This window comes from Aliiroseovarius marinus (assembly GCF_050881025.1).
Classification (GTDB): domain Bacteria; phylum Pseudomonadota; class Alphaproteobacteria; order Rhodobacterales; family Rhodobacteraceae; genus Aliiroseovarius; species Aliiroseovarius marinus_A.
The window spans coordinates 199,777-257,447 of record NZ_JBNNXQ010000003.1 but is presented as its reverse complement, the minus strand read 5'-3'; the positions used below and the strand labels follow the sequence as shown (position 1 = coordinate 257,447).

Here is a 57,671-nt window from a genome sequence, read left to right as displayed (position 1 = left end):
GCGCTTCGGACATGCGGCGGGGAATATCGGTGAAGAAGGGCTGCACATCGGCGCGGATGCCGGCCTCGTTATAATAGGCGGTGACGCGTTCCATATCCTCGTCGCGGGCCTGGTGGCTGACAGACACATGGCTCAGCAGATGATCGGGCAGCCCTGCGATGGCGGCGGGCACATTGTCAGACAGCGCGCGCGCGCCCTGAGAGCCGCCGATCACAAGGATCGACATCGGGTAGTCGCCCGGCGCGATATAGCCGGCACCGGCGCGTTTCATCACCTCGCCCCGCACAGGGTTGCCGATATGCAGACCGTGCGCGCCCTCGGGCAGATCGGTGGGCCATGTGCCACAGGCCACGTGATCAACGCGCGTGGCAAAAATCTTGTTCACCCGACCCAAGACGCCGTTTTGTTCATGGATCATGCGCGGCAGGCGCAGAAGCTTTGCGGCCCCCAGCGCGGGAATGGTCGGATAGCCGCCAAAGCCCACCACAACGGCAGGCCGGTCGCGGCGCATTTTCAGCGTGGCCCCCATGATGCCCACCAGAATGCGAAACGGCACCAGCGCCTTGGCCAAAAGCCCGCCGCGTTGGAAGGTGGCCGAAGAGACTTGCTCGATCTCGACCACATGGGGAAAGCCGCCCGTATAGCGCGCGCCGCGCGCATCCGTGGACAGTTTCACCCGCCATCCGCGGCGTAACATCGCCTCGGCCAACGCCTGCGCAGGAAACATATGACCGCCCGTGCCCCCGGCCGCGATCACCAAAAGAGGTTGTTTGTCAGACATCGTCCCGCCTTATCTTCCTTGCCGGTTGGCAAATACATCCTGCATGCGGCCCTGCGGGCGCGAGCGTGTGAAGGCCAAAAGCATCCCCAGTGCGATGCCCCCGGCAATCAATGACGAGCCGCCATAGCTGACGAAGGGCAGCGTCATGCCCTTAGCGGGCAGAAGCCGCACGGCAACACCCATATTGATCAGCGCCTGCACGCCAAACATCGCCGCCAGACCCGAGCCCGCAAGCCGGATGAACGTGTCGCGTTCACGGATCAGGCGCAGGAAGCTGCGCACCACCACGGTGGCATAAAGCGCGATGATGATCAGAACGAGGATCAGCCCGTATTCCTCGGCGGCGACGGCAATGATGAAATCCGTATGTGCGTCCGGCAGCGACCATTTCACCTGCCCCTCGCCCACGCCGACACCGAAGAACCCACCCTCTTGAATGGCGTTGGTGGCATAGCCCAGCTGGGTGGTGGGGTCGACTTCGGGGTTCAGAAACCCGTCAATGCGGCGCGCGAAATGTTCGGAATTGTGATAGGCGAACATGCCGCCCATGATCACGATACAGGCCGCCGCAACCAGCAGAGTGATCGGCGCACCGGCCAGGAAATACATCACCCCCCAGCCAAACAGGATCAGGGCGGATTGGCCGAAATCGGGTTGCATCGCCAGAAAGCCCACGATCACCGTGACCAGCACTGCCGACATGGCGCGACCGGGCGGGCCGTTGATTTCCTGGCTGGCGGCCATCAGCCACGCGGCCACGACGACAAAACCAGGTTTCAGAAACTCGGACGGCTGCAACGAGGCAAAGCCCAGCGAATACCAGCGCGTGGCCCCTTTGCCGAAATCCGTGCCCAGCACGGGCAAAAGCATCACCGCAACCATCGCCACGATAAAACCCAGCACGCCAAGGCGGCGCACCATTTGCGGCGTCATCATCGTGGTGGCAAACAACACAACCAGCGCGGTCACACCGAAAATCAGCTGACGCTGCACATAGTGGAAATGCCCCAGCCCGTTGCGTTCGGCCAGCGGAGGAGAGGCCGCCAGCCCCAGCAGGATGCCAATGCCAAAGAGGATCAGGATGCAGGATACCGACCACTTGTCGATCGTGCGCCACCAACGTGGCAAAATCGGATCACCGTCACGCGCGGGAATCGCGCCATAGACCATTTCAGTCATGAAAAACCGCCTGTAAAATCTGTACCGCTCATGTCCACCGGACCGCCCCTATTGCGGGTGTCTGATCCGAACTGCTTTCCCGTCTTACGCGGGACCTTGCGCGAAGGATAGTTGGGTTTTGCGAATTTTTCCAGATATTTCACGCGGGATGCGCGCGGGGTCGGCAATCACCCGCCGGGCGCGCTGATCGAACGTGCTTTTGAGCGGGTTTTGCCCAGACGGGCCTCGCGCCAGATGATGATGAGCCCGGCCATCACCACGATGCTTGCCCCGACCAAAGTCTGGAAGGTCGGCAGCTCGGCAAAGAACAGGTAGCCAAAGGCGAGTGCAAAAATCATCGAAGTGTAGTCAAACGGCGCAATCGTGGACGCCTCGGCATGGGTATAGGCCGTGGTCAGCATGAGCTGCCCCACCCCGCCAGCCAGCCCTGCGCCCAGAAGCAACAGGAACTCGGTCCGTGTGGGCCAGACCCAGCCAAAGGGCACGGTCAGAAGCGACAAGGTGATCGCGGTGAGCGAGGCATAGATCACCACGGTCGACGGCGGATCAATCCCCACCAGCTTGCGCACAAGGATCTTGGCGACCGCCACAAAACAAGCAGCCCCAAAGGCCAGCATCGCGCCAAAAGCCTTCAGGTCATCGCCCGCCCCCCAGCCCGACAGCTGCGGCCACATGATGATCATCACACCCAAAAGCCCCGCCAGCACCGCGCTGACGCGAATGAGCCGCACCTCTTCGCCCAGAAAGATCGCGGCCAACACAACGGTGATGATCGGGGCGGCATAGAAAATCGCGGTCACGTCGGGCAGCGCCAGATAGCCCACGGCAGTGAAATTCAGCCCCATCGCCATCACCCCCACCGTGCCCCGGCTGACATGGGCCAAGGGCTGGCGGGTTCTGAGCGCGGAATGCAACCGGCCTTCATAGGCGAGCCAGGCAAAAATCACCGGCAAGGCAAGGACCGAGCGGAAAAACACGATCTGCCCCGGCGGCACGCCAATGGTCACCGCCTTCACCATGGCCTGCATGGACATGAAGAAGAGGACCGATCCGAGTTTCAGGGCAATGCCGCGTGTGGGGTTCATGGGATGGGTGTATTGCGCGCAGCCCCAAAGGGAAAGCGCAAAGAAAAAGGGCGACGCAATGCGCCGCCCCTCTCTGATTTTCTCAAACGCTTATTGGATCAGCGTCAGAAGCGTATCCAGCGACTGTTTCGCATCGCCGTAGAACATGCGCGTGTTCTCTTTGAAGAACAGCGGGTTCTCGATGCCCGAGTAGCCAGCACCCTGGCCACGTTTCGACACGAAGACCTGCTTGGCCTTCCAGCATTCCAGAACCGGCATCCCGGCGATGGGGCTGTTGGGGTCGTCCTGGGCTGCCGGGTTCACGATGTCGTTTGAGCCAATAACAATCGCCACGTCGGTCTCGGGGAAATCGTCGTTGATTTCGTCCATTTCCAGCACGATGTCGTAAGGCACTTTGGCTTCCGCCAAGAGCACGTTCATGTGACCGGGCAGACGGCCGGCAACCGGGTGGATGGCAAAGCGCACGTTCTTGCCCTTGGCGCGCAGACGGCGGGTCAGCTCGGCCACGTTCTGCTGGGCTTGTGCCACAGCCATACCGTAACCGGGGATGATGACCACGCTGTCAGCGTCCTCAAGCGAGGCGGCCACACCATCGGCGTCGATGGCGATCTGCTCGCCTTCGATTTCCATGGCCGGACCATCCGAGCCGCCGCCAAAGCCGCCCAGAATGACCGAGACGAACGAGCGGTTCATCGCCTTACACATGATGTAGCTGAGGATCGCACCCGACGAGCCAACCAGCGCACCCACAACGATCAGAAGGTCGTTGCCAAGCGAGAAGCCGATGGCCGCCGCAGCCCAACCCGAGTAGCTGTTCAGCATCGACACCACGACGGGCATGTCGGCACCGCCGATGCCCATGATCAGGTGATAGCCGATGAACAGCGCCGCGATGGTCAGGATGATCAGCGGCAGGAAAGCTGCCGTGTTCAGATACCAGATCAGACACAGGACCGAGATCCCAGCCGCACCGGCGTTCAGCATGTGACCGCCCGGCAGCTTCTCCGCTGACGAGGTTACTTTGCCCGACAGTTTGCCATAGGCGATGACCGAACCGGTAAAGGTCACGGCACCAATCCAGACACCCAAGCTGAGTTCAACAAGCAGGATGCTGATCTCAACGGCGGATTTCTTGGCGATGAGCTTCCCGAAGGCGCCCAGCTCTTTGACAGCATCGCCGCCAGCAGCCAACGCCTCGGCGGCATTGCCAATCTCGAAATGCGCGTTGAAGCCAACGAACACAGCCGCCAGACCAACCAGCGCGTGCATCCCGGCGACCAGCTCCGGCATCTGGGTCATCTCGACCTTAGAGGCCAGCTGATAGCCGATGACGCCGCCTGCTGCGATCAGCGGGATCGACAGCCACCAAAGACCCGAACCGGGGCCGATCAGCGTTGCGACAACAGCCAGCCCCATGCCGACAATGCCATACCATACCGCGCGTTTTGCGCTTTCCTGCCCTGACAGACCGCCAAGGGAGAGGATGAACAGAACTGCTGCAACAACATATGCAGCCGTGGTGAAACCAAATTCCATGATCCCTACCCCCTTAAGATTTCTGGAACATGGCGAGCATGCGCCGTGTCACGAGGAAGCCGCCGAAAATGTTGATCCCGGCCATGAAGACCGAGGCGGCAGCCAAGAGGATCACGAGGAAGGACCCCGATCCGATCTGCATGAGCGCGCCCAGAATGATGATCGACGAAATGGCGTTAGTGACAGCCATGAGCGGTGTGTGCAGCGAGTGACTTACGTTCCAGATCACCTGGAAGCCCACGAACACGGCCAGCACGAACACGATGAAGTGCTGCATGAAGCTGGCCGGTGCATAAAGACCCAGCAAGAGCAGCAACGCACCGCCAACCGCCAACAGGGTCACCTGCTGTTTGGTCTGCGCTTTGAACGCGGCGGCTTCCTGTGCCTTGATTTCCTCGGGCGTAAGCTCCTTGACCTCTGCCTTCGGCTGGGCCGCGATGGCCTGCACCTTCGGCGGGGGCGGCGGGAAGGTGATCTCGCCCTCATGGGTCACGGTCGCGCCACGGATCACGTCGTCTTCCATGTCGTGATTGACCTTGCCGTCCTTTTCGGGCGTCAGGTCCGACATCATGTGACGGATATTGTTGGCATACAGGCTCGACGATTGAGCCGCCATGCGCGACGGGAAGTCGGTATAGCCGATGATGGTCACGCCATTCTCGGTCACGACCTTCTCGTCCATCACGGTGCCTTCGGCGTTGCCGCCTTTTTCAGCCGCAAGGTCAACAATGACCGAGCCCGGCTTCATCGCGTCGATCATGTCCTTCAGCCAAAGCTTGGGGGCTTCGCGGTTGGGAATGAGCGCGGTGGTGATGACGATGTCAACCTCAGGAGCCAGCTCGCGGAACTTGGCCAGCTGGGCTTCGCGGAATTCGGGGCTGGAGACAGCGGCGTAACCACCGGTGGCGGCGCCATCCTGCTGTTCTTCCTCAAAATCCAGATAGACGAACTCGGCGCCCATGGATTCAACCTGCTCGGCCACTTCGGGGCGCACGTCAAACGCATAGGTGATCGCCCCCAGCGAGGTCGAGGTGCCAATGGCGGCCAGACCGGCCACACCGGCACCGACAACCAGAACCTTGGCAGGCGGTACCTTACCAGCGGCGGTCACCTGACCGGTGAAGAAACGGCCAAAGTTGTTCCCGGCTTCGATCACGGCACGGTAGCCTGCGATGTTTGCCATGGACGACAGAGCGTCCATTTTCTGCGCGCGCGAAATCCGCGGCACCATTTCCATCGCAATCACGCTGGCACCGGACTTCTTGGCCTTTTCCAGACCGTCCTCGTTGCCGCCCGGATTGAAGAAGCTGATCAGCGTTTTGTCGGCCGACAGTCGCTTCAGTTCCGTATCATTGGGCTGACGCACTTTCGCGATGATGTCAGCAGCTTTCCAAAGCGCGGCGGCGGTCTTGACGACCTCGACACCTGCTTCTTTGTACGCCGCATCCGAGAAGCCAGCATTGGCGCCTGCCTTGGCCTCGATCACGCAGTCATAGCCCAGCTTTTGCAGCATCTTGGCGCTTTCAGGCGTCATCGCAACGCGATTTTCGCCCTCGAACACTTCCTTGGGTACACCGATTTTCACAGTCTCTTCCTTCTCCCGTCGTGTGCCGAACGAGGGGTCATCCCTCGGCCCCGGCGGTTTCATGGCGCATTCTATACGCGGCCTGCGCGCAAGATGCTATCGTTACGGAGCGTATTGCGACAATTTTGTTTCAATACGCGACGCGCCGTCATGGCGCAATGCTGCTTTGCAGCAACAAATCTCATAGCCACCGGCGTACACGGGCGGCCCAGTCCCGGAACTCCTCTCCGAATTCATACAGCAGCCCGGCCTCTTCCCCGATGATGAACCTGCGCGTGATCACTTGGATGAAAACCGGCACAAGCACCAATGCTGGCAAGACATCCCAACGCAGGATCATGCCGCCCAGAACCAACGCGTCGCCCAGATAGATCGGGTTGCGTGTCAGCCGATAGATGCCCGTGGTCAGAATGCGGCGCGGCACCCGGCGCGGGATGATCGACGTGCGGGCGCGCACAAAAGCAGGCACCGCAAATCCCATAAGGGCCAGACCGATCACAACCAAGACCGTGCCCAAACTGGCGCTCCACCCAAAGCCGAAACCCAGACCGGGCAAAACCCTGTCCACGCCATACCCAATGCCAAGCATACCGATCAGCCAGATCGGTGGCAGGTCAACAAGGTGGAGCAGTCGGGACATTTAACCAGTGAAAAAAGGGCAGCGTTCCTGCCCTTGTAACAATTCGTCAGATTTATGCAATGACCGACGCAATCAAAACGGATTGCGACATTGGTCCAAAGCGTTTCCAGCTATTGCTGTGATCGGCAACAGCTGGAAACGATTTAATGCGCGGGTTTGATAAACGTGCCGTTGCGAAGATCGCTCATCGCCTGACGCAGCTCGTCCTTGGTGTTCATCACGATCGGGCCGTGCCATGCAACGGGTTCGCGGATCGGCGCGCCGGCCACCAACAGGAACCGCACCCCCTCTGGCCCGGCCTGCACCCGCACCTCGTCGCCTGCGCCAAAGCGGATCACGGTGCGGTTGCCCGACAGGTCACGGATGTTGACCTCGTGGCCCATCACCTCTTTCTCAAGCAGCACACCTTGCGCTGGGGCGGCGTCCGTGAACGCCCCTGCCCCCTCGAACACATAGGCAAAGGCCTGACGGCGGGTGTCCACCGGAAATCTCTTGGTCACTCCTGCGGGCACGCTGATATCCAGATAAAGCGGATCTGCGGCGATCCCGTCGACCGGGCCGGATCGGCCCCAGAAATTCCCAACGATAACCCGGACCTTGGTGCCGTCATCTTCTTCGATCACCGGAATTTCGCCCGAGGGCACATCCTGATAGTTCGGCGCGGTCATTTTCAGATCCCGCGGCAAGTTGGCCCAGAGCTGGAACCCATGCATCTGCCCGCGTGTGTTCGCAATTGGCATTTCCTGATGCATGATGCCCGACCCGGCGGTCATCCACTGCACATCTCCGGCCCCCAGCCTGCCCTGATTGCCCAGGCTGTCTTCATGTTCGACCTCGCCTGCCAGCACATAGGTGATGGTTTCAATGCCCCGATGCGGATGCCACGGAAACCCTTTTTCCGACAGCAGGGGATCATCGTTGCGGAAATCATCAAACAGCAGGAACGGGTCATAGGCGTCAGGCTCATGAAAGCCAAAAGCGCGATGCAGATGCACGCCTGCGCCCTCGGTCGTGGGCGCTGCCTGTGACGCGGAGAGGATGGGACGAATGGACATGGAACCTCGCTTTCTGCCCCTTGTGGGCTGACAGAAAGCTAGGGGCTTTCGCAGCTGCGCTCAATTCCACAGAAATCGGCAGGTCTGTGTGCTATTTTGCACAGGGCGGCACGAAGCGTTCAAACGGCATCAAGCCGAAATGGGTCACACCCAGAGGCGACCCGACAGCCGATCACGGACAGACAGTATTGCCCGTATCAAAGCACAGCTCGTCATATTCCCGCGATCCGGTGACCGAGACCCGATACACGCCGCGTTCATGAAACCCGGTCCAATGGCCAAAAAACGTCGGCTTCGTCTGGATCATGGTTTCAACCACAATCAGCGATTCCCCACGATACATCACCGGAATAATCGGCCCCATCTTGGCCCGCATCGACCATTGGGTGTGTCTTTTAAGCGAGCTTTCCGAAGAGATTTGTTTGTCCGTATTGAAGGTCAATCGGCGTGGTGTCTTGTTGTTGCATTTGGCGGGCGTTTTTGTGCATTCCACCACGGACACGCGCACCCACGCCCCATCTTCAGACTGGGTCATCAGTTCCAGCAAATCTTCCAACCCGTTGACCATGGCCTGGTCGATGGTCGGCACGCGCGACAGATAGTCAGAGATCGCGTAGTTCGCCTTAACCGACAGGGTTTCGCGCCGCTGGGCCTCGTAGTAGCCATAGCTGAATTGCAGCCCGAACAGCAGCACGGGCAGGATCATCACGCTTTCAACGGTGACCGTGCCCGTGTCGGCCCGGCAAAAGTCACGCAGGCGCTCTATGAGGCGCATGGAACGCAGTGAAAAGGGTGTCAGTCGCATCTCGTCCCTCCCTTACGGTTCGTTCACAAAGGTGGTGATAGCGGCCAGAGCGATCTCGCCATGTTCATCCTCGGGGATGCCCATCACATATGGCGTCGAGCCAAAAAACGGCCGTTTCTTTTGACACACAAGCAAAAGCATCAGGTCACCCCCGCCGCCGGTGCTGTAATTGACGTCTTCCTGTTTCGGCGTCAGTGGCTGAACGCGGTCCACACAGGGCACCTGCCCCGTCGGGAAATTCCACGTCCCTTCGTTTACGCGCATCAACTGCACGCTGGTGTCCGCCACGCAATCGCCCTTCAACAACACCCGGTCACAGACCGCCGTTTTAAACTCGGCCGTGTTCTGAGGCCGCGAAACACCCAACCGCAAATCGCGCACGGTCTGGTCCACTGCGCGGTCCAGCATGAACACCCGCATGCCATAAAAGCTCAGCTCAAACGAGGTCAGAAACAGCGTCATGAACACCGGGAACCACATGACGAACTCAACCGTAGAGCTGCCGTTCTCGCGCAGAAAGGCTGCGCGCAGGCGTCGGCCCACGGCGCGCATCCTACTCTTATTGACCTGTACTTGTTCCACGTTTCTGCCTCCTGGGCATTCAGCATACTGCTTGTGTTCTACCTGCGGGCCATCAATTGATCAGACGCAACCGGTTGATGTCTTCGGCGATCTTGTTGAAGACCGCGGACATATCCAGCCCCGACACCTTATAGTGCAGCCTCTGGCCACCTTTGACCGAAGCACATTGCTGCATCGCATTGGTTGCGGTGTTCGGCGTTTCCATCTCGATCGTATAGATCGTGATCCCTGCGTTCTTGGCTGCGTCACATTGGTCGAGCAGGCGCTGGTCGATATCGCGCGTGCCATTCCCATCCAAGTCGTTGCCGTTGGAAATCAGCCGTCCGGGTGTGCCCAGCCATGGGAAGCGCTGCACAAAGCCCCAAGTATATTTGTGGGCCCAAAACGTTGACCAATCCAGACGCCGGGTCCTTTCAACCAAATTCACCGAAGTCGGCGTACATTTGTTGCCGTGATAGTAAGAATAGAAACAATCCGCCCTGCCATTTTCCCCAAAAGGGTGATCCATCTTAATTTTGGTCTCGCCGGTGGCCGGATAGAACCACGTATAATCGTCATGACTGGCACGATAGACAGATATGATATTCCAAGGTTGGTGCCATGGTTCGTGTTTCGGATAGGAGTTCAGCCAAAACGGCGAAGGTCCCGTGCGATAGCCGTCGAACAGATGGTGGTGATTGGTGTTCTGACCGTCCGTCATCAACACCACGAACTTCGAGGACGCCGTGCTGTTGGGGTTGAACGGGCGGCCTGAGAAATCGCTATGCACCAGCCCATCCGTGATCAAACCCGAGATCACCGGCTGCGCCATGTGGTTCAGAAGCGTCGTGCCCCACTTCATGCCAATATCAATGGCCGTGTCACCTTCCGCCTTCAGCGCCCGAATGCGGGAGTTAAGCTGCGCTGCATTGTCTTCAAATGCCACCACCTCACGCCAGCTGTCCGTGTGGCAAGACAAATAAGCATCACTGCTGGTAGATTTGTAGTTCCCACCATAACGATAGAACTTGCCAGCCTGACGCAGGGCCAGATGGGGCGTGTTGATCATGTCCACACTGGGAGCAACGCCAACCGCTTTGAAATCCGTATCAAGAAAATCAGCACAATAGGCATTCGCCTGGGCATCCTGCCGGTCGTATTTACTCAGGATCGATGCGCCTACATTCACCTGCGTGGAATAGGGCACCAGAGAGATCGACGTCTTGCGGTTGGTGATCGTGCAATCGGTTTCCTTGGTCGGATCATTTGGATCGCACAAGAGCAGATTCGAAAACTGGATCGCCGCATCACGCAACTCTTTGATCTTGGTGTTGCCCGTGGTCGAGTTGTTGCCCATCGAACCGGACACGTCCACGACCAAAGACACTTCGGTCAGCTGGTTGACCTTTGCAGCCCCCCCACTGGCCTGCGCCTCGACATGATCGACACCAAAAAAGCTCAGGAAAGGCGTGGGCACCGAAATGCTGGATTGCGCAAAGACCTTGGTGCCATCAGCAGCAACCTGCACATGCACGTTGTCTTCATCAATGAAATGGCTCAGCCCGGCGCGGTCGAAATAGTCCAGAACCACGGCTTTGCGGTCATTTTTCTGGTCGGGATGCGCCGCAGCCAGCAGCGCGCGGTCCATCGTGTACTGGATCTGCGATCTGTACCCATCCGCTTTCATAAGGTCCGTTGCCAGACCGGAAAACCCCAGCATAAAAACAAACAGCAACAGCGCCAGAAAAAACATCGCGCCATCTTCATCACGGGCAAAGTGCCGCGCGCGGCGAGTCGTTCCGTGCAGCCACCCTGCCCGGTTCACCTCACAGCCCCACACTGTCTTTTGCTCTTCGATGCGAGCCATCTCAATTCTCCTGTTACGCGTTGAACACGCGGTCACAAGGCACACTCACCCTAGGCCTTGACTGAGGCAGTGAACAAAAGAGCTATGGCGAAATTAAGGCAATTACAGGGTAATGGGGAGCATCCCGGCCCTATTCCCCCTCACTTCTGCCTTATTGTCGCGCGCCCGGAAACGATCTGCCAATGCGCAGCGTTTCTGATTGGCAATCGTGGTTAATGGCCTGCTCTCCTGACCCGCTGGTCGGAAGTCTTTTGGGGTAGAATATTAAGCAAATCGGCGTACCGTATGCGCGGTATTGTCGCATCAAAACGATTCTGCGGCAGTGCAGAAACGTAAAACAGAAATCAAATCTGCAGTGAAAATCCACTGCATTTGCCAAGTGCACAGAGGTACAAAATGTCCCCTCAACCAGAGCCCAGTTTCCGCGAATCCGTCGAATTGATGTTCAACAGGGCCGTGTCCCTGATGGATCTTCCGGCCGGGCTTGAAGAAAAAATCCGTGTCTGTAACGCCACCTACACCGTCCGCTTCGGCGTGCGCCTCAGGGGCGAGATCAAGACCTTCACCGGCTATCGCTCGGTGCATTCCGAACATATGGAACCGGTAAAGGGCGGGATCCGCTATGCCGTGGCCGTCGATCAGGATGAGGTCGAGGCGCTGGCCGCGCTTATGACGTTCAAATGTGCCCTGGTGGAAACGCCTTTCGGCGGCTCCAAGGGCGGGTTGTGCATCAACCCCAATGACTATGAAGAACACGAGCTTGAGGTGATCACCCGCCGCTTCGCCTATGAGCTGGCCAAACGCGACCTGATCAACCCCTCGCAGAACGTCCCTGCCCCCGACATGGGCACAGGTGAACGCGAAATGGCGTGGATCGCAGACCAATATGCGCGCATGAACACCACCGATATCAACGCGCGCGCCTGTGTGACCGGCAAGCCCCCCCACGCGGGCGGGATCTCGGGCCGGGTCGAGGCCACGGGGCGCGGCGTGCAATATGCGCTGCGCGAATTTTTCCGTCACCCCGAGGATGTGAAGATCGCCAACCTATCGGGCAAGCTCGACGGCAAACGCATCGTTGTGCAGGGTCTGGGCAATGTGGGCTTCCACGCGGCCAAATTCCTGTCGGAAGAAGATGGCGCGAAGATCGTTGGCATCATCGAACGCGATGGTGCGCTGATGGACGAAAACGGGCTGGATGTGGAAGCCGTGCACCAATGGATTGGCACCCATGGCGGCGTGAAAGGCTTCGGCAATGCCACCTATGTGGAAAATGGGGCCGAGCTGCTTGAGATGGATTGCGACATCCTGATCCCGGCAGCACTTGAAGGGGTGATCAACCTTGAAAACGCCGACCGCGTGAAGGCGCCTCTGATCATCGAAGCCGCCAACGGTCCGGTCACGGCCAGCGCTGACAAGGTTCTGCGCGAAAAAGGCACGGTGATCATTCCCGACCTTTATGCCAACGCGGGCGGTGTGACTGTTTCCTATTTCGAATGGGTCAAGAACCTTAGCCACATCCGCTTTGGCCGCATGCAGCGCCGCCAGGAAGAGGCGCGCCACCAGCTGGTGGTCGACCAGTTGGAAAACCTGTCAGACATGATGGGTAAGAAATGGTCGCTTGATCCGAAATTCAAAGCGAAATACCTGCGCGGCGCCGACGAGCTGGAGCTGGTGCGATCAGGTCTGGATGACACGATGCGCATTGCTTATCAGGCGATGCGCGAGGTGTGGCACGCGCGCGATGACGTCGATGACCTGCGCATGGCCGCCTATATCGTGTCCATTGACAGGGTCGCGGCCAGCTATCGGGCCAAAGGGCTTTAATCCGCCGCGCTCAGCCTGAGTGAGATCACCGGGCACAGGTTTCATGAGACATGTTGCTTGCGGGGGGGGGGGCCCCCCACCCCCGGGGGGCCCCCACCCCAAACCGAAGGCGATCCCCTTTTGGGGATCAACGACGGGCGGGCGTGTTTCCCGCGACCAAATTAAAGCGTTTCGGTTTGAACCTGAGATAGGGGAAAACCGAAACGCGGTATGAGATATCAATGTCGTGGGCGTTTCGAAATCAACTTGTGCCTCAAGTTTATCCCGAAACGCTTTAGGGGCTCTGCCCCTCGCGCTTTGCGCTCACCCCGAGGTATTTCTGACAAGAAAATAAACTGGCGTGCCCTGCATCGCGAGGCTCCGTGCCAAAGCAGTGCCGCATGGTCTGAACCACCATGTGCACCCAATGCGCGCGCGGATGTCGCCTCGTTCTGATCGGGTTACTGACGCAGCCGCTCGGCGCGCGCGGCATCCTGCACAACCCAATATCGCAACGCGTCGCGTATCCCCCCTGCAGCCTGTGCGCGCCACTCCGGGTCGATCAGGCGTTTGCGATCGCGTGGCGATGACAGAAAGCCCAGCTCTATCAGAGCCGAGGGGATGTCAGGCGCTTTCAGCACGGAAAACCCGGCCCGCATATGCGGTGATTTATAGGTTGATCCGGTGGCGGTGTGGATGCCTTCAACCAGCGCATCGGCCAGCGCTTCTGACCGCGGCGCAGTTTCTGTGCGGGCAAGATCCATCAGGACAAGCGCCACCGCATCATCCTGACGCGACAAGTCCACCCCCGCCAACAGATCGGCCCGGTCATGACGTTCTGCAAGCGACTGCGACGCGGCATCCGTGGCCTCGTCGGCCAGGGTGTAAACCGTGGCGCCATTGGCGCGCCCTTGCGCCAAAGCGTCCGCGTGCAGGGACAAAAACACATCCGCATTGGCCCGGCGCGCGATGGTCACGCGTTCTTCCAGCGGCACAAACACATCTTCGTCCCGCGTCAACACGACCTGGAAACCGCCCGCACGCAGCAGGGCTTCTTTCAACTCCAGCGCAAAGCGCAGCATCAGCTTGGCTTCGACCACCCCGTCCCGTTCGGCCCCCGGATCAATGCCCCCATGGCCCGGGTCCAACACGACAATCACGTCACCGACCCCGTTTTGCCGGGTTTTGGGCGATGGCATCGGCCGGGTTACCTTCTGAAAAGCGCTGGTTTCAGGTGCGCCTACCCCGGCCGCAAACTCCTCGGGCGAGACCGGATCAAGGCGCAAGGACAGTGCCGCGCCGTCACCATGTTTTGTCATCTCGGCCTGTGTGATCCCCATGGGTGCGGCCAAGGTCAGGACCATGCGCGTCCAACCCGGTCGAAAAAGCCCTGCCCGCACGTCGACCACACGATCTGATCCTGCGTTCAGCCCCTCGCGATCCAGCCCGGACCAGTCGAGTTCAGAAAAATCCAGCACAACCCGGTAGGGATCCGCCAAGGTAAACACACGCCACGGCACAAACCGTGTCATCGGGATGGACATATCGACCCCGCGCCAGCGATCCGACAATTCGACCTTGTCATCGGTGAGCCGCGCAAGGCCACTTAGCCCCTGATCGGCGGCCTGCGCCGTCGACACGCTGGTCATGCCCCACAGAGCCGCAACCAGTGTGAGCCCCGTGAAAATAGCGGCCCCGGCCCGGAGTAGGTTGTGCCCCAAGCCCAAGATCCGATCCAATGTCCGGCCCAAGATCCGCGTGGCCGCGCTCATCTCAGCTGCCTTCACGTTTCTCGGCGATGATCTCTTCCATGACGTCAAGCTCAAGGAATCCGCGTTCCATACTGTCCTGGATAACAAAGGCCGGGGTGCCCGTAATGCGCAGACGCTGGCCCAACTCGCGGTTCTTTTGCAAGACCTCCGACACGGCAGGCGATGCCATTTCCGCAACAATCGCCTTTCCATCCAGCCCCAGATCGCCCGCAAGTTCCACCAGCCGCTCAACGGTTACTTCGCCGCGAATGGTGATCAGCGCGTCATGCAGTTTGCCATAGGCCTCTTCACCAAAGAGCTGCTGCCCGGCAATAGCGAAACGCGCCGACAGAAGAGAGGCTTCCGACAGGATCGGGAACTCTTTCAAGATCACGCGAATACCGCTGTCTTTCTCCAAAAGCTCCTGCACAACATCATAGGCGCGCCGGCAATAGCCGCATTGATAGTCGACAAATTCGACGATGGTGATGTCGCCATCAGGATTGCCTTCGACATGGGAATACCCGTCTTGAAACAGGTCGCTGGCGTTGGCTTTGACCAGTTCCACATCCAGCTCGGCCTGTGCCATTTCCTGGCGCATCTCGTAGACTTCGAAGGCTTCGATCAGCACTTCGGGATTGTCTAGAAGATAGGCCCGGACCTCGTCGCGAAACAGGCTGCGCTCTTCGTCGGACAGATTGCCCAGATCAAGCGCGGTGGCGGGCAGCGCCGTGCCCAGCGCCAAAGCTGCGGTCAGCGCGAATTTGCGCACAAATGGGGCGAGGTGAAAGCTCATTATGCTCGGTTTCCCTGTTCTGGCGGCCCGATCCGGCCCGCGCGTTTGTTCGTCTGTTGCCCCCGCATCTACGCGATGGTGCCGGGGCTGCCAACCGGCAGAGTGACGCGGGCGCAAATCCATCACAACCCCGCCGATACGGCCATTGACTTCCCTAATCCCGCGCGTAAACCCGGTCGCAGTAACCTATGGAGGTCCATGTGAAAAAATCAAGCCGCGGTCATGTTGATCCCTTTATTGTGATGGATGTGATGGAGGCCGCCCGTGCGGCGGAAGCCAAAGGTCGTCATATTATTCATATGGAAGTGGGCCAGCCGTCCACCCCAGCCCCGAAAGCCGCCCGTGACGCGTTGGTGCGTGCGATGGACGAAGACGCGATGGGCTACACTGTGGCGCTGGGTCTGCCTGCCCTGCGCGAAGGGATCGCAGCGCTTTACAAGGATTGGTATGGCGTCACGCTGGACCCGAACCGCGTGGTGGTCACGCCGGGCAGCTCGGGCGCGTTCATCCTGGCGTTCACGGCCCTGTTTGAAGCGGGCGACAAGGTGGGGCTGGGCGAGCCGGGCTACCCGTCCTACCGGCAAATCCTGAAGGCGCTGAACCTGACACCCGTGGGTCTGCCCACGAAACCAGAAAACCGTCTGCAACCGGTCCCCGCCGACATTCCCGACGGGCTGGCGGGCCTGATCACCGCCTCCCCTGCCAACCCGTCAGGCACCATGTTGGATCACGCGGCCCTTGAAGGGTTGATTGGCACCTGTCGCGACAAGGACACCAGTTTCATTGCGGACGAGATCTATCACGGGCTGCAATATGACGGCCGTGCGGTCTCGGCGCTGGAGCTGACCGATGATGTCTATGTGATCAACAGTTTCTCGAAATATTTCTCGATGACCGGTTGGCGCGTGGGCTGGATGGTGGTGCCCGAAGATCACGTGCGCCAGATCGAGCGGCTGGCGCAGAACATGTTCATTTGCCCACCCCATGCCAGCCAGATCGCCGCTTTGGGCGCGCTCCAGGGCCGTGACGAGCTGGACGCCAATCTGGCCACTTATGCCACCAATCGCCAGCTGATGCTGGAGGGACTGCCCAGCGCAGGCTTTGACAAGATCGCGCCGCCGGACGGGGCGTTTTACATCTATGCTGATGTCTCTGATCACACAAATGACAGCCGGGCCTTCGCCGCCGAGATTCTGGAAGAGGCAGGGGTTGCGGTGACACCGGGGCTGGATTTCGACCCGGTGCGCGGCGCCACCACGCTGCGCTTTTCCTATGCCCGCTCGACCGAGGACATCCGCGAGGGTCTGGCCCGGCTGACCACTTTCATGGCCGCGCGCGCCGGTTGATCGACGGATGAGGCCATGGTCTCAAGCGTGGGGCAGGTTTTGTTAAAACTTGCCCCTTTTTCGCCGCAAACTTGTTTAAATTTCACAGTTTTTCACCGCCTGCGCCATGTTTCTGCCCAGCGCGGGCGTCATCTTCATGCTCAACAAAGGGCCGCAGAGCCCTCGATTGAGGCATGAGCAGAAACAAAACAGGACAGCAACCGCTGCCCATGCCTTGCAACACGTGACCCGCTCAGCGCGGAAGATGGATGGCAAGGGCAGAAGATGGCACTTCTTGATCAGGACGATGATGGCATTCTGGACGTCGACGAGGGCTATTCCGTCGGCGTACCTTCCACGATCACCATCACCATAGACGGCGATCAGTATTCCAATATCGACAACACCCGCTGGGAATTGCGCGCGCCCGACGGCACGCTTATCGCCTCTGGCACCAATACCGGCAGCGGTGTGCAGACATGGGATGTGCCGGTGGCTGGCACAGGCAACTACAGCTTTACCATTATTGACGACTACGGCGACGGGCTGGCCGGTGGAGATCCTGCCTACTATGCCATTTCGCTTGATGGGAACGAGGTTTTCAACAGCGGCGCGAACCCGAATTTCGGCACGACCACAACCGAGACCTTCAACGTCTCTTCCGTGACCAACACCCGCGACACGGATGGCGACGGCATTGCCGACCACCTGGACCTGGACAGTGACAATGATGGCATCGCTGACAATATCGAGGCGCAGGCCTCGGGTCCGATCCTGTCCCCCACCGGGGCCGATCTGGATGGCAACGGGGTGGATGACGGCTATGGCGCCGGCCTGACGCCGGTGGACACCGATGGCGACGGCATTGCGGACTACATCGACACGGACAGCGATGGAGACGGCATTCTGGATGTGGTCGAGGCCGGCCACGGCGTGGATCAGGCCACCATCGACGCCTCGGGCGACACAGATGGCGACGGCATCATGGATGCGGTCGACAATGTGGTTGGTGCAGATGTGAACAACGACACCGTGGACGGGTCAGGCAATTATTCGCTGGCCGACACGGATGGTGACACCTCTGCCAACGGATCTGGCGCAACGCCCATGACCTCGGATTTCGACTTCCGCGATGCAACCGGTGTTGATGACGTGGTGGAAGGCACCGCAGGCAGCGACGTGATCGACGGTGGCTTTGTCGGCGACCCCGATGGCGATCTGGTCGATGCCAATGACAACGCGTCAGCCAACAATGACGATGTGATCAACGCTGGCGCCGGTGGTGACACCGTTTATGCAGGGGCCGGCAATGATACCGTGGACGGTGGCACCGGCGATGATGTGATTTATGGCGACAGCCTTGGTGACAATTCAGGCGAGGTGCTGGACTGGTCAGATCAAGGCGCCAATGGCGCGGACCTGTCGGGCGGGTTCACCCAGACCACAGGTGTGATGGATGTGACCGTGGGTTTCACGGACACCGGCAACAACGCTGCGACCTTCACGCTGGACACCAGCACGGCACAGTATTCCGATACGGGCGAGCCTTTCGACAATTCGGGCGGACGCCTTTACGGCAACGGTGATGCGGACACTGCTGACGTCACCATTGATTTTGCCGGCAACACGGCCGACGCGTCGGACAATGTTGAAAACGTCTCCTTCCGGATCAACGATCTGGACTTTGGCGCCTCGAACCATACCGATACGATCACCGTGACCGCCACGGATGCGGACGGCAACCCGGTCACGGTCACTCTGACCGGCGGCACGGGCATGACCATTGTCGGCAACACCGCCACGGGCACCTCCGCGCAGGACGCAATTGACGCCGAAGCCTCGCTTCTGGTCGAGATCGCCGGGCCGGTATCCAACATCTCGATCTCCTATTCAAACGGCCAGAACATCACCCACGCCGTCTTTATCACGGATGTGCATTTCACCCCGATCATGACCGGCGGAGACGACATTCTGTCGGGCGGAGACGGCGACGACCAGATTTATGGCGAAGACGGCAATGACACGCTGGATGGCGGCGCGGGCGTCGACACACTGGATGGTGGCGCAGGAGACGACACGATCCGCACCGGCGCGGGTGACACGGTCACCGGTGGCGACGGCGATGACAGCATCTACCTGGACCCGACCGATGCGCTGGACGGCTCTGGCGGCACGATCACCATTGACGGGGGCGAGGACCCTGATGGGCTGGACAATGACACGCTCTATCTGGGCCATCTGGGCACGGTGTCAGATGTCACGTTTGATCCCGGCAATTCGGAAAACGGCACGGTTACCCTGGCGGATGGCACGGTCGTCACCTTTACCAATATCGAGAATGTCTTCATCTGCTTCACCGATGACACGATGATCATGACCAATCGCGGCGAACGTCCGATCCAGTCACTGGCCCCCGGCGACATGGTGCTGACGCGCGACAATGGGCTGCAACCCATCCGTTGGATCGGGGCCAAGACCGTGGACGCCCACGCCGAGGCCGCCCCCATCCGCATCGACGCCGGATTGTTTGGCAATCACAGCCCGCTTCTGGTCTCGCCCCAGCACCGGATGGTGTTCGAAGGCTATGAAGCCACGTTGATGTTTGGCGCAAGCGAGGTGATGATCCCGGCCCGCCACCTTCTGAACGCTGAGGGCGTGCGGGTGACCCCTCGGGCGCAGGTGACCTATCACCATATGCTGTTTGACCAACACGAGGTGGTCTTTGCCAATGGTGCGCCATCGGAAAGCTATCACCCCGGTCAGGAAGGTCTGGGCAATCTGGATGATGCGGGCCGCGAAGAGCTGTTTTCTCTGTTCCCGGAGCTGCGCACAAACCCCAATGGCTATGGCCAGACCGCGCGTACGGTCTTGCGCAGATATGAAGCTCAGGCGCTGCGCCTCGCCGCCTGAGCTCACACATTAAACAGATTTACAGCGCGCCAGTGGTCCCCTCAGGAAATCCCGTTGGCGCGCTGAACCGTTCTGAGATAGCGGATGATCTCGGCCACTTCGGCCCGCGTGATCCCTTCGACAGGCGGCATGTCCCCAAAGGGCCAATGGTGCGCCCGAACGCCCAATTCTGCGGCCCGGAAGAAGGCCGCATCGCCGTGGTGGGACGGCTCGTAAATCTTGTGGATCAAGGGCGGGCCAGAGCCTTCGATCCCGCCTGCATTGTCCCCGTGGCAGGCTGCACATTTGGCCCCAAAAGCCAACCTGCCGAGGGAGTAACTGTCATCCATTTCAGGCATGATCACGGCCAGCATCTCGCCGCTGTCCAGACCGGCCTGATCCACCGGGGCGTCCTTACCACCTGCCCGCATCGACAGGCTGGTCGCCAGCCCCAGCCCCGCCAGCGCAGCCACCGCCAACATCATCTGTTTCATATTGCGTTACTCCCTGTGTTTGCCACCGGAATGGGGCTTCCAGCGGGGGGAAGGTCAAGCGGTTGGGCGCGTCCAACTGGCTGGCTCACGCAAGCGTGATATCAGGCTTTCGCCGCCACCCAGCCACGGGCGGCGTCGCCAAATGCCTCAAAGAGCACGCGCGAGACCGGATCATCGGCCGCGCGGTATTCCGGATGCCATTGCACCGACAGGGTAAAGCCCGGCGCATCTTTGATCACGATCGCCTCGGGCGTGCCGTCATCGGCGTGCCCTTCAATGATCACACGGGGGCCGGATGTCTTGATCCCCTGCCCGTGCAGCGTGTTGGTGCGCACGGTCTTGCCCAGCATGCCGTGAAACACCCCGCCTTCGTCGAAATGCACATCGTGGCGGATGGCAAATTTCTCGTCGATGGTGCCATCGGGCGGCATGCGGTGGTTCATCCGCCCCGGCAACTCGCGGATTTCAGGATAAAGCGAGCCGCCCATGGCCACGTTCACCTCTTGAAAGCCACGGCAGATGCCAAAGAACGGCTGGCCCCGGTCCACACAGGCACGGATCAAGGGCAGCGTGATCGCATCACGGCAGCGGTCAAATTCGCCATGCGCCTCGGTCGGGTCTTCGCCGTATTCCTCGGGGTGCACGTTGGGTCGCCCGCCGGTGAAGAGGAACCCGTCGCAGGTGTCCAGAAGCTCTTCGACGGTCACGAAACGCGGGTCCGAGGGCACGATCAGCGGCAGGCAGTGAGACACCTGTGCAACCGCCTCGGAATTCATCGTGCCGCCCGCATGGGTCGGGTAATTGTCATTGAGCAGATAGGAATTGCCAATGATGCCGATGATGGGTCGTCGCATGATCTCTCCGCGCGTTAGGGTCCCGTTGTGATTAGCCGACCGGGGCACGAAGTTCAAACCCCGTGGGTTTCACGTTCATTTGTGATCGCCACCACCACGCGCGCATCCCCTTGCCCGGTGTTTTCATAGGAATGATCGAACTTGGCATCAAAGTAAAAGGCGTCATCGGTGGCGATGTCAAAACGCCGCCCATGCACCCGGATCGAGATTTGCCCTTGAAGCACATAGACCAGTTCCACCCCCGGATGGGCATGGGCTGCGGCGGGGCTGGCACCTTCGGGAAACTCGGCCACATAGGCTTCAAGATTACGGCCCTTGACCGGGTAGTCGAGGCTTTCAAACAAGAACGCCACCCCGTCAGGCCCTTCCACCGGCAGGCGCAGACGGTCGGCGGCGGGAATGTGTTCACAGACGGGCTGGGCATCTTCGGGCGCAAAGAAGTGGTCCAGCCCGACGCCGAAAACCAGCGAAATGCGCACCAGCGTGGGCAAGGTCGGCACCAAAACGCCGCGCTCCAGTTTCGACAACATGCCCGCTGACAGCCCCGTATGCTCGCCCAACTGCGCCAACCCCAGCCCTTTTTCATGGCGTAGCTTTTGCAGTTTGGGACCGATGCGATAGGCTTCGATCTGGTCGGTCAAAGTTTCAGACAGCATGGGCACCTCGCGCATCAGCGAAACCTGTTGCGGCGATCTGAACGCGCAGCAACGGAGTTTCTGTCTAAAGCGTTTCCAGTTATTGTTGGATCACGACAATAACTGGAAACGCCCGCAATCCTCTAAGGTTTCGCGGCGTTTCCACATCAAGCTGATTCAACATGATGTGGAAACGCTTTAACGCGAACCCGGCGGCGCGGCCAGTTTATTCCCCCCAGATTGTTCCCTTTGCGCAGAAAAATATCCTGTCAGGAAAGAACCTCGGGGCACGCCGCCCCTGCCCCAGTCATCCGGTGATCATCCGTCGGCATGCAGCCCAACCGCCTTGATCCCGACAGTTCCGGCCTCGAGATCATTTTCGGAACTGTCCCCGGTGACCCCCACGGCCCCGATCACGTCGCCCGCGTCATTGCGCACCAATATGCCCCCCGGCACCGGCACCAGCTTGCCACCGTAGGCGGCCCCAGCGGCCGCGATGAAATAGGCCTGTGCCTCGGCGCGGTCGCGCTGCGCAGTGCCGCCAATTCCCAGCATGACTGATCCATAGGCCTTGCCGCGCGCAATATCGAACCGGCCCGGAGGTGCCCCATCGGCACGCTCAAAAGCCAGCACATGCCCGCCGGCATCCACCACCACAACAGACAGGGGCTTCATGCCCTGTTCCTGCCCATACCCCATCGTCTCGTGAATGATGACGCGGGCTGCGTCCAAGGTAATCTGGTTCATCTATGCCACTCAAGCCTTTGATTTATCTTTTGATTTCTTCTCAATACGCCGCGCGTGCAGAACCGGTTCGGTATAGCCCGACGGCTGCGCGCGCCCCTTGAACACAAGGTCACAGGCGGCCTGAAATGCCACGCCATCAAACCCCGGTGCCATCGGTTGATAGCTGGGATCGCCCGCGTTTTGTGCATCAACTTTCACCGCCATCTTGCGCAGCGCGGCCATCACCTCATCCTCTGACACCACACCGTGATGCAGCCAGTTGGCCAGCGCCTGTGATGAAATCCGGCAGGTCGCGCGGTCTTCCATCAGGCCCACATCGTGGATATCGGGCACTTTCGAGCAGCCCACCCCAGCATCAATCCAGCGCACAACATAGCCCAGAATGCCTTGGGCGTTATTCTCGATCTCTTCGCGAATGTCATCGCCGGACCAGTTCACGCCTTCGGCCACGGGGATCGTCAAAAGATCCTCCAACGTGCCGCGCGCGCCACCTTGGGCCAGCTCGTCCTGCCGCGCCAGCACGTCGACCTGATGGTAATGCGTCGCGTGCAACGTGGCGGCGGTCGGGCTGGGCACCCAGGCGCAGGTGGCCCCCGCCATCGGGTGACCGATTTTCTGGTCCAGCATGTCGGCCATCCGGTCAGGCGCGGCCCACATGCCCTTGCCGATCTGCGCCCGGCCCTTCAGCCCGCAGGCCAGCCCGATATCGACATTGCGATCCTCGTAGGACGCAATCCACGGCGCGTTTTTCATGTCACCCTTGCGGATCATCGGACCTGCTTCCATCGAGGTATGAATCTCGTCGCCCGTGCGGTCCAAAAAGCCCGTGTTGATGAAGGCCACGCGGGATTTTGCCGCGCGGATACATTCCTTCAGGTTCACTGACGTGCGCCGTTCTTCGTCCATGATGCCCAGCTTCACGGTGTTGGCAGGCAGGCCCAGCAGGGCCTCGACGCGGGTGAAAATCTCGTCTGCAAACGCCACTTCCTCGGGCCCGTGCATCTTGGGTTTCACCACGTAAACCGACCCGTGCAGCGAATTGCCGCCCTCGCGCATCAAATCATGCATGGCACAGAGCGTGGTGATCACCGCATCCATCAGCCCCTCGGGCACCTCGCTGCCATCGGGCAGCAGGATCGCCGGGTTGGTCATCAGGTGACCCACGTTACGCACCAGCATCAGCGCACGGCCTTTCAATGTCACTTCGCCATCCGGCCCGTCAAAGACGCGATCGGCGTTGAGCTTGCGCTCAAAACTCTTGCCGCCTTTGGTGACCTCTTCGGTCAGCGAGCCATCCATCAAACCCAGCCAGTTGGCGTAAGCGAGCACCTTGTCATCCGCATCCACGGCCGCCACACTGTCTTCGCAATCCATGATCGCGGACATGGCGCTTTCCAAGATCACATCGGACAGGCCTAGGGGGTCGGTTGCGCCAATCTCGCTTGCCTCATCAAACTCAAGAACGATCTTCAAGCCGTTGTTATCATAGTAATAACACCCATCACGACTGCCCAGAAACTGGGACGGGTCTGCCAGCGCAGGCGGGGTTTTTCCAATCATCACCGCCTCGGACCAGCTGCCCGCCGCCAAGGGCAGTGCTGCATCCAGAAAACCTTTCGCCGCCGCGATCACCCGCGCCCCGCGCACCGGGTCATAGCCGCCGCTTTCGGGCAGATCGCCCAGCGCGTCGGTGCCATAAAGCGCGTCATAAAGGCTGCCCCAACGCGCATTGGCCGCGTTCAGCGCATAGCGCGCGTTCATGATCGGCACCACCAGCTGTGGGCCGGGAATTTGGGCGATTTCCGGGTCAACATTTTCGGTCTCGATCGAGAAATTCGGCCCTTCGGGCACCAGATATCCGATCTCTTCCAGAAACGCGCGATAGGCGGCGGCGTCATGGGGTTGCCCAGCGCGTGCCTTGTGCCAATTATCCAGTTGCGCCTGAAGGCTGGCGCGCTTGTCCAGAAGCTGGCGGTTCTTAGGCGCCAGATCGGTCAGGATCGCCGCGAAACCTTTCCAGAAATCATCATAGCGCAGCGCCGTGCGGGCCAGCGCGCGGGTTTCCAGAAAACGGCCCAGTTCTTTGTGAACCTGCAATCCGGCCCGTTCGATATACTCGCTCATGCTGACCCCTCCTTCAGTGGCGTTGATCCTGTCAGAGTTTCCGATACGCGTCACAAGCGCAACCGGGTTTCTTTGCCCGTTCACTTAAACAGGGGTTAACCGAACGGCATCAGGCCGGGTCTTGCAGGCGGATGCAGCCGGGCCTAGGGTGCGCTTCTGGACCGACAGATGAAGGACATTCCATGACCGATGCGCGCCCCCAGCCGATTTACCTTGCCGACTATACACCTCCGGCCTTTCTGGTGGATGAGGTTGCGCTGACCTTCCATCTGAACCCCACCGCCACGCGGGTGGTGTCGCACATCAGGTTCCGCCCCAACCCTGACGCCAAAAGCCGCGAATTTTTCCTTCATGGTGAACAGCTTACCCTGCTTCGGGCCCGCATAGACGGGGTCGACATCACCCCCGATCTGGTGGATGGCGGGTTGAAAGCTGACGTGCCCGAGGCGCCCTTTACCTTCGAGGCAGAGGTGGAAATCAGCCCCGAAACAAACACCGCGCTGGAAGGGCTTTACATGTCGGGCGGCATGTATTGCACCCAATGCGAAGCCGAGGGCTTTCGCCGCATCACCTATTACCCGGACCGCCCCGACGTGATGGCGCCCTTCAAAGTGCGCATCGAAGGCTCTGACCCTGTTTTGCTGTCCAACGGCAATCCGATTGCTTCGGGTGACGGCTGGGCGGAATGGGACGACCCCTGGCCCAAACCCGCCTATTTGTTTGCTCTGGTGGCCGGTGATCTGGTGGCCCGCGAAGACAGTTTCACCACCATGACCGGCAAAGAGGTCGACCTGAAGCTTTGGGTGCGCCCGGGCGACGAAGGCAAAACCGCCTTTGGCATGCAGGCGCTGAAAGACAGCATGAAATGGGACGAGGACGTTTACGGGCGCGAATATGATCTGGATATTTTCCAGATCGTCGCCGTCAGTGATTTCAATATGGGCGCGATGGAAAACAAGGGGCTGAATATTTTCAACACCTCTGCCGTTTTAGCCTCGCCCGAGACGTCGACAGACGCCAATTTCGAACGCATCGAGGCGATCATCGCGCATGAGTATTTTCACAACTGGACCGGCAATCGGATCACCTGTCGCGACTGGTTCCAGCTGAGCCTGAAAGAGGGTCTGACCGTTTTCCGCGACCAGCAGTTCTCGGGCGATATGCGGTCGAAAGCCGTGTGCCGGATCAACGATGTTTCGGCCTTGCGTGGCCGTCAGTTCCGCGAAGATAACGGCCCGCTGGCCCATCAGGTGCAGCCCGACAGTTTTGTCGAGATCAATAATTTCTATACCGCAACCATCTATGAAAAGGGTGCCGAACTGATTGGCATGCTGAAGACCTTGGTGGGGGATGCAGCCTATGACGCGGCACTGGACCTGTATTTCCAGCGCCATGACGGTCAGGCCGCCACGATCGAGGATTGGGTGCGTGTGTTTGAAGACAGCACCGGGCGCGACCTGACGCAGTTTCGCCGCTGGTACAAACAGGCCGGCACGCCGCGTGTGGCCGTGTCCGAAGATTGGGCAGATGGCACCTATCGGCTGACCCTGCGCCAATCGACCCCACCAACACCGGGACAGGATGAAAAGCTGCCCCAGCACATCCCCTTTGCGGTCGGGCTGCTTGGTCCCAATGGGGACGAGGTTCTGCCAACCCAGATCCTTGAGCTGACCGAAGCGGAACAAAGCTTTGCCTTTGAGGGGCTGGCCGACAAGCCGACCCCATCGCTCCTGCGCCATTTCTCGGCCCCGGTGATATTGGAGCGTGAAAGCACGGCAGAGGAGCGCGCCTTCCTTCTGGCCCATGACACAGACCCGTTCAACAAATGGGAGGCCGGGCGCACACTGGCCAAGGACGTGCTGGTGGCGATGATCACCGGCGAAGACGCGCCGATTGACGCCTATCTGGAGGCGATCACGGTGATGCTGCGCGATGATGCCCTGGACCCTGCCTTCCGCGCGCTGACGCTGGGGCTGCCCGGTCAGGACGATCTGGCGCAGACGCTGTTTGACGCGGGCGTGACCCCGGACCCGCAGAAAATCTATCGCGCCCGCCAGACGCTGTTGCAGGCCATGGCGGAACATCTGCAAGATCACCTGCCCCGCATGATGGCGGAAATGGACGTGACCGCGCCGTTTGCTCCCAACGCCGAACAGGCGGGCAAACGCGCGCTGGGGCTGGGGCTCATGACCCTTCTGACCCGGCTGGACGGGGGCACCGCGGCTCAGGCGCTTTATGATCGCGCCGACAACATGACCCTGCGCCTTGGCGCGCTGGGAGCGCTGTTGCAGGCCCAGAAAGGCGACGCGGCTTTGGCCGATTTCCGCACGCGCTTTGACGGCGACGCGCTGGTCATGGACAAATGGTTCGCCATGCAGGTCAGCCACGCAGCCCCCGATCAGGCCGTCTCCATCACGAAAGCCCTGACCGAAGACAAGGATTTCAACTGGAAGAACCCCAACCGCTTCCGGGCGGTCTTTGGCGCCTTGATGATGAACCCCGCGGGCTTTCACCATGCGTCGGGCGAAGGCTATGCGGTGTTTGCCGACTGGCTGATCAAGCTTGACCCGGTAAACCCGCAAATCGCGGCCCGTATGTCATCGGCATTTGAGACATGGCGCCGCTATGATGCGGACCGGCAAAACATGATGAAAGCCCAGATCGAACGGGTGCTGGCCACGGACGGGCTAAGCCGCGACAGTCAGGAAATGCTGGGGCGTATTCTGAACGGCTGAGGCAGGACAGCAAAAAGGGCGGGCCCAACCGGTCCGCCCTTTTGTCTTCCGATCACCGACACGCGCCGATGCAATGGGTCAAGCTCGGCGCCCCACGGGGGTCACCCCTTCGAGCAGTAATTCTGCTGGCTCACCCAACGGCGCATACCTTCGCGCTTTTTCTTGGAATGGAACGGGCCCCAGTCTGCGGCCACGCCCCGCATGCCCTTGGACACCACATTGTCGCGCGGCACGGTCACGGCCATGATGCGCACGGCACAGCTGAGGTTCAGCTCGCCGTTTTTCAGCGCCGAGCCCGACCGCGCCTCGCAGCCATAGCCGCGCGCCGTCGCGGGCAGGATCTGAACCAGACCATACCATTTGCCGCCGCCGCCCACGACGGTCTCGCGCCATGTGCTTTCATAAAAGGACAGTGACGACAGCAGCCCCGCCCAGAAAGCGTTGCGGCCGGCCACGTCCTGGTTCACATATTCCGGGCACCAGCGATCGATATCTGCCGGTACGGTCTGGGCCAGGGCAGTGCCGTGGGTTTCCAGCGCCTTGATGGTGGCGCGTGTCCAGGCGGCCGCGCGTTTCTTTTCGTCCCATTGCATGGTCAGCACAGGCGCGCGAGGCGCGCGGGTGGCGAACACCTCTTCTGCCTGTGCAGACAGCGGCAGGCTGGGTGCCATGAAAAGGGCGGCCACAAGGCCCATGAACAGTCGTTTCATCTCTCTCACTCCGGTCATTTCTGATCCCGTCACGTCGATCGCGGTGAAATAAGGTGCGCGCTTGCACAAAACAACCTGCCCTTTTGGGCAGTGCAGCAATTGGCTAAAATCCGCTCATATTCCTTATTTACATAACGGATATGCACGTTGCGAATTGCAACTTGGGGACAATGACGCTCTGAAAACATGGATTGTCGCTGCGATGCAGCATAATCTCCCCCACCCGCCGGCACATGCGCACCCTCGCCCTGCGGCCCCGCCCTGCACCCCTATGGCAGGCCCGCAGACCGGTCGCGCCCTCTTGCCCCCACAGCGCCCCTCCACTAGAACGCGGGCAGAGACAGAAACACGGGAACGCTGCACATGCTGGATCATCTCGCCTACGAGGCGCCGACGCCGAAAACCATCGCGGGCGCAAAGGACGATTGGGAACTTGTGATCGGGATGGAAATCCACGCGCAGGTCAGCTCGAACGCGAAACTGTTTTCGGGCGCCTCGACCAAGTTTGGCGCAGAGCCCAATTCCAACGTGGCCTTCGTGGACAGCGCCATGCCCGGCATGCTGCCCGTGATCAACGAATATTGCGTCGAACAAGCCGTGCGCACAGGGCTGGGCCTGAAGGCCGAGATCAACCTCTTCTCCGCCTTTGACCGCAAGAACTATTTCTACCCGGACCTGCCGCAGGGCTATCAGATTTCGCAGCTTTACCACCCCATCGTGGGCGAAGGCGAAGTGATCGTGGATATGGGGCCGGGTATTGCCCGCCGCGTGCGTATCGAGCGTATTCACCTTGAGCAGGATGCGGGCAAATCGGTGCATGACATGGACCCGAACATGTCCTTCGTGGACCTGAACCGCACCGGTGTGGCGCTGATGGAGATTGTCTCGCGCCCCGACATCCGTGGCCCCGAAGAAGCTGCCGCCTATGTCACCAAGATGCGCCAGATCCTGCGCTATCTGGGCACCTGCGATGGCAATATGCAAAACGGCAATATGCGTGCCGATGTGAACGTGTCGGTCTGCCGTCCGGGCCAATACGAGAAATACATGGAAACGCAGGATTTCGGCCATCTGGGCACGCGCTGCGAAATCAAGAACATGAACTCGATGCGGTTCATTCAGGCGGCCATCGACTTTGAAGCCCGTCGCCAGATTGCCATTCTGGAGGATGGTGGCGAGGTGGTGCAGGAAACGCGCCTTTACGATGCGGATAAGAACGAAACCCGCTCGATGCGGTCAAAGGAAGAGGCGCATGACTACCGCTACTTCCCCTGCCCCGATCTGCTGCCCTTGGAGATTGAACAGGACTGGGTCGACGGGATCGCCGCCACACTGCCCGAGCTGCCGGACGAGAAAAAAGCCCGCTTCGTGACCGATTTCGGCCTCTCGGAATATGACGCGGGTGTGCTGACCGCCGAGGCGGAAAACGCCGCCTTTTTTGAAAAGGTCGCCGAGGGTCGTGACGGCAAACTGGCCGCCAACTGGGTGATCAATGAACTCTTTGGCCGCTTGAAGAAAGAAGATCACGCGATCACCGAAAGCCCGGTCAGCCCCGAGCAGCTGGGCGGCATCATCGCGCTGATCTCGAAAGGTGATATTTCGGGCAAAATCGCCAAAGACCTCTTTGAGATCGTCTATACCGAAGGTGGCGATCCTGCCGAGATCGTCGAGGCGCGCGGCATGAAACAGGTCACCGATACGGGCGCCATCGAGGCGGCCGTGGACGAGGTGATCGCCGCCAACCCCGCACAGGTCGAAAAGGCCAAGGAGAACCCGAAACTGGTTGGGTTCTTCGTGGGTCAGGTGATGAAAGCCACGGGTGGCAAGGCCAACCCGAAGGCCGTGAATGAAATCGTGACGGCCAAGCTGGGCCTCTGATTTCAAAAGAAAATTTGTGACGAAGGCCCCAGACCGGGGCCTTTGCCATTTCTCAAACCCGCCATATGCGCGAACATACGGGTGATAAGATGACGGAATTGAACACACAAAGGCGATCCGAGCTTTTGATGCCCGCGGGCAACCTGCGAAAGCTGAAAATGGCGGTGCTTTACGGCGCGGATGCGGTCTATCTGGGCACGCCGGATATGTCACTGCGCACGAAATCGCAATTCTCGCTTGAGGATGTGATCGAGGGAGTTGAGTTCTGCCACGCGCATGGGCGCCGCGCCTATCTGACGCTGAACCTGTTCTCGCATAACAGCGACATTCCCAAGCTGGACGAATATATCGACACGGTGCGAAAGGTGAAGCCCGACGGGTTGATCATCGCCGATCCGGGCGTCTTTCAATATGTGCGCGACCGTGCGCCCGAGCTGCCGCTGCATATCTCGACCCAGGCCAATGTTTGTTCGTGGTTGTCGGTGAACTTCTGGGAAAGCCAGGGCGCGGAACTTGTGGTTCTGGCGCGCGAAGTCTCCTACCCCGAACTTGTGGAAATCCGTGAGAAATGCCCCGATGTAAAGCTCGAGGCCTTTGTGCATGGCGCCATGTGCATGACCTATTCGGGCCGCTGCCTGTTGTCGAATTTCATGGCCGAACGCGGGGCGAACCAAGGCAACTGCGCAAACTCCTGTCGCTGGAACTACGGCGTGCGCATGCGGCTGAAGGACGGCACGGTCGAAGACCTGAACATCACCGAAGAAAACGCTGATCTCTTTGAGTTTTTGCTGGAAGAAGGCTGCCGGCCGGGTGAGTTCATGCCGATCGAGGAAGACGGGCGTGGGTCCTACATCCTGAACTCGCGCGATCTGTGCATCATGCCCAAGCTGGATGAGTATCTGAAGATCGGCGTGGACAGTTTGAAGGTCGAAGGGCGCGGCAAATCGGAATATTACTGCGCCATCGTCGCCCGCGCCTATCGCATGGCCATCGACGACTATTACGCAGACCCCGAAAACTGGGACCCCAAGCCCTACATGCGCGAGCTGGAGGCGGTGGGCAACCGCGGCTACACGCTGGCCTTCCATGAAGGTCGCCTGACCAATTACGCCCATGATTACGAACACACCGCGTCGCTTGCGCAGTGGGAATATGCGGGCGTGGTGCGCGAGGTGACGCAAGACGCTTTCCTGATCGAGGTAAAGAACAAGCTTGAGGCTGGTGAGGTACTGGAGTTCATTTCCCCCATCGCGCGCGAGACCGTTCTTTTGCGCATGTATGACTTTGAAGACGCCGAAACCGGCGAGGTGAAAGAGGTCGTACAGGGCGGCACCCGCACCACCATCCGCGTGCCATTTGCGCTTTTTGATCACGAGGATCTGGATGATCTGAAGGCGCGCTTCCCGGCTTTCTCTGTGATGCGCAAGGAAAAGGCGCTGACGGACGAGCAATGGAAGCGCATCCGCTTTGACAAGCTCACCCAAGGGCTTGAAATCACGGGCAAAGAGAACACAAAAGCCTATGAGAAACGGCGCGATGAGCTGTCCGCTGCGATTGCCGAGGACGGGCGCGAAACGCGGCTGAAAACCAACCGCGTTGGCGTGGATGGCTGCTGTGGTAAGGGCTGCAATGGCTGCCTGATCTTCTGGCAGGGTGATCAATATGCCAAGGCGCGCGAGGTGCTGTTGAAGCGCAAGCAGGGCGAACAACTCAGCCGCGCCGAAGCGCAGGCGCTGAAGCTGCCAGATGCACCCGATCAGCCACCCAAGCTGACCGGTACAGCAGGCGCATAAAAAACGGGGCCGCGCGGCCCCGTTTTCACATCGATGTTCGGATGTCGCCCGCCGGGAAGCTTACAAGCCCTGCTGATGGCGCAACATGGAGCGCGACCCGAAGGTTGTGCCCTTCGACGCGCCAAACGCATAGGTCAGACCAAACCCATATACCGGTTCATTCACGACGACAGAGGTGCCGTCATTAAAGTTCGTGCCAATGCTGGCATGTCCCAGATTGCCATAGATCGACAAGGCCTCTGTCGGGCGATAGCGCGCTTCAATGCGCCATGCGTCTGTTTCACCCTCATAGTCAACCAGCTCGGACCGGCCATGGATGTAATTCACACCGACCGAAAACCGGTCATTGATGGCATAGCTGGCTCCCAGATCAATCACATGGCCCGTGCCAAAATCTTCGTTCACGAAAGAGGCCGCAACTTCAACGCTGACCGCCCCGAAATCATGTGCAATTTCAGCGCCGTAGTAGGTGAAAAGCAGCTCTTCGCTATCCGTTCGGCTCAGCCCCAGCTCGGGCACGCTCAGGGTGCTGGTGATCTGCCCAACCTCGCGCCCGATGAACCCGCCAACAGAGGTGTCCGGCGATAGGTCATAGATCAGGTGAAGGGCCGCGGAGCCGACCTTTTGATCAATCTCGTCAATCAGGTCAAAGCCGAACAGCGTATCGGTTTCGACAAAATTCTGGCGCCAGCCGCTGAGGTCCATCTGGACCGAAAAGGCGCTGTCAAAACCCAGCTCGACCGATGCGTCCAGCATCTTGGCGCCCAGATCCCCGTGGTCTTTGTAACTGCTGTACCCAATCGTCAGCTCACCACCAACGTCAAGCGCCTGCGCGGCGGGTGCCGTGACAACGCTCAGGGCAATGGCTGCAAAAATACCTTGATATTTCATAATGCTCTTCCTCGTAACTCCCCGGTTCTGACGACCGGTCCCATAGCTTGGACTAGCTAGCGAGTGGGCGTGAAACAAGCGTTTTTGATCGTATCTGAATGCGCGGCACCTTTCGCGCGCGGAATGTTACGTTGCGGCAACAGGCCAGACCAGAGCGCAATGATGGCGCGCTGCACACGTGCAGTTGCGCCACAACCCGCCGATCTGCGTGCCCGCACACTGGCACAAGCAGCACGGGACTGGTATGCAGCCCCCTTGAAACCGCCCCGCGCGCAGCAATTTTATGACTGAGAAAGCAATGGCCATGACCCTGTCCACCGCGACCTATGAATACCAAGTGATCCCTGCCCCGCGCAAAGGCAAAAAGGCCCGGGGCGTCAAAGGCGCCGATGGGCGGTTTGCCAATGCGATGCAGGACGTGCTGAACGAGGCCGCCGCCGAGGGCTGGGAATACCTGCGCGCAGATACGTTGCCCAGCGAGGAACGCTCTGGCCTGACCGGGCGCAACACGGTCTATCAGAACATGCTGGTGTTTCGTCGACAGCTAGACGTGGACCTTCCGATGGCGACGACCGACGATGCCGCGTCAGTGCTCGCCCCCCTGGCTGAAACTCCATCTGCCGAGCCTGAGGCCCAGAGCCACGCGCCCAGCCTGCCTTCGGCACAGGATGCCAATTTGACATCCGGCGCCGCGCCTGAGATCACGCATAACGCAAGCGAACGCGAAGCGGAGTAGCCGCTTATATGTGGTGGTGGTTGCGGCGGCGCGGGCAGCCGCCCAATTTCCCCAAAGCATACGGCCATGGGACAGACGGCACGCTTGATCTTGCCGAAGTCACCGCGCTCTACGCGGACTGAACCACCTTTTCCCGAGCGCTCAAATCCAACCCTTCGGGGCTAAGATCAATCGCGCGATACAGGCTGGGGAGCACATTCCCCTCGGACTGAATAGCGGCGTCATAATCGACCACACGCAGGTCGCCAAAATCCGACCAGAAATCGCACACCGCGTCGAAGTCATAAAACCACTCGCCCGTTGACCGAAGCGCGTCCGGGCACGCCTGAAAGGCCTCGAAAGCATTTTTCAGAGACCGTTCCAGCTGACGTGTCCAACTGCGACGCAAGTCATCGGTATTGCGTTTTGCCACCACGATGATGACGTCCCGCTTCAAACCTTTCAGAAAGCGCCCCATCCGCTCACGTTCTTCCGGCGTTCTCATCAAGGTGAATTCTTCGGCAGATATCAACGCGATCCGATCATGCTGCTGTCGGATTGCCTGCGTCGCATTGGCAAACATCTTGTCGCGGGGGCCGTCTTCTCTGAGCCGGTCGAATGCGGAAATCGGTTTGTTTTTGCGCGGCCCTCCACGAAAACGCGCGCCGGTTTCCAGATCGGGCCGGATGAAGCTATGCGCCAGAACAGAGGCATGGGTCTGTTGCCAATCGGTGATCTCGCTTGCCTTATCAGGCGCGCCATAGATGTAATAGGGAATGGCGTCCCGATTTTCGCTCAGGCTGCGCTGAAACGAGGACGTTCCGGTTTTCGGGGTGCCGATATGCAAATAGAGCGGATGGCGTGAAGGCATCTGCCGCCTGATTTTGCGCGCTACTCTTTGCAGGAACGTCATGCGCTCAACTCCAATGCCAGCGCGTGAATCTCGGACATCAAAACCGGGCCAAGGGCTGTGTGAACCGCCCTGTGGCGAGCGATGCGTGACATGTCGCGGAACGCGGCAGCGCGGATCACCACGCGAAAGTGGCTTTCGCCGCCTTCCTGATAGCCTGCATGCCCCCGGTGGCTTTCGCTTTCATCAACAACATCAAGCAGTTCGGGCTGGAACGCATCGGTCAGTTTCTGCCGTATCTGTTCGGTTCGGCTCATTTCTTCACGGTTCCCTCTTCAATCCCGGTGAAAAAGGTCTAAACTCTCGGGTCCGAGTCGAAAAGAGTAGTTTACGATGTCCAGCGACGATCCATTTGGTTTTGATATGTCGGTCTCAGCGGCCAAGAAACGCAACCCACGCGGCAAACGTGGCATGTCGGGGGCGTTTGAGACCTCGAAACGTGTCTGCGAGCACCCCGGCTGTCAGGAGGCGGGCCAGTACCGCGCGCCGCGCTCGCCCGACCACCTTGATGAGTTCAAATGGTTCTGCAAGGACCACGTGCGCGAATATAATCTGAAATGGAATTTCTTTGACGGGTCGACCGAAGAAGAGATGAACGAACAGCTGGACAAGGACCGGGTGTGGGAGCGCGAGACCAAGCCCATGGGCACCAAGGATGAACAGCGCGCCTGGGCCCGTCTGGGCGTGGATGACCCGCATCAGGTTCTGGGTGAAAACGCCACGCGCAACCCCGGCAAATCGATCACCGGCACCCGCAAACTGCCGCCCACCGAACGGCGCGCCATCGATATTCTGGAAGCCAAGGATCACTGGACCAAGGCCGAGATTCGCAAGTCCTATAAGAAGCTGATCAAGGTGCTGCACCCGGATATGAACGGCGGCGATCGCAGCCAAGAAGAGCAGCTGCAGGAAGTGCGTTGGGCTTGGGATCAGATCAAGGAAAGCCGCAGTTTCAAGTGAAGCTGGCTGTTTTTCATCAAAAATGCAGGGTGCCCATTGCGGCACCCTGTTTCGTTTTCAGACCAGACACGCAACGTCAATAACGCCAGCCTTGCCCAGCGTCACCTTTTCCCCGCCTCTCCCCTTGCACGCTCCGCGCGCATCGGGCATCACGGGCGTTGAACGTGCAACAAGCGCGCAAGGGGGCGCGTGACAGAAGGATCACCCACATGGCAGACGGCACCCTGGATATGAACGCAAAACCGACCGAGGATATCTCGGTCCGTGAGGTGTTTGGCATCGACAGCGACATGACGGTCAAAGGCTTTGCCGAACGCACAAGCCGGGTGCCCGAGGTGGACAGCACCTACAAGTTCGACCCCGACACCACGCTGGCCATTCTGGCAGGTTTTGCCCACAACCGCCGCGTGATGGTGCAGGGCTATCACGGCACCGGCAAATCGACCCATATCGAACAGGTTGCAGCCCGTCTGAACTGGCCCTGTGTGCGGGTGAACCTCGACAGCCACATCAGCCGGATCGACCTGATCGGGAAGGATGCAATCAAGCTGAAAGACGGCATGCAGGTGACCGAGTTTCAGGAAGGCATCCTGCCCTGGGCGCTGCGCAACCCCACGGCCATTGTGTTCGACGAATATGATGCGGGCCGTGCCGACGTGATGTTCGTCATCCAGCGTGTGCTGGAACATGACGGCAAGCTGACCCTTCTGGACCAGAACGAGGTCATCACCCCTCACCCGTCTTTCCGCCTGTTTGCCACTGCGAACACCGTGGGTCTGGGCGACACGACCGGGCTGTATCATGGCGTGCAGCAGATCAACCAGGCGCAGATGGACCGTTGGTCGCTGGTCGCCACGCTGAACTATCTGTCGCATGATGCGGAAACCAACATTGTGCTGGCGAAGAACCCGATCCTGAACACCGAAGCAGGTCGCAAAACCGTGGGCCAGATGGTCACTGTCGCGGACCTGACCCGCACGGCCTTCATGAACGGCGATCTGTCCACCGTGATGAGCCCGCGCACCGTGATCAACTGGGCGCAAAACGCGCAGATTTTCCGCGATGTGGGCTATGCCTTCCGCCTGTCGTTCCTGAACAAATGTGACGAGCTGGAGCGCCAGATCGTGGCCGAGTTCTATCAGCGCTGCTTTGACGAGGAACTGCCCGAAAGCGCGGTAAGCATGAGCTTGGGATGAGAACACGCGCCGCCATTTTCCTTTTGGCAGTCAGCGCCTGTGTCGCCCCTGAGGACCCCGCTTCGTCTGAAGGTCAGGACACCTCCACCGAGCTGCCCTGTCGCATCGCGCGCGTGGTCGATGGGGACACGGTCGATTTGACCTGCCCGGCCGGGCGCGTTCGGGCGCGGCTGGTAGGATATGACACGCCCGAAACGCACGAGCCGCGCTGCTCCGCCGAACTTGCGCTGGGGCGCGCGGCGACGACGCATTTGCGCAGGGTGATCAGTCGGTCGCAGGATATCGACATCCAGCTCTTGGGTGTGGACCGCTATGGCCGCGCCCTGACCAGGCTTAAGATCGACGGAACAAATGTGGCGCAAAACATGATCCAAGAAGGCTTGGCCGTGCCTTATTCCGGGGGCCGCCGCATCAACTGGTGTGCAAGGTTGAACGCATGAAAAAATCCACTGACAACCCCGCTGATCCGTTCAAGAAAGCGCTGGCTGAGGCGACGAAGACGCTTGCCGACGAGCCAGAGCTGTCAGTCAGCTTCACGGTGGACCCCTCGGGCGTCAGCCGCGACGCGATGCGCCTGCCTCAGGTGACCCGGCGCATGACCCGCGACGAGGTGCTCTTGGCGCGGGGCACGGCGGATGCCTATGCGATGAAGCTGCGCTATCACGACGAAACCATGCACGCGAGATACGCCCCTGCGGGCAATATGGCGCGCGAGATTTACGAGGCGATGGAAACCGCCCGCTGCGAAGCCATGGGCGCGCGCGACATGCCGGGCACCGCGGGCAATATCGACGCCAAGATCGGCAGCGAGGCCCTGCGCGCGGGCTATGACCAGATCACCGCCGCCGCCGACGCCCCCCTGCCCGCCGCCGCCGGATACCTGATGCGTCATCTGGCCACCGGGCGTGAACTGCCCGAAGGGGCGGATAATGTGATGGGCCTGTGGCGCGACTTTATCGAAGCGCAGTGTGGCGAGCATCTGGATGACCTGACCGGCGCGCTGGAAGACCAGCAGGCGTTTTCCCGTTTTGCCCGCCAGATCATCGAAGATCTGGGCTATGGCGACCAGCTGGGCGATGACCCGGATGGCGAAGACGATGAGAACGAGGACGAGGCCCAGCCCGAAGACGACGAGGCGCAGGACGATCCAAACTCGGAGCAGTCTCCGGATGAGGACGAGGCCGAAGCCGATCCCGAACGTTCGCAAGACGAGCAGATGGACCCGTCCGAGGCGCAGGTCACCATTGATGACATGGCCGAGGATGAGATGGGCGAAGAGGCTGAAATGCCCGACGCCGATGCGCCGATCGAGCCACCAGCCCCTGCCCCGGCCTCGGATGCGGACCCGGACTATCTGGTGTATCTGAACGAACATGACGAAGAGGTGATGGCCGAAGACCTGGCGGAACCTGCCGAGCTGGAACGTCTGCGCGCCTATCTGGACCAGCAGCTGGAGCCCTTGAAGGGAGCCGTGTCGCGTCTGGCCAACAAGCTGCAGCGCCGTCTTCAGGCACAGCAAAACCGTTCATGGTTGTTTGATCTGGAAGAGGGCATTCTGGATGCGGGCCGTTTGGCCCGCGTGGTGGCAAACCCGACGACGCCGCTCTCGTTCAAGCAAGAAAAAGACACCGAATTCCGCGACACGGTGGTCACACTGCTGCTGGACAACTCGGGCTCCATGCGCGGGCGTCCGATTTCCATTGCTGCGATCTGTGCCGATGTGCTGTCACGCACGCTGGAACGCTGTCAGGTCAAGGTCGAGGTGCTGGGCTTCACCACCCGCGCCTGGAAAGGCGGCATGGCGCGCGAAAAATGGCTCTCTGAGGGGCGTCCGCAGCAACCCGGCCGCCTGAACGATCTGCGCCACATCATCTACAAGCAAGCCGATGCCCCGATGCGGCGCACCCGCGACAATCTGGGTCTGATGATGAAAGAGGGCCTTTTGAAGGAAAACATCGATGGCGAGGCGCTGGAATGGGCGCATCGGCGCATTGTGGCCCGGCCCGAACAGCGCAAAATCCTGATGGTGATTTCCGATGGGGCGCCGGTGGACGATTCAACTTTGTCCGTTAACCCCGCGAATTATCTGGAAAAACACCTGCGCGACGTGATCGCCATGGTCGAGAAACGCAACCAGGTCGAGCTTTTGGCCATCGGCATCGGCCATGATGTGACGCGCTATTATGACCGCGCTGTCACCATCACCGATGTGGAGCAGCTGGCCGGTGCGATGACCGAACAGCTGGCCGCCCTTTTTGACAGCGACCCACGGGCCCGCGCCCGCGTGATGGGCATCAAGAAGGCGATGTAAGCCCCTTTTCACCGCCGTGATTTCACGGCATGGTGGACCCAACACGCGCCCGCGTCTCGCGGGCGTGTTTCTTTTTTGCCAGATGACCCGTGGAGACAAAGATGTTCCAGACCTTCACCAGCACCGCTGACCCTTCGCGCGGCCCGGCCCGCCTTGATCGCTTGCGCCGGGCGATGGGGATGAAGGGGCTGGATGGGTTTATCGTGCCCCGCGCGGATGCCCATCAGGGCGAATATGTCGCCGCCTGTGACGCGCGGCTTGCATGGCTGACCGGGTTCACCGGATCTGCCGGGTTTTGCATCGCGCTGACGGATGTGGCGGGCATTTTCGTCGATGGGCGCTATCGCGTTCAAGTGCGCGAACAGGCAGATATGGGCGCCTTCACCCCGGTCGACTGGCCCGAGGTGCAGCCGGGTGACTGGCTGAAAGACGTGACCTCTGGCCCCACGCGCATTGGCTTTGACCCGTGGCTTCACACCCGCGCCGAGGTTGAGCGGCTTGAAAAATCGCTTTTAGGCAGCGGCGTGACCCTGATCGCCACCGACAATCTGGTGGATCAAATCTGGGAAGATCGACCCGCCCCGCCCAATGGCAAGATCATCGAACAACCGGTTGAATTTGCAGGGCAGTCCAGCGCTGCAAAACGCGGCGAACTGGCCGATATTCTCCTATCCAAGGGGCAAAAATCCTGCGTGATGACCCTGTCTGACAGCATTGCATGGATGTTGAACATTCGCGGCAATGACATTCCCTGCATCCCGGTTGTGCAGGGGTTTGCGCTTCTGTCTGACGACGCCTCGGTGCAGTTTTTCACCGCCGAAGGGCGCGTGGTCGAGGCAGACCCTGGCGCGGATGTGGTGTTGCACCCAGCCAAAGCCTTCGCCGCGGCTCTGAAAAAGCTCGACGGTCCGGTGCGCGTGGACAAAGGGGCCGCCCCTTATGCTGTCTCGCAAATCCTGACCGAGGCAGGCGTCGCCATCGACTGGGCCGAAGATCCCGCCATTCTGCCCAAAGCGCAGAAAAACCCAACAGAATTGAAAGGCGCACGCGAGGCGCATCTGCGCGACGCTGCCGCCGTCACCGAATTTCTGGCGTGGTTTGAGGCGGCCGAGAAAACCGCCCTGACCGAGATTGATCTGGTGCGCGAGCTGGAAGAAAAGCGCCGCGCCACCAATGCGCTTTTGGACATTTCCTTTGAGACCATCGCGGGCGCTGGCCCCAACGGCGCCATCATGCATTACCGCGTGACCGAAGACACAAACCGTCCGCTGGAAGATGGCAATCTGGTGGTTCTGGACAGCGGTGGGCAGTATCGCGACGGCACCACGGACATCACCCGCGTGCTGCGCGTGGGCGACATCGCAGACGAGGAAAAGCGCTGTTATACCAGAGTGTTGCAAGGCATGATTGCCCTGTCACGCACGCATTTCCCCCGTGGACGCTCAGGTCGTGATCTGGACCCGATTGCACGCTATCCGCTATGGGCGGCGCATCAGGATTTCAACCATGGTGTCGGCCATGGCGTGGGCGCTTACCTGTCGGTGCATGAAGGCCCGCAGAGGTTCTCTCCGATCTCGGAACAAGAGCTTCTGCCCGGCATGATCCTGTCCAACGAACCGGGCTATTATCGCAATGGCGCCTTTGGCATTCGTCTGGAAAACCTTGTCGCCGTGCAGGAAAGCCCGGTGCCCGCGGGCGGGGACAGTGACCGCGACATGCTGTGTCTGGAAACGCTGACCTATGTGCCGTTTGACACGTCGCTGGTGATCACCGACATGCTGTCTGGGGAAGAACGCGCCTGGCTGAACGCCTATCACGCCACCTGTCGTGAAAAACTGGCCCCGCGCGTAACTGACGCAGCGTCTAACTGGCTTGACAGGGCTTGTGCGCCGATTTGACACGCGCTTTTTACACGGAACGTGATATGGTCGCGCGCAACGCGGCCCCAAGATGCCGTGACAAGATTGACAGTCCCACGTGGGGCTGCACCGGACATAGACGCCCGCACAGGCCCGCACAGGAAGGACAGCCCCATGAGTGACCACATCAAAATCCGCCCGGCCGAAGGAAAATGGACCGTGCGTGCCGGTGCGGCTGTCATGGGCGAAACCACCCGCGCACTGGAAGTGATCGAAGGGGAAAACCCGCCGGTGATCTATTTCCCGCGCGATGACGTTGCCATGGCTTTTCTGGATGACAGCGACACGGTGACGACTTGCCCCTATAAGGGAGAGGCCCGTCATTTCTCGATCCAGACCCGGTCGAAACTGATCGAAGATGCGGCGTGGAGCTATGAAGCTCCTGTCGAAGATCTGGCTGCGATCAAAGGGTTTTTGGCCTTTTACGCAGACAAGGCAACCGTCGCGCGCACCTGACGCCTACCCCTGACCTGGCGCCTGATCCGGCCCCCTATCTGCCCCCCCCATCCGGCTTTGACACCACGCCGCCACCCACGGCGGCAGCGACACCCGTTGTGGTGGGTGACGAGGTTGGCAACCCCCGCGCCACACGCACCGCCAGATAGGCAAAGGCCTGTGCCTCCAGCATATCCCCGTTCAGACCGGTGTCGTCGATATCCTCGACCGGCACAGACAGACGCGCGCGCAGCTCCTCCATCATCGCCGCGTTGTGACGCCCGCCGCCGGTGACAAGCACGCGCGAGGGCGGGCTTGGGCAATGCTCCATCCCTCGCGCCACGGCCGCTGCCGCACAGGCGACCAGCGTGCGCGCCGCATCGGCGTCACCCAGATCAGCAACCGCAGTCGTGAGGTCCGGGAACTGGTCGCGGTCCAGCGACTTTGGGGGGATGCGCAGGAAATAGGCGTGGGACAGGAAGTCTTCCACGATCTTCTCATCCGCCGTGCCGGTCAGGGCAAGCGCGCCACCTTCGTCCAGCGCCACGCCCCGCCGCGCCTGCATCAGGTCATTCACCGGCGCATTGGCCGGACCCGTGTCGAAGGCCAGACAGGCGGCGGGGTCTTCGGGGGGCTCGATGCCCGGATCAACCCAGGTGATGTTGCCGACGCCGCCCAGATTCAGGACCGCCAATGGGGCCTTTGCCCCAATGAACCGCGCGCAGGCGTGGTGGAAGAAGGGCGCAAGCGGTGCGCCCTCGCCCCCCATTTCGACATCGGCAGAGCGGAAATCCCAGACAACGGGTGTTTGCAGCGCTTCGGCCAGGAGCTGCCCATCGCCCGCCTGATGCGTGCCGCGCCCGCGTGGATCATGGGCAAAGGTCTGGCCATGAAACCCGAGATAGGCCGGCGGCTGGTCGGTCATCATTCGTGCGGCGAGACCTGCATGGACCTCTTCCACAATGTCGGCGGCGGGGGCAACCTTGGGGTCACCATGCCAACACCCAAGGGCCGCGCGCAATCTGGCGCGCTGCTCATCTGAATAGGGCTGAAATCCACACGGCCCAAAGGCGGCAATCGCCGTGCCATCGGTTTTGACAAACGCGCCATCCACCCCATCCAGCGAGGTGCCCGACATCATGCCCAAAGCCCAGACAGGGCCGTTCTTATGCGTTCGTTTCACCCAACACCCCAACACGCTCTTTTCCTTTGTGCCCCCCCCGTTTATACGGAAGACCACAATAACAGGATGGACCGAAAAACGATGACCTACCACCCAAAATCCGACTTCATGCGTGTGATGATCGAGCGCGGCTTTCTGGCCGACTGCACCGATTATCAGGCGCTGGATGATGCGCTGATTGCGGGGGTGGTTCCGGCCTATATCGGGTATGACGCCACCGCGCAGTCGTTGCATGTGGGGCATCTGATGAACATCATGGTGTTGCGCTGGTTGCAAAAATGCGGTCACCAACCGATCACCCTGATGGGCGGCGGCACAACCAAAGTGGGCGACCCGTCGTTCCGGTCGGATGAACGCCCTTTGCTGGGGCCTGAACAGATCGAGACCAATATCGCGGGCATGCAGCAGGTGTTTGCCAAGTTCCTGCGCTATGGGGATGGTGACAGCGACGCCATCATGCTGAACAACGCCGAATGGCTGGACGAATTGAACTATCTGGATTTCCTGCGTGATATCGGGCGGCATTTCTCGGTCAATCGGATGTTGTCGTTTGAAAGCGTGAAATCGCGGCTGGACCGGGAACAGAGCCTCAGCTTTCTTGAGTTCAACTATATGATCCTGCAAGCCTATGATTTCCTTGAACTGAACCGCCGCTATGGCTGCGTGCTGCAGATGGGCGGATCGGATCAGTGGGGCAATATCGTGAACGGGATCGACCTGACACGGCGGGTTCTGGACAACGAGATTTTCGGCCTGACCACCCCACTTTTGACCACGTCGGACGGGCGCAAGATGGGCAAAAGCCAGGGCGGTGCGATCTGGCTGAATGGCGATATGTTGTCGCCCTATGAATTCTGGCAGTTCTGGCGCAACACGACCGATGCGGATACCGGGAAGTTTTTGAAAATCTTCACCGAATTGCCGGTGGAGGAGTGTGATCGTCTGGGCGCGCTGGAAGGGGCCGAGATCAACGAGGCCAAGATCATTCTGGCCAATGAAGTCACAACCCTTCTGCATGGGGCCGAGGCCGCCAAAACCGCCGAGGCCACGGCACGTGAGGTGTTTGAAAAGGGCGGCACGGGCGAAGATCTGCCCACGGTCACCTTGTCTGCTGATGATCTGGGTGATGGCATCTCGATCATCCAGCTGTTCGTAAAAGCGGGCCTGGTGAAATCGGGCAAGGAAGCCAAGCGGTTGATTGCTGAGAATGGCGCCAAGGTAAACGACGCGGCGCTGACGGATGCGGGCCGGATGATTGGTGCAGATGAGCTGGGCGAACCGCTGAAGCTGTCTGCAGGCAAGAAACGCCACGCTTTGGTGGTTTTCGAAGGCTAATGGAGATCAGGGGCGGCGCGCGGGGCGCGCGCCGCCATGGTATCTGGTGGCTCACGTGGTGAGCCTGAAGGGGCTCTGCCCCCGCGCCTGACGGCGCTCCCCCGAGGTATTTTCGACAAGAAAATAGAGCGCGTGCGGGCATGCATTGTCGCCTCACTTCGACATTGATAGGGTCTTTGGGACATCCCGCGAATGAGGCCTGACATGCTCTTGAACCCCAACTTCACTCAGACGGCCTCTCCGCCTGTCATGCAGGCGCGGCGTTGGGTGGAGGGCATAGATTTTCCCGCAGATCGCCCCTTGATCAACGTGTCACAGGCCGCACCTGTGGACCCGCCCCCCGAGATGATGCGCGCCGCCATGGCCGAGATCGTTCTGACCCGCCCCGAGGCGCATCTTTATGGCCCTGTTCTGGGTCTGCCGGCCTTGCGCGACGAGCTGGCGTTCAACATCAACCGGCACTATGGCGCCAGCCTGTCCGCTGGCAATATTGCCATCACCTCGGGCTGCAATCAGGCCTTTGCGGCAAGCCTTGCGACCCTGGCCGCGCCCGGGGATGAAGTAATTCTTCCAACGCCCTGGTATTTCAACCACAAAATGTGGCTCGATATGGGGGATGTCCGCGCGGTTGCCCTGCCCACGGGACAGGACCTTATGCCTGATCCGGCGCAGGCTGCGGCCCTGATCACGCCGCGCACGCGTGCGATTGTGCTGGTCAGCCCCAACAACCCGGCGGGTGTGGAATATCCACCTGCGTTGATTGCCGCCTTCCGTGATCTTGCCCGGTCGCATGGGTTGGCATTGATCATCGACGAAACCTATCGCGATTTTCATTCGCAGGACGGTGCGCCGCATGAGCTGTTTGACGACCCAGACTGGGACGATACGGTGATCCAGCTTTACAGTTTTTCGAAGTCCTATCGGCTGACCGGGCATCGGGTCGGGGCCATTGTGGCCGCACCTGCGCGACTGGCCGAGGTCGAGAAATTTCTGGACACGGTCACCATCTGCCCGGCCCAGCTGGGCCAGCATGCGGCCTTGTGGGGTCTGCGCAACCTTGAGGACTGGCTGGCAGGCGAACGGCGCGAGGTCCTTGCCCGCGCCAGCGCGATGCGTGCGGGCTTTGCGCCTTTGGCCGAACGGGGGTGGTCCCTGATGGGGTGCGGCGCGTATTTCGCCTATCTTTCGCATCCGTTTGACCAGCCATCCGACCAGTTGGCACAGCGCCTTGTTGAGGAGGCGTCGGTGCTTGCCCTGCCCGGCACGATGTTCACACCGGCAGGTGATCAGGACGGGGCCCGTCAGCTGCGTGTGGCCTTTGCGAATATCGACCAGCAGGGTATCGAAGAAACCATTTCCCGGCTCGCGGCACTGCCCCGATGAAACCACGCTTGAAACCACGCGCGCGAGCTGCTTGGCAATCGGGCGCGAACCTCCTAAAACCCATTTAACAGTCAGACAAAAGGAACGCGCCCATGGCCACTGGCAAAACCTCTCGCACCTTCGGATGGATCCTGATGGGTCTGGTGATGGTGGGGCTTGTGGGCTTCGGCTCGACCAATTTCGGGGCGGGTGGCAGCGCCATTGGCACCGTGGGCAAGACCGAGATCAGCGCGGGCCGCTATGCGCGTGAATTGCAAAATGAAATCCGTGCATTCGAGGCGCAAACCGGCCAGCCGATGACCATGGTTCAAGCGCAGGCATTTGGCTTGGATCAACAGGTGCTGGGCCGGGTGATTGCCGCCGCGGCACTGGAAGATGAGACCGCCGAGCTTGGCCTTTCCGTCGGCGACAGCGAATTGCGCGACCGGATCGTGGAAATTCCCGCCTTTGCTGGTGTCGACGGCAAGTTTGACCGCGAAGGCTATGCCTATGCGTTGCAGCAATCGGGCCTGTCCACTGCGGAGTTTGAAGAAAGCCTGCGCGCCGAGGTGAGCCGCCAGATTTTGCAGGCTGCGGTCGCCAATGGGATCACCACCAACCCGGCCTACGTGGACACGCTTTATGGCTATGCCCGCGAAGCGCGCAATTTCACCTGGGGCGCCCTGCCCTTGTCGCAGCTGACAGCCCAGCTGCCCGAGCCCACCGCCGAAGAGTTGACCGCCCATTACGACGCCAACCCGGCGCGGTTCACCCTGCCCGAGACCAAGAAAATCACCTATGCGTGGCTCAACCCCGAAGACCTGATCGCCGGGATCGAGGTGGCCGAGGCCGACATCAAGGCGCTGTATGAAAGCCGCCTTGACGAGTTCGTGAAACCCGAACGCCGCATGGTGGAACGTCTGGTCTTTGGCTCAGACGCCGACGCGCAGGCTGCGGCGGATGCGATTGCGGCAGGCGAGAAAAGCTTCGACGACGTGGTGGCCGAGCGTGATCTGGCGCTGGAAGATATCGACCTTGGTGATCTGACCCGTGCGGAGCTTGGCGATGCAGGCGATGCGGTCTTTGCGCTGGAAGGCCCCGGTGTGGCCGGCCCTGCCCAAAGCGAATTTGGCCCGGCGCTCTATCGCATGAACGCCGTTCTGGCCGCGCGGGAAGCAACGCTCGACGATGTGCGCAGTGAACTGCATGGCGAACTGGCCGCTGATGCTGCGCGCCGTCAGGCAGGTGACATGGTGGCCGAGCTGGACGATCTGATGGCCGGTGGTGCCACGCTGGAAGAGATCGCCGACAGTCACAAGCTGCGTCTTGGCACGTTGGACTGGACCGCGGACAGCACGGGTGGCATTGCGGCTTACGAGAAGTTCCGCGAGGCCGCCCAGGCGGCTCAGGAAGGAGATTTCCCCGAAATCGTCATCCTGTCGGATGGTGGATTGTTTGCCCTGCGGCTGGACCAGCATATCGAGCCGCGCCTGCAGGCCGAAGACGAGGTTCAGGACGCTGTGCGCGACGGTTGGGCTGCGGCCAAACGTCTGGAGCTGCTGGCCGATCAGGCGCGCGCGATGATCCCCAAGCTGGAGGGCGGCGAAAGCCTGGCCTCTTTGGGATTGACCGAAGTGGTCGAAGACGCACAGGAGCGCGACAGTTTCATCGAAGGCACCCCGCCCGCGCTGATCACCGAGGTCTTCGCCGCAGAAAAGGGCGACTGGATCGTGGTGCCCGCTGAGACCAGCGTCTTTCTGGCACGGGTTGATGCGGTGATCGAGGCAGAACAAACCACGCCGGAGGCACTGGCGCTTAAGGAAGGTTTCGCCGCTCAGACTGCACAGGAAATCGCATTGGATGTCGAGATCGCCTTTTCGCGCGCTGTTCAAAGCCGTGCAGGCATCGCGCTGGATCGTGCGGTGATCAATGCGGTGAACGCGCAGATTCAGTAACATCTAGAGTTCAGCAATATTTTGGGCCCGTGTGAACACGGTTTGACCAGAAAGGACACGCCATGGCTTTGACCCCTTCCTTCGAGGATTTCGAAGCCGGTTGGAACGCCGGGAAGAACCAGTTGGTCTATACCCGTCTGGCCGCCGATCTGGACACGCCGGTGAGCCTGATGCTGAAGCTGACTGAAGCGCGGCGCGACAGTTTCATGCTGGAAAGTGTGACCGGTGGCGAAGTGCGCGGGCGCTATTCGATCGTGGGCATGAAGCCCGACCTGATCTGGGAATGCCGGGGCGACACGGCGCGCGTGAACCGCATGGCGCGCTTTGATGGCGACGCGTTCGAGGAGATGCCCGGCGATCCGCTGGATGCGTTTCGCACCATTTTGGCGGAAAGCCAGATTGACCTGCCCGATGATCTGCCCGGCGCCTCGGCGGGGCTTTTCGGCTATCTGGGCTATGACATGATCCGGCTGGTGGAACATCTGCCTGATGTGAACCCGGACCCTCTGGGTGTGCCGGACGCAATGATGATGCGGCCATCGGTGGTGGCGGTGCTGGACGGGGTGAAGGGCGATGTGACGCTGGTGTCGCCGGCTTTTGTCAGCTCGGGGCTCACGGCCAAAGCCGCCTATGCGCAGGCGGCCGAACGGGTGATGGATGCGCTGCGCGATCTGGACCGGGGCACGTCGAGCGCCACGCGCGATCTGGGCGAGGCGCAGGAGCTTGGGCCGCTTGTGTCCAATTTCGCCAAGCCCGACTATCTGGCCGCCGTGGAAAAGGCCAAGGAATACATCCGGGCGGGTGATATCTTTCAGGTGGTGCCCAGCCAGCGCTGGACGCAGAGCTTCCCTCTGCCGCCGTTTTCGCTCTATCGGAGCCTCCGGCGCACCAACCCTTCGCCCTTCATGTTCTATTTCAACTTCGGCGGCTTTCAGGTGGTGGGTGCCAGCCCCGAAATACTTGTGCGCGTCTTTGATGGCGAGGTTACGATCCGCCCCATCGCCGGCACCCGTCCGCGCGGCAAAACGCCCGAGGAAGACAAGGCGCTGGAGGCCGATCTGCTGGCCGATCAGAAAGAGCTGGCCGAGCATCTGATGCTGTTGGATTTAGGGCGCAATGACACCGGCAAAGTGTCCAAGATCGGCACCGTGCGGCCAACCGAAGAGTTCATCATCGAACGCTACAGCCATGTGATGCATATCGTCTCGAACGTGGTGGGCGAGCTGGCCGATGATCAGGACGCGCTGTCTGCTTTCATGGCGGGCATGCCTGCGGGCACCGTGTCCGGCGCGCCAAAGGTGCGTGCGATGGAGATCATCGACGAGCTGGAGCCGGAAAAACGCGGGATTTACGGCGGCGGTTTGGGCTATTTCAGCGCGGGCGGCGACATGGACATGTGTATCGCCCTGCGCACAGCTGTGGTGAAGGATGAAAAGCTTTATATTCAGGCTGGTGGCGGCGTGGTCTATGACAGCGATCCCGAGGCCGAATACGAGGAAACGGTGAATAAATCCAAAGCCATTCGGCGCGCGGCGGAAGATGCGGCGATGTTCACGGGTCGTGGAAATGGCTAGCGGAAACGGCTGAGGGGCGTTGCCCCTCTTGGCTGCGCCAATTCACCCCAAGGTATTTTTGACAAGAAAATAAGGGGCGAGCAATGCTGGGCAAAGCGAAAATTGGGATCATTGGGGGCAGCGGACAGCTGGGCCGGGCCATTCTTGATGGGCTTTTCGCCGCGGGCGATGTGTCGGAGACGCGGCTCTGGGTGTCGAACCGGTCAGGCGCGCGCGGGGATTTGCCGGAAGCGGTGCGGGTGACCCGCGATATTGCCGAATTGGTTGCCTCCTGTGATGTGATCCTTCTGTCTATCCCTCCCGCCGCTGCACTCAAGTTGAGACTTGCCGCCGAGGGCAAACTGGTTCTGTCGGTCATGGCGGGCGTGGCCTTGGCGCAACTGGCCGAAATTGCGGGTCATGATCGGGTGATCCGGGCCATGTCGAGCCCGGCGGCAGCGGATCGGCTTGCCTATTCACCTTACGTGACAGGCGGCGAGGTCCGCGCAGAGGATTGCGCCTTGGTGGAGGCCATTTTCGGGGCGGTGGGCATGGTGGACCGGCTTCAGGATGAGCACCAGATCGACGTGTTCACGGCCATGACCGGCCCCGTGCCGGGCTTTGTTGCACTTTATGCGGCGGTGATGGCGGGCTTTGCGCGCGCCCAAGGGGTGGACCCCGATGTAGCGGACCGCGCCGTGCGCCAGTTGTTCAAAGCCTCGGGCCATATGTTGGGGGCGGCAGACGCCTCGCCGGCCACGCATGTTCAGGCCATGGTGGATTATGCTGGCACCACGGCTGCGGGGATCGACGCCATGAAAGAGGCCGGGATCGCGCGTGTGATCGAAACGGGCCTTGCTGCAGCGGTGGACAAGACCCGTCGGATTGCGTCAGAGGACTAAACCCTAAAGCGTTTCGAGATTAAGCCCGATCACAACTTGATTTCGAAACGTCCACGACATTGGTAGGTTCCGCGCGTTTCGACATATTTTGCCTCAGCAAAAAGTCGAAACGCTTTAGCGGCCCAGCATCCATTTCCCATCAGGCCAGAAAGCGTGGAAGGCAAAGGCAAAGAGCACATCATGGGGCACGTCACGCCCCTGCCGGTCGCGTACCCGGATCGTGCCCACATCGCGCCCTTTTGCAATGCGCGCCGTGTCCAGCGCCGAGGCCTGCCCCGCGGCCCAGCTGAGCGTCACGCCAGCCTCGTTGATTTCCCCAGCCTCGGCCAGACGCGACACCGGCCAGGCACGATCCCCAACCCGCACCACGCGCGCGAGCGCTGGCACATCGTTTGGTGGGTGTTCACCGGTGAAGAACGGATAGGGCCGGTCGCGGCTGTCATAGCCCGCATAGGGGTTTTGCCCATAGGGGCGGCGCGCATCAGGCTGATCCATGACCAGACCGTCTGGATTGCGCCGGACAAATTCGGCCCAGCTTTCCATCCAGGCGGGCAGTTGCTTCAGTTGCGTGCCGGTATGTGCGCCGACAATCCCCTGCCCCAGCGCCTGTTGCCACCAGCTTTCGGTCTGATGGTCATACATCACCATGTCGGAACTTCTGAGCTTGCCGGTCACCCCGAAACTCAGAACCTTCCCCGCCACGCGGCGATCAAACACAAGGCCGGAATTGCAAAGCGGGCAGAAGGTCACAGCAACCGGAGTGCCACCAATCTTGTCATTTACGATCTCGTGCCATGTGAGGTAGCGCAGCGGATAGGCGCGCGGTTTGGCGCCTTTGATCTCGACCGTCAGGACGGGTTCGCGCGGCGCAATGCGCGTCTCGTCGGCCGCTTTGCGAAAGGCGGGGCTGGACAGGGCCGGAATGCCGTCACGCCCAGGACCGCCGGACAGGATCTCTTTCCAGTTTGGCACATTGGTGCGACTGAAATCGGTCTTCGGAAACTCATGTTTCCAGAAACTGGGATCCGCGCGCAAATCCTGCGCCCAGAGCCCGACCGTGATGACCAGCAACGTCAGTAACAATCTTGGCTGCAAAAGCATGGGGCCGCTCCTTTGTCCGTCAAACCCAGCCTGACAGAGAAAGAAGCGGCCCCATAGCCCCCCTCACGAGAGGGTGATCATTTGTGCGCGGGTCTATTCAACCACACGCAAAGAGGTCATGACGTCAGCATCCCCGATCATCGCCCCGTTTGGGCCTTCGCCACGCTTGATCTGTTCGACCACCTCGAAGCCCTTCGTCACATGGCCAACCACGGTGTAGTCGCCATCCAGAAACGGGGCCGGTGCAAACATGATGAAGAACTGGCTGTTGCCCGAGTTGGGGTTTTGCGACCGCGCCATGCCGACGGTGCCCGCCACATATGGCTCGTCCGAGAACTCGGCCGGCAGGTCGGGGTAAGCCGATCCGCCCATGCCCGCACGGGTGCCGTTGCCATCGGCCTTGCCAAACTCGACGTCACCGGTCTGCGCCATGAAGCCATCGATCACACGGTGGAACATCACGTTGTCATAGGCGCCATCATTGGCCAGCTGCACGATGCGCTTCACATGAAGCGGTGCAAGGTCCGGGCGCAGGGTGATCTCGATCACGCCATTGGCCTGACCTGCCACGGTCAATTCGACCTTGGGCGCGTCGGTGGTCAGCGCCTCGTCGATCTCGGCCGGGGTCTGGGGCATCATCATATAGATGGCATAGCCCACGACCACCGCGACACCGGCCAGGAAGGCGATCCAGAAGGTGCGTTTTTCGCGCGGGGTGTGGCTGCCGTCAGACATCTGCCGCCACCTTGACCGAGATCATCACGTCAGGCTCCGCAGGCGGCTCGCCGCGCGCGATCAGGTCCACGTGTTCCATGCCTTCGGTCACACGGCCATAGACAGTGTACTGGCCGTTCAGGAAGTGGTTGTCCTTGAAGTTGATGAAGAACTGGCTGTTGGCCGAGTTGGGATCGGCTGCACGGGCCGCGCCCAGCGTGCCGCGATCATGGGGCAGTTTCGAGAACTCGGCAGGCAGGTTCGGCAGGGACGAGCCACCGGTGCCCGCATGGCGCAGGGTCATTGGGTCTTTGCCATTGGCGACGTCACCGGTCTGGGCCATGAAGCCTTCGATCACGCGGTGAAAAACCACGCCATCATATTCGCCCGAACGTGCCAGTTCCTTCATGCGTTCGGCATGTTTGGGGGCCACGTCAGCCAGAAGCTCGATCACCACGGTGCCGTTTTTCAGCTCCATCAGGATGGTGTTTTCGGGGTCTTTATATTCGGCCATCGGGGCCTCCTTGTCATCTGTCAGTATGTTGTTGGCGCCAACCTATGCGCGGGTCCGCCAAGATGAAAGGGGAGATGGCGCATTTTCCCCCGCAAAGCTTGACCCAAGGCGGCTTTTGGTGTCGAACACGCCCAACACCTGATGGAGGGACCGATGGGCTGGAAAACACTCGACGATATGGATCTGAACGGCAAAACCGTGCTGACCCGCGTAGATATCAATGTGCCGGTGAAGGATGGCGTGGTCACCGATGACACCCGCATTCAGCGCATCCTGCCCACGATCCGCGATATACTGGAGGCCGGCGGCAAGCCCGTGCTTTTGGCGCATTTCGGCCGCCCCAAGGGCGAACGCGTGCCCGCAATGAGCCTGTCGGTGGTGCGCCCGGCATTGGAAGCTGCACTGGCCGACATCATCGACGGCCCGGTGAAATTTGCCGAAGACTGCATCGGCGGTCCGGCCAAGCAAGCGGTGGCTGCCCTTGAGCCGGGCGAGGTTCTTTTGCTGGAAAACACCCGTTTTCACGCGGGCGAAACGACCAATGACGGCACCTTTGCTGCCTCGCTGGCCGCCCTTGGTGACATTTACTGCAACGACGCGTTTTCCACCGCGCACCGCGCCCATGGCTCGACCGAGGGCATCGCCCGCCTGCTGCCCTCTTGTGCCGGGCGCCTGATGCAGGCGGAACTCTCCGCACTTGAAGCCGCCCTTGGCACGCCGCAGCGTCCGGTGGTGGCGGTTGTGGGCGGGGCCAAGGTCTCGACCAAGCTGGACCTTCTGGGCAACCTTGTTGAAAAGGTTGATCATCTGGTGATCGGTGGCGGCATGGCCAACACCTTCCTTGCCGCGCAAGGCATCGATGTTGGCAAATCGCTGGCCGAACATGACATGACCGACACGGCGACCGAGATTCTGACCAAGGCCTCGGAAGCAGGCTGTGAGATCATCCTGCCTTCTGATGTGGTGGTCGCGCGCGAATTTGCCGCCGGGGCTGCACATGAGGTGGTGGCCGCAGATGCCTGCCCGGCAGATGCTATGATTTTGGACGCTGGCCCTGACAGCGTCGCCCGCATCACTGCCGTGTTCGAGACCGCCAAGACGCTGATCTGGAACGGCCCGCTGGGCGCGTTTGAAATCGCGCCGTTTGATGCGGCCACCAACGCGGCCGCGGCCAAAGCGGCAGAGCTGTCTGCGGCCGGCACGCTGACCTCAGTGGCCGGTGGTGGGGACACTGTGGCGGCGCTGAACCAAGCCCAAGCGGCAGATCGTTTCACCTATATCTCGACCGCCGGGGGCGCGTTCCTGGAATGGATGGAAGGCAAAACCTTGCCGGGGGTTGCCGCACTGGGCGCTTAAGCGGCATATAAAATACTGTTTTAAAAGGCTTTCCGCGAAAAACCGGGAAGCCTTTTTTCTTTTCAAATCCCCGCTTGACTATATCCTTAGTGTTTTAGTAGGTTATTCACATCAGCCAGTCGCGGATGCGATCAGCCGGAGACCTGTGGGCCGCTGCCCATGACAGCCCCCGATGATCAGGAGCGCGACAATGATCACATTTGACCCCAAGGGCCCGCTGGCCCGCACCGACATTCCAGACCCCATGCCCTTCCTGCCCGGCCTGAAAGCTCTGGCCGCTTGGATCGAGGCCGCAATTGAAGGAGACCGCTCATGACCGCCCCGCTGACCAGCCACGCCTTTGACACCGCCACCCGCCAGACCCCGCCCGAACATGATGCGCTGGACCTGACAGGCTTTGGCAAAACCGCGCGGATCACCCTGAATGACATGGTCTATACGCTGACCATCACCCGCGCCGGCAAGCTGATCTTGACCAAGTAAACGGACCCACAAACCGTTCAAGAATTGTCCCGGCGCTGTCGGTCACGTCATCCCCGACCGTTCAATTTCCCTTCGCACCGGGTCATCGGAGGGCAAGGCACCCAACCGTTTCATCCCGCCTTGCCCTCCACTCAACTTCCAGCCCGTGACACACCGTTAGCGCCAGCAGAATTGCAAGGACGCGCGGGCTCCCCTATATGCAGGTCAAATTCCTTTCTTTGACAAACGGAACCGACATGCCGAACCAAGCACAAATGGACAAGATCAAAGCCGCTCAGGGCTTCATCGCAGCCCTCGACCAGTCGGGCGGCTCGACGCCCAAGGCGCTGCGCCTGTATGGGGTGGAGGAAAGCGCCTATTCGGACGAGGCCGAGATGTATGACATGATCCACGCCATGCGCTCGCGCATCGCAAAGGCCCCTGCCTTCACCGGGGACAAGGTCATTGGGGCGATCCTGTTTGAAATGACCATGGACCGCGACATCGACGGCACGCCCACCGCCACATATATGTGGCAAGAGCGCGGCGTGGTGCCGTTTCTGAAGGTCGACAAGGGTCTGGCCGACGAAGAAGACGGCGTGCAGGTGATGAAAGACATGCCCGAGCTGGACGCGCTGTGTGACCGCGCCGTGAAGGCCGGTGTGTTCGGCACCAAGATGCGCTCTGTGATCAATGCGGCCAATGAAGACGGCATCAAGAAAGTCGTGGCCCAGCAGTTCGAAGTGGGCAAGCAGATCATCAACCACGGTCTGGTGCCGATCATCGAGCCTGAAGTCACGATCACCATCGCGGATAAGGCACAGGCCGAAGCAATCCTGGTCGACGCGATCAAATCCGAGCTGGACGCCCTGTCGGACGATCAGACCGTCATGCTGAAACTGACCCTGCCCGAGACCGCCAACCACTATAAGGCGTTGGTGGATCACCCGCGCGTGGCATCGGTTGTGGCCCTGTCCGGCGGCTATTCGCGTGACGAGGCCAACAATCGCCTGTCGCAAAATACCGGCATGATCGCCAGCTTCTCGCGCGCGCTGACCGAAGGCCTGTCGGCCGGTCAGTCGGACGATGAGTTTGCAGGCACCATCGCGGACACGATCGACAGCATCTACGAAGCATCGATTGCAGGATAACCCCCTGCCCTTGCGGATAAACTTGAAACGGCTCGTCTGACAGGACGGGCCGTTTTCCGTTTCACGCCCAGAGATTCGCAAAAAAATGCTGGGTGATTCGTTTTAGGGATTCACAAGCCGAATCACCTGTGGCATAGTTTCCTTGCACCACCCAAAAAGAGGTGGGCAAAGAGGCAGAACATACAGGCGGGAAACCTATGGGCGCACCTCGCGCACAATCTGGGTTTGGTGGAGTGATCTACTATGTCGTGACCATTGGTCTCGGCCTTTACTTCACCTTTGCCAGTGTTCAGGGCGATTACGGATTATTCCGTCGCGTACAGATCGAGGCCGAGACGCAAGCACTCCTTCAGGAGCGCGACGCGCTCTCGGCCCAGATCGCCACACTGTCCAACAAAACACGCCGCCTGTCTGACGACTATCTTGATCTTGACCTGCTCGACGAGCAGGCGCGCAGCCTTCTGGGCCTCGTGCGCGCAGACGAAGTAGTGCTGCGCTAACCCCCCCCAAAAAAACCGCCCACAGAACAAGCCTTGCGCCAGACGCAAACCGGCTTCCCCGGCTTGATTTCAAGTTTTTGTCGACCCAGGCCCCGCTTGGCTGTATAAGGTAGTTTAACACTAAACTATTGCTGTTTTACAGCCGTCGACCGCTGACATCAGGAGGAGGATGCCATATGGCCGCCCGCAAAAGCGCCCCTAAAAAAGGCGCTAAATCAAATACTTCCAAAGAAGAGCTGCTGAACCACTACCGCGAGATGCTGCTCATTCGTCGATTCGAAGAAAAAGCAGGCCAGCTTTATGGCATGGGTCTGATCGGCGGGTTCTGCCACCTCTATATCGGGCAGGAAGCCGTCGTTGTGGGGCTGGAAGCGGCTGCGAAAGACGGCGACAAGCGCCTGACCTCGTATCGCGACCACGGCCACATGCTGGCCTGTGGGATGGATCCGAAAGGCGTCATGGCCGAGCTGACAGGCCGCGAGGGTGGCTATTCGCGCGGCAAAGGCGGCTCGATGCACATGTTCTCGACCGAGAAACATTTCTACGGCGGCCACGGCATTGTGGGCGCGCAGGTGCCCATCGGCACCGGCCTTGCCTTCTCGGACAAGTATAAGGGCAATGACAATGTGACTTTCACCTATTTTGGTGACGGTGCGGCCAACCAGGGCCAGGTCTATGAAAGCTTCAACATGGCCTCGCTGTGGGAGCTTCCGGTCATCTACGTGATCGAAAACAACCAATACGCCATGGGTACCTCGCTGCAACGTGCCAGCTCGACGCCTGAGATTTACACGCGCGGAGAAGCCTTCGGCATTCCCGGCGAGGCCGTGGACGGCATGGATGTGATGGCCGTGAAAGAAGCGGGCGAGCGCGCCACCGCGCATTGCCGCGCCGGCAAAGGCCCTTACATTCTGGAAATGAAAACATACCGTTACCGTGGCCACTCCATGTCTGACCCGGCCAAATATCGGACCCGCGAAGAAGTCCAGAAGGTGCGCGAGGAACGTGATGCGATCGAACATGTGCGCGAGCTTCTGCTGCAAGGCAAGCACGCCTCGGAAGACGACCTGAAGGCCATCGACAAAGAGATCAAAGCCGTCGTGAATGACGCCGCCGAGTTCTCGAAAACCAGCCCCGAGCCTGCGCTCGAGGAGCTGTGGACCGACATTTACGCCTGATCCCGGACAGAGGAGAGATACACATGGCTACTGAAGTACTGATGCCCGCCCTGTCCCCCACGATGGAAGAGGGAACACTGGCGAAATGGCTCGTAAAAGAAGGTGACGAGGTCGCATCGGGCGACATCCTTGCCGAGATTGAGACCGACAAGGCGACGATGGAGTTCGAGGCCGTTGATGAAGGCATCATCGGCAAGATCCTGATCGCCGAAGGCACCGAAGGCGTGAAAGTGAACACGCCCATCGCGGTGCTGCTTGAGGAAGGCGAAAGCGCCGATGCAGTCCCGGCGGCCCCTGCCGCCGCAGCGGCTGAAGCGGCCGCCGCGACCCCGGTGGCCTCTGAAGCAGCTGCCCCCGCCCCGGTCGCAGCCCAGCCGATCACCCCCGTGGTTGTTGCCGAGCCGGAAATCCCGGCGGGCACCGAAATGCGCTCTACCACCGTGCGCGAAGCCCTTCGCGACGCGATGGCCGAAGAAATGCGCGGTGACGAAGGCGTGTTCCTGATGGGCGAAGAGGTCGCCGAATATCAGGGCGCCTACAAGATCAGCCAAGGCCTTTTGGAAGAGTTCGGCGCCAAGCGCGTGATCGACACGCCGATCACCGAGCACGGCTTCACCGGCCTTGCAACGGGTGCTGCGATGGGCGGTCTGAAACCGATTGTCGAGTTCATGACCTTCAACTTCGCCATGCAGGCGATTGACCACATCATCAACACCGCCGCCAAAACGCGTTACATGTCGGGTGGCCAAATGTCCTGCCCGATCGTCTTCCGTGGCGCCAACGGGGCTGCTGCGCGCGTGGGCGCCCAGCACTCTCAGGACTATGCGGCCTGGTATGCACAAATCCCCGGTCTGCATGTGGCGATGCCCTATTCGGCCTCCGACGCGAAGGGGCTTTTGAAATCCGCGATCCGCGGTGAAAACCCGGTCGTGTTCCTTGAAAACGAGCTGCTCTACGGGGCCAGCTTCGACGTGCCGGTGATGGATGACTACACCGTGCCCTTTGGCAAGGCGCGCATCTGGCGCGAAGGCACTGACGTGACCATCGTCAGCTTCGGCATTGGCATGAAATACGCGCTTGAGGCCGCCGACGCGCTGGCTGAAGAAGGTATCTCGGCCGAGGTCATCGACCTGCGCACATTGCGCCCGCTCGACTATGACACGGTGATCAATTCCGTCATGAAAACAAACCGTTGCATCACCGTGGAAGAGGGCTGGCCGGTGGCATCCATCGGCAACCACATTACGGCCAGCATCATGGAGCGCGCGTTTGACTACCTTGACGCGCCCGTGATCAACCTGACCGGCAAGGACGTGCCCATGCCCTATGCCGCCAACCTTGAAAAGCTTGCGCTGGTGACCACGAAAGAGGTCATCGATGCCGCCAAAGCCGTAACCTACCGGTAAGGAGACAGAATAATGGCAACCGAAATTCTCA

At 60.4% G+C, this 57,671-nt stretch carries 51 protein-coding genes (2 of these 51 only partly in view); 26 read left to right on the top strand and 25 right to left on the bottom strand.

The features are described from left to right. From murG to ACRY08_RS10455, 10 genes are all read right to left on the bottom strand, one after another. A protein-coding gene (gene murG / locus ACRY08_RS10500) for an undecaprenyldiphospho-muramoylpentapeptide beta-N-acetylglucosaminyltransferase (protein WP_432449872.1) crosses the window boundary here: on the bottom strand, positions 1-781 show its 5' portion. 317 nt of this gene lie to the left of the window's left edge; only the first 781 of its 1,098 coding nucleotides appear in the window; it begins with the start codon at positions 779-781; the stop codon falls past the left edge of the window. 9 nt (positions 782-790) lie between these two features. Next, positions 791-1,960 carry a putative lipid II flippase FtsW gene (gene ftsW, locus ACRY08_RS10495; protein ID WP_432449871.1) on the bottom strand — a complete coding sequence of 390 codons (1,170 nt, stop codon included), beginning with the start codon at positions 1,958-1,960 and terminating at the stop codon, positions 791-793. Positions 1,961-2,127: 167 nt separating this feature from the next. Further along, positions 2,128-3,045 (bottom strand): DMT family transporter, encoded by a 918-nt coding sequence (locus tag ACRY08_RS10490; RefSeq protein WP_432449870.1) that lies wholly within the window; start codon positions 3,043-3,045, stop codon positions 2,128-2,130. Between the two features lie 90 nt (positions 3,046-3,135). Next, the gene (locus ACRY08_RS10485) at positions 3,136-4,581 is read right to left on the bottom strand and encodes an NAD(P)(+) transhydrogenase (Re/Si-specific) subunit beta (RefSeq protein WP_432449869.1); all 1,446 of its coding nucleotides are present in this window, start codon (positions 4,579-4,581) and stop codon (positions 3,136-3,138) included. Between the two features lie 13 nt (positions 4,582-4,594). Further along, on the bottom strand, positions 4,595-6,166 hold the full coding sequence (locus ACRY08_RS10480; protein ID WP_432449868.1) for a Re/Si-specific NAD(P)(+) transhydrogenase subunit alpha: 1,572 nt from the start codon (positions 6,164-6,166) through the stop codon (positions 4,595-4,597). A 181-nt stretch (positions 6,167-6,347) separates the two neighbouring features. Further along, complete coding sequence (locus ACRY08_RS10475; protein ID WP_432449867.1) at positions 6,348-6,806, bottom strand: methyltransferase family protein; 459 nt, start codon at positions 6,804-6,806, stop codon at positions 6,348-6,350. Between the two features lie 143 nt (positions 6,807-6,949). Continuing rightward, the gene (locus ACRY08_RS10470) at positions 6,950-7,861 is read right to left on the bottom strand and encodes a pirin family protein (protein ID WP_432449866.1); all 912 of its coding nucleotides are present in this window, start codon (positions 7,859-7,861) and stop codon (positions 6,950-6,952) included. 172 nt (positions 7,862-8,033) lie between these two features. Further along, complete coding sequence (locus ACRY08_RS10465) at positions 8,034-8,666, bottom strand: TadE/TadG family type IV pilus assembly protein (RefSeq protein WP_432449865.1); 633 nt, start codon at positions 8,664-8,666, stop codon at positions 8,034-8,036. A 12-nt stretch (positions 8,667-8,678) separates the two neighbouring features. Further along, complete coding sequence (locus ACRY08_RS10460) at positions 8,679-9,248, bottom strand: TadE/TadG family type IV pilus assembly protein (RefSeq protein WP_432449864.1); 570 nt, start codon at positions 9,246-9,248, stop codon at positions 8,679-8,681. 52 nt (positions 9,249-9,300) lie between these two features. Then, complete coding sequence (locus ACRY08_RS10455) at positions 9,301-11,094, bottom strand: pilus assembly protein TadG-related protein (RefSeq protein WP_432449863.1); 1,794 nt, start codon at positions 11,092-11,094, stop codon at positions 9,301-9,303. A gap of 396 nt (positions 11,095-11,490) precedes the next feature. Between ACRY08_RS10455 and ACRY08_RS10450 the strand changes: the two genes are divergently transcribed. Continuing rightward, positions 11,491-12,921, top strand: a complete 1,431-nt coding sequence (locus tag ACRY08_RS10450) for a Glu/Leu/Phe/Val family dehydrogenase (protein WP_432449862.1) — start codon at positions 11,491-11,493, stop codon at positions 12,919-12,921. Positions 12,922-13,361: 440 nt separating this feature from the next. On the opposite strand, the gene ACRY08_RS10445 is transcribed toward ACRY08_RS10450, so the two are convergent. Together ACRY08_RS10445 and ACRY08_RS10440 are read right to left on the bottom strand one after the other, a co-directional pair. Beyond that, the gene (locus ACRY08_RS10445; protein ID WP_432449861.1) at positions 13,362-14,672 is read right to left on the bottom strand and encodes an N-acetylmuramoyl-L-alanine amidase; all 1,311 of its coding nucleotides are present in this window, start codon (positions 14,670-14,672) and stop codon (positions 13,362-13,364) included. 1 nt (position 14,673) lies between these two features. Next, positions 14,674-15,447 carry a DsbA family protein gene (locus tag ACRY08_RS10440; protein WP_432449860.1) on the bottom strand — a complete coding sequence of 258 codons (774 nt, stop codon included), beginning with the start codon at positions 15,445-15,447 and terminating at the stop codon, positions 14,674-14,676. Between the two features lie 200 nt (positions 15,448-15,647). Between ACRY08_RS10440 and ACRY08_RS10435 the strand changes: the two genes are divergently transcribed. Further along, complete coding sequence (locus tag ACRY08_RS10435) at positions 15,648-16,793, top strand: pyridoxal phosphate-dependent aminotransferase (protein ID WP_432449859.1); 1,146 nt, start codon at positions 15,648-15,650, stop codon at positions 16,791-16,793. Positions 16,794-17,057: 264 nt separating this feature from the next. After that, entirely contained in the window at positions 17,058-19,682 is a 2,625-nt protein-coding gene (locus tag ACRY08_RS10430; protein WP_432449858.1) for a Hint domain-containing protein, read from the top strand. A gap of 41 nt (positions 19,683-19,723) precedes the next feature. Here ACRY08_RS10430 and ACRY08_RS10425 read toward each other — a convergent pair whose 3' ends face one another. The 5 genes from ACRY08_RS10425 to ACRY08_RS10405 form a co-directional block, all read right to left on the bottom strand. Next, positions 19,724-20,155 (bottom strand): c-type cytochrome, encoded by a 432-nt coding sequence (locus tag ACRY08_RS10425; RefSeq protein ID WP_432449857.1) that lies wholly within the window; start codon positions 20,153-20,155, stop codon positions 19,724-19,726. 101 nt (positions 20,156-20,256) lie between these two features. Further along, the gene (locus tag ACRY08_RS10420) at positions 20,257-21,009 is read right to left on the bottom strand and encodes a gamma-glutamyl-gamma-aminobutyrate hydrolase family protein (RefSeq protein ID WP_432449856.1); all 753 of its coding nucleotides are present in this window, start codon (positions 21,007-21,009) and stop codon (positions 20,257-20,259) included. A 53-nt stretch (positions 21,010-21,062) separates the two neighbouring features. Beyond that, on the bottom strand, positions 21,063-21,680 hold the full coding sequence (locus ACRY08_RS10415) for a helix-turn-helix domain-containing protein (RefSeq protein ID WP_432449855.1): 618 nt from the start codon (positions 21,678-21,680) through the stop codon (positions 21,063-21,065). Between the two features lie 282 nt (positions 21,681-21,962). Continuing rightward, the gene (locus tag ACRY08_RS10410; RefSeq protein ID WP_432449854.1) at positions 21,963-22,391 is read right to left on the bottom strand and encodes a GlcG/HbpS family heme-binding protein; all 429 of its coding nucleotides are present in this window, start codon (positions 22,389-22,391) and stop codon (positions 21,963-21,965) included. Positions 22,392-22,400: 9 nt separating this feature from the next. Next, the gene (locus ACRY08_RS10405) at positions 22,401-24,515 is read right to left on the bottom strand and encodes a malate synthase G (RefSeq protein WP_432449853.1); all 2,115 of its coding nucleotides are present in this window, start codon (positions 24,513-24,515) and stop codon (positions 22,401-22,403) included. 182 nt (positions 24,516-24,697) lie between these two features. On the opposite strand from ACRY08_RS10405, the gene pepN reads away from it, so the two are divergent. After that, positions 24,698-27,250 carry an aminopeptidase N gene (pepN, locus tag ACRY08_RS10400; protein WP_432449852.1) on the top strand — a complete coding sequence of 851 codons (2,553 nt, stop codon included), beginning with the start codon at positions 24,698-24,700 and terminating at the stop codon, positions 27,248-27,250. A gap of 101 nt (positions 27,251-27,351) precedes the next feature. On the opposite strand, the gene ACRY08_RS10395 is transcribed toward pepN, so the two are convergent. Beyond that, positions 27,352-27,960, bottom strand: coding sequence for a hypothetical protein (locus ACRY08_RS10395; protein ID WP_432449851.1), 609 nt, complete (start codon positions 27,958-27,960; stop codon positions 27,352-27,354). 363 nt (positions 27,961-28,323) lie between these two features. On the opposite strand from ACRY08_RS10395, the gene gatB reads away from it, so the two are divergent. Continuing rightward, complete coding sequence (gene gatB / locus ACRY08_RS10390; protein ID WP_432449850.1) at positions 28,324-29,838, top strand: Asp-tRNA(Asn)/Glu-tRNA(Gln) amidotransferase subunit GatB; 1,515 nt, start codon at positions 28,324-28,326, stop codon at positions 29,836-29,838. 89 nt (positions 29,839-29,927) lie between these two features. Further along, positions 29,928-31,631, top strand: a complete 1,704-nt coding sequence (locus tag ACRY08_RS10385) for a U32 family peptidase C-terminal domain-containing protein (protein WP_432449849.1) — start codon at positions 29,928-29,930, stop codon at positions 31,629-31,631. Between the two features lie 60 nt (positions 31,632-31,691). On the opposite strand, the gene ACRY08_RS10380 is transcribed toward ACRY08_RS10385, so the two are convergent. After that, positions 31,692-32,522, bottom strand: coding sequence for a porin (locus tag ACRY08_RS10380; RefSeq protein ID WP_432449848.1), 831 nt, complete (start codon positions 32,520-32,522; stop codon positions 31,692-31,694). Positions 32,523-32,805: 283 nt separating this feature from the next. Here ACRY08_RS10380 and ACRY08_RS10375 point away from each other — a divergent pair, with 283 nt between their 5' ends. Beyond that, positions 32,806-33,258: a DUF4177 domain-containing protein gene (locus tag ACRY08_RS10375; RefSeq protein ID WP_432449847.1), complete on the top strand. Its 453-nt coding sequence runs from the start codon at positions 32,806-32,808 to the stop codon at positions 33,256-33,258. Between the two features lie 109 nt (positions 33,259-33,367). On the opposite strand, the gene ACRY08_RS10370 is transcribed toward ACRY08_RS10375, so the two are convergent. Both ACRY08_RS10370 and ACRY08_RS10365 read right to left on the bottom strand, forming a co-directional pair. After that, a complete protein-coding gene (locus ACRY08_RS10370; RefSeq protein ID WP_432449846.1) occupies positions 33,368-34,108 on the bottom strand; it encodes a hypothetical protein in 741 nt (246 codons plus the stop codon). A gap of 38 nt (positions 34,109-34,146) precedes the next feature. Beyond that, positions 34,147-34,404, bottom strand: a complete 258-nt coding sequence (locus tag ACRY08_RS10365) for a BolA family protein (protein WP_432449845.1) — start codon at positions 34,402-34,404, stop codon at positions 34,147-34,149. A gap of 76 nt (positions 34,405-34,480) precedes the next feature. Between ACRY08_RS10365 and ACRY08_RS10360 the strand changes: the two genes are divergently transcribed. From ACRY08_RS10360 to ACRY08_RS10335, 6 genes are all read left to right on the top strand, one after another. After that, positions 34,481-35,107 (top strand): DnaJ domain-containing protein, encoded by a 627-nt coding sequence (locus tag ACRY08_RS10360; RefSeq protein ID WP_432449844.1) that lies wholly within the window; start codon positions 34,481-34,483, stop codon positions 35,105-35,107. A gap of 209 nt (positions 35,108-35,316) precedes the next feature. Continuing rightward, positions 35,317-36,303: a cobaltochelatase subunit CobS gene (gene cobS, locus ACRY08_RS10355; protein ID WP_432449843.1), complete on the top strand. Its 987-nt coding sequence runs from the start codon at positions 35,317-35,319 to the stop codon at positions 36,301-36,303. Beyond that, a complete protein-coding gene (locus ACRY08_RS10350) occupies positions 36,300-36,743 on the top strand; it encodes a thermonuclease family protein (protein ID WP_432449842.1) in 444 nt (147 codons plus the stop codon). The genes cobS and ACRY08_RS10350 overlap by 4 nt, the downstream gene beginning before the upstream one ends. After that, positions 36,740-38,614: a cobaltochelatase subunit CobT gene (gene cobT / locus ACRY08_RS10345; protein ID WP_432449841.1), complete on the top strand. Its 1,875-nt coding sequence runs from the start codon at positions 36,740-36,742 to the stop codon at positions 38,612-38,614. The genes ACRY08_RS10350 and cobT overlap by 4 nt, the downstream gene beginning before the upstream one ends. Before the next feature lie 101 nt (positions 38,615-38,715). Then, positions 38,716-40,512 (top strand): aminopeptidase P family protein, encoded by a 1,797-nt coding sequence (locus ACRY08_RS10340; protein WP_432449840.1) that lies wholly within the window; start codon positions 38,716-38,718, stop codon positions 40,510-40,512. A gap of 135 nt (positions 40,513-40,647) precedes the next feature. Then, positions 40,648-40,989 (top strand): DUF427 domain-containing protein, encoded by a 342-nt coding sequence (locus ACRY08_RS10335; RefSeq protein ID WP_432449839.1) that lies wholly within the window; start codon positions 40,648-40,650, stop codon positions 40,987-40,989. 34 nt (positions 40,990-41,023) lie between these two features. Here ACRY08_RS10335 and ACRY08_RS10330 read toward each other — a convergent pair whose 3' ends face one another. Continuing rightward, entirely contained in the window at positions 41,024-42,151 is a 1,128-nt protein-coding gene (locus ACRY08_RS10330) for an anhydro-N-acetylmuramic acid kinase (RefSeq protein WP_432449838.1), read from the bottom strand. A gap of 81 nt (positions 42,152-42,232) precedes the next feature. Here ACRY08_RS10330 and tyrS point away from each other — a divergent pair, with 81 nt between their 5' ends. The 5 genes from tyrS to ACRY08_RS10305 all read left to right on the top strand — a co-directional run bounded on the left by tyrS (position 42,233) and on the right by ACRY08_RS10305 (position 49,258). Continuing rightward, complete coding sequence (tyrS, locus tag ACRY08_RS10325; RefSeq protein WP_432450278.1) at positions 42,233-43,486, top strand: tyrosine--tRNA ligase; 1,254 nt, start codon at positions 42,233-42,235, stop codon at positions 43,484-43,486. Positions 43,487-43,690: 204 nt separating this feature from the next. Further along, positions 43,691-44,869 carry an aminotransferase gene (locus tag ACRY08_RS10320; RefSeq protein WP_432449837.1) on the top strand — a complete coding sequence of 393 codons (1,179 nt, stop codon included), beginning with the start codon at positions 43,691-43,693 and terminating at the stop codon, positions 44,867-44,869. A 92-nt stretch (positions 44,870-44,961) separates the two neighbouring features. Next, positions 44,962-46,803: a SurA N-terminal domain-containing protein gene (locus ACRY08_RS10315; RefSeq protein WP_432449836.1), complete on the top strand. Its 1,842-nt coding sequence runs from the start codon at positions 44,962-44,964 to the stop codon at positions 46,801-46,803. Between the two features lie 62 nt (positions 46,804-46,865). Further along, the gene (gene trpE, locus ACRY08_RS10310; RefSeq protein ID WP_432449835.1) at positions 46,866-48,377 is read left to right on the top strand and encodes an anthranilate synthase component I; all 1,512 of its coding nucleotides are present in this window, start codon (positions 46,866-46,868) and stop codon (positions 48,375-48,377) included. A gap of 83 nt (positions 48,378-48,460) precedes the next feature. After that, positions 48,461-49,258 carry a pyrroline-5-carboxylate reductase family protein gene (locus tag ACRY08_RS10305; protein WP_432449834.1) on the top strand — a complete coding sequence of 266 codons (798 nt, stop codon included), beginning with the start codon at positions 48,461-48,463 and terminating at the stop codon, positions 49,256-49,258. Positions 49,259-49,372: 114 nt separating this feature from the next. Here the strand turns inward: ACRY08_RS10305 and ACRY08_RS10300 are convergent, their stop codons facing one another. From ACRY08_RS10300 to ACRY08_RS10290, 3 genes are all read right to left on the bottom strand, one after another. Continuing rightward, the gene (locus ACRY08_RS10300) at positions 49,373-50,359 is read right to left on the bottom strand and encodes a DUF3179 domain-containing protein (protein WP_432449833.1); all 987 of its coding nucleotides are present in this window, start codon (positions 50,357-50,359) and stop codon (positions 49,373-49,375) included. A 93-nt stretch (positions 50,360-50,452) separates the two neighbouring features. Next, positions 50,453-51,094 (bottom strand): peptidylprolyl isomerase, encoded by a 642-nt coding sequence (locus tag ACRY08_RS10295; protein ID WP_432449832.1) that lies wholly within the window; start codon positions 51,092-51,094, stop codon positions 50,453-50,455. Further along, positions 51,087-51,587: a peptidylprolyl isomerase gene (locus ACRY08_RS10290; RefSeq protein WP_432449831.1), complete on the bottom strand. Its 501-nt coding sequence runs from the start codon at positions 51,585-51,587 to the stop codon at positions 51,087-51,089. Before ACRY08_RS10290 ends, ACRY08_RS10295 begins: the two co-directional genes overlap by 8 nt. A gap of 153 nt (positions 51,588-51,740) precedes the next feature. Here ACRY08_RS10290 and ACRY08_RS10285 point away from each other — a divergent pair, with 153 nt between their 5' ends. The 8 genes from ACRY08_RS10285 to ACRY08_RS10250 all read left to right on the top strand — a co-directional run. Then, positions 51,741-52,943 (top strand): phosphoglycerate kinase, encoded by a 1,203-nt coding sequence (locus ACRY08_RS10285; protein WP_432449830.1) that lies wholly within the window; start codon positions 51,741-51,743, stop codon positions 52,941-52,943. Between the two features lie 190 nt (positions 52,944-53,133). Further along, the gene (locus ACRY08_RS10280) at positions 53,134-53,259 is read left to right on the top strand and encodes a hypothetical protein (protein ID WP_432449829.1); all 126 of its coding nucleotides are present in this window, start codon (positions 53,134-53,136) and stop codon (positions 53,257-53,259) included. Further along, positions 53,256-53,426: a hemin uptake protein HemP gene (hemP, locus tag ACRY08_RS10275; RefSeq protein ID WP_432449828.1), complete on the top strand. Its 171-nt coding sequence runs from the start codon at positions 53,256-53,258 to the stop codon at positions 53,424-53,426. The genes ACRY08_RS10280 and hemP overlap by 4 nt, the downstream gene beginning before the upstream one ends. A 236-nt stretch (positions 53,427-53,662) precedes the next feature. Continuing rightward, positions 53,663-54,556, top strand: a complete 894-nt coding sequence (locus ACRY08_RS10270; protein WP_432449827.1) for a fructose bisphosphate aldolase — start codon at positions 53,663-53,665, stop codon at positions 54,554-54,556. Positions 54,557-54,753: 197 nt separating this feature from the next. After that, the gene (locus ACRY08_RS10265) at positions 54,754-55,056 is read left to right on the top strand and encodes an FtsB family cell division protein (RefSeq protein ID WP_432449826.1); all 303 of its coding nucleotides are present in this window, start codon (positions 54,754-54,756) and stop codon (positions 55,054-55,056) included. 176 nt (positions 55,057-55,232) lie between these two features. Next, the gene (gene pdhA / locus ACRY08_RS10260) at positions 55,233-56,234 is read left to right on the top strand and encodes a pyruvate dehydrogenase (acetyl-transferring) E1 component subunit alpha (RefSeq protein WP_432449825.1); all 1,002 of its coding nucleotides are present in this window, start codon (positions 55,233-55,235) and stop codon (positions 56,232-56,234) included. Between the two features lie 23 nt (positions 56,235-56,257). Continuing rightward, a complete protein-coding gene (locus ACRY08_RS10255) occupies positions 56,258-57,640 on the top strand; it encodes a pyruvate dehydrogenase complex E1 component subunit beta (protein ID WP_432449824.1) in 1,383 nt (460 codons plus the stop codon). Between the two features lie 12 nt (positions 57,641-57,652). Beyond that, positions 57,653-57,671, top strand: partial view of a pyruvate dehydrogenase complex dihydrolipoamide acetyltransferase gene (locus tag ACRY08_RS10250; RefSeq protein WP_432449823.1) — the 5' portion only. 1,274 nt of this gene lie beyond the right edge of the window; only the first 19 of its 1,293 coding nucleotides appear in the window; the start codon lies at positions 57,653-57,655; its stop codon lies off the right edge, out of view.

Coding starts and splice junctions, on each gene's coding strand:
- ftsW (WP_432449871.1), bottom strand. CDS start 1,960: ATGACTGAAATGGTCTATGGCGCGATTCCCGCGCGTGACGGTGATCCG.
- ACRY08_RS10490 (WP_432449870.1), bottom strand. CDS start 3,045: ATGAACCCCACACGCGGCATTGCCCTGAAACTCGGATCGGTCCTCTTC.
- ACRY08_RS10485 (WP_432449869.1), bottom strand. CDS start 4,581: ATGGAATTTGGTTTCACCACGGCTGCATATGTTGTTGCAGCAGTTCTG.
- ACRY08_RS10475 (WP_432449867.1), bottom strand. CDS start 6,806: ATGTCCCGACTGCTCCACCTTGTTGACCTGCCACCGATCTGGCTGATC.
- ACRY08_RS10470 (WP_432449866.1), bottom strand. CDS start 7,861: ATGTCCATTCGTCCCATCCTCTCCGCGTCACAGGCAGCGCCCACGACC.
- ACRY08_RS10465 (WP_432449865.1), bottom strand. CDS start 8,666: ATGCGACTGACACCCTTTTCACTGCGTTCCATGCGCCTCATAGAGCGC.
- ACRY08_RS10455 (WP_432449863.1), bottom strand. CDS start 11,094: ATGGCTCGCATCGAAGAGCAAAAGACAGTGTGGGGCTGTGAGGTGAAC.
- ACRY08_RS10450 (WP_432449862.1), top strand. CDS start 11,491: ATGTCCCCTCAACCAGAGCCCAGTTTCCGCGAATCCGTCGAATTGATG.
- ACRY08_RS10445 (WP_432449861.1), bottom strand. CDS start 14,672: ATGAGCGCGGCCACGCGGATCTTGGGCCGGACATTGGATCGGATCTTG.
- ACRY08_RS10440 (WP_432449860.1), bottom strand. CDS start 15,447: ATGAGCTTTCACCTCGCCCCATTTGTGCGCAAATTCGCGCTGACCGCA.
- ACRY08_RS10430 (WP_432449858.1), top strand. CDS start 17,058: ATGGCACTTCTTGATCAGGACGATGATGGCATTCTGGACGTCGACGAG.
- ACRY08_RS10425 (WP_432449857.1), bottom strand. CDS start 20,155: ATGAAACAGATGATGTTGGCGGTGGCTGCGCTGGCGGGGCTGGGGCTG.
- ACRY08_RS10420 (WP_432449856.1), bottom strand. CDS start 21,009: ATGCGACGACCCATCATCGGCATCATTGGCAATTCCTATCTGCTCAAT.
- ACRY08_RS10415 (WP_432449855.1), bottom strand. CDS start 21,680: ATGCGCGAGGTGCCCATGCTGTCTGAAACTTTGACCGACCAGATCGAA.
- ACRY08_RS10410 (WP_432449854.1), bottom strand. CDS start 22,391: ATGAACCAGATTACCTTGGACGCAGCCCGCGTCATCATTCACGAGACG.
- ACRY08_RS10405 (WP_432449853.1), bottom strand. CDS start 24,515: ATGAGCGAGTATATCGAACGGGCCGGATTGCAGGTTCACAAAGAACTG.
- pepN (WP_432449852.1), top strand. CDS start 24,698: ATGACCGATGCGCGCCCCCAGCCGATTTACCTTGCCGACTATACACCT.
- ACRY08_RS10395 (WP_432449851.1), bottom strand. CDS start 27,960: ATGAAACGACTGTTCATGGGCCTTGTGGCCGCCCTTTTCATGGCACCC.
- gatB (WP_432449850.1), top strand. CDS start 28,324: ATGCTGGATCATCTCGCCTACGAGGCGCCGACGCCGAAAACCATCGCG.
- ACRY08_RS10385 (WP_432449849.1), top strand. CDS start 29,928: ATGACGGAATTGAACACACAAAGGCGATCCGAGCTTTTGATGCCCGCG.
- ACRY08_RS10380 (WP_432449848.1), bottom strand. CDS start 32,522: ATGAAATATCAAGGTATTTTTGCAGCCATTGCCCTGAGCGTTGTCACG.
- ACRY08_RS10375 (WP_432449847.1), top strand. CDS start 32,806: ATGACTGAGAAAGCAATGGCCATGACCCTGTCCACCGCGACCTATGAA.
- ACRY08_RS10370 (WP_432449846.1), bottom strand. CDS start 34,108: ATGCCTTCACGCCATCCGCTCTATTTGCATATCGGCACCCCGAAAACC.
- ACRY08_RS10365 (WP_432449845.1), bottom strand. CDS start 34,404: ATGAGCCGAACCGAACAGATACGGCAGAAACTGACCGATGCGTTCCAG.
- ACRY08_RS10360 (WP_432449844.1), top strand. CDS start 34,481: ATGTCCAGCGACGATCCATTTGGTTTTGATATGTCGGTCTCAGCGGCC.
- cobS (WP_432449843.1), top strand. CDS start 35,317: ATGGCAGACGGCACCCTGGATATGAACGCAAAACCGACCGAGGATATC.
- ACRY08_RS10350 (WP_432449842.1), top strand. CDS start 36,300: ATGAGAACACGCGCCGCCATTTTCCTTTTGGCAGTCAGCGCCTGTGTC.
- cobT (WP_432449841.1), top strand. CDS start 36,740: ATGAAAAAATCCACTGACAACCCCGCTGATCCGTTCAAGAAAGCGCTG.
- ACRY08_RS10340 (WP_432449840.1), top strand. CDS start 38,716: ATGTTCCAGACCTTCACCAGCACCGCTGACCCTTCGCGCGGCCCGGCC.
- ACRY08_RS10335 (WP_432449839.1), top strand. CDS start 40,648: ATGAGTGACCACATCAAAATCCGCCCGGCCGAAGGAAAATGGACCGTG.
- tyrS (WP_432450278.1), top strand. CDS start 42,233: ATGACCTACCACCCAAAATCCGACTTCATGCGTGTGATGATCGAGCGC.
- ACRY08_RS10320 (WP_432449837.1), top strand. CDS start 43,691: ATGCTCTTGAACCCCAACTTCACTCAGACGGCCTCTCCGCCTGTCATG.
- ACRY08_RS10315 (WP_432449836.1), top strand. CDS start 44,962: ATGGCCACTGGCAAAACCTCTCGCACCTTCGGATGGATCCTGATGGGT.
- trpE (WP_432449835.1), top strand. CDS start 46,866: ATGGCTTTGACCCCTTCCTTCGAGGATTTCGAAGCCGGTTGGAACGCC.
- ACRY08_RS10305 (WP_432449834.1), top strand. CDS start 48,461: ATGCTGGGCAAAGCGAAAATTGGGATCATTGGGGGCAGCGGACAGCTG.
- ACRY08_RS10300 (WP_432449833.1), bottom strand. CDS start 50,359: ATGCTTTTGCAGCCAAGATTGTTACTGACGTTGCTGGTCATCACGGTC.
- ACRY08_RS10295 (WP_432449832.1), bottom strand. CDS start 51,094: ATGTCTGACGGCAGCCACACCCCGCGCGAAAAACGCACCTTCTGGATC.
- ACRY08_RS10290 (WP_432449831.1), bottom strand. CDS start 51,587: ATGGCCGAATATAAAGACCCCGAAAACACCATCCTGATGGAGCTGAAA.
- ACRY08_RS10285 (WP_432449830.1), top strand. CDS start 51,741: ATGGGCTGGAAAACACTCGACGATATGGATCTGAACGGCAAAACCGTG.
- ACRY08_RS10280 (WP_432449829.1), top strand. CDS start 53,134: ATGATCACATTTGACCCCAAGGGCCCGCTGGCCCGCACCGACATTCCA.
- hemP (WP_432449828.1), top strand. CDS start 53,256: ATGACCGCCCCGCTGACCAGCCACGCCTTTGACACCGCCACCCGCCAG.
- ACRY08_RS10270 (WP_432449827.1), top strand. CDS start 53,663: ATGCCGAACCAAGCACAAATGGACAAGATCAAAGCCGCTCAGGGCTTC.
- ACRY08_RS10265 (WP_432449826.1), top strand. CDS start 54,754: ATGGGCGCACCTCGCGCACAATCTGGGTTTGGTGGAGTGATCTACTAT.
- pdhA (WP_432449825.1), top strand. CDS start 55,233: ATGGCCGCCCGCAAAAGCGCCCCTAAAAAAGGCGCTAAATCAAATACT.
- ACRY08_RS10255 (WP_432449824.1), top strand. CDS start 56,258: ATGGCTACTGAAGTACTGATGCCCGCCCTGTCCCCCACGATGGAAGAG.